Annotated in this window: 39 protein-coding genes; 27 read left to right on the top strand and 12 right to left on the bottom strand. The window is 59.3% G+C overall.

Translation table 11 applies throughout. From position 1 onward, the window contains the following. Positions 1 to 39: 39 nt before the first annotated feature. A complete protein-coding gene (locus tag IG168_RS04380) occupies positions 40 to 1,551 on the bottom strand; it encodes a TolC family outer membrane protein (RefSeq protein ID WP_193162124.1) in 1,512 nt (503 codons plus the stop codon). A gap of 325 nt (positions 1,552 to 1,876) precedes the next feature. Here IG168_RS04380 and IG168_RS04375 point away from each other — a divergent pair, with 325 nt between their 5' ends. From IG168_RS04375 to parE, 11 genes are all read left to right on the top strand, one after another. Further along, positions 1,877 to 2,521 (top strand): paraquat-inducible protein A, encoded by a 645-nt coding sequence (locus IG168_RS04375; RefSeq protein WP_193162122.1) that lies wholly within the window; start codon positions 1,877 to 1,879, stop codon positions 2,519 to 2,521. Beyond that, on the top strand, positions 2,479 to 3,210 hold the full coding sequence (locus IG168_RS04370) for a paraquat-inducible protein A (RefSeq protein ID WP_226876524.1): 732 nt from the start codon (positions 2,479 to 2,481) through the stop codon (positions 3,208 to 3,210). The genes IG168_RS04375 and IG168_RS04370 overlap by 43 nt, the downstream gene beginning before the upstream one ends. Beyond that, a complete protein-coding gene (locus IG168_RS04365; protein WP_193162120.1) occupies positions 3,203 to 5,554 on the top strand; it encodes a PqiB family protein in 2,352 nt (783 codons plus the stop codon). Before IG168_RS04370 ends, IG168_RS04365 begins: the two co-directional genes overlap by 8 nt. A 32-nt stretch (positions 5,555 to 5,586) precedes the next feature. After that, positions 5,587 to 6,135 carry a DUF4136 domain-containing protein gene (locus IG168_RS04360; protein WP_193162117.1) on the top strand — a complete coding sequence of 183 codons (549 nt, stop codon included), beginning with the start codon at positions 5,587 to 5,589 and terminating at the stop codon, positions 6,133 to 6,135. A 90-nt stretch (positions 6,136 to 6,225) separates the two neighbouring features. After that, positions 6,226 to 6,762: a DUF4136 domain-containing protein gene (locus IG168_RS04355; RefSeq protein ID WP_193162115.1), complete on the top strand. Its 537-nt coding sequence runs from the start codon at positions 6,226 to 6,228 to the stop codon at positions 6,760 to 6,762. Positions 6,763 to 6,880: 118 nt separating this feature from the next. Beyond that, a complete protein-coding gene (locus IG168_RS04350) occupies positions 6,881 to 7,555 on the top strand; it encodes an NUDIX domain-containing protein (protein WP_193162113.1) in 675 nt (224 codons plus the stop codon). An 87-nt stretch (positions 7,556 to 7,642) separates the two neighbouring features. Then, the gene (locus IG168_RS04345) at positions 7,643 to 8,152 is read left to right on the top strand and encodes a DUF1249 domain-containing protein (RefSeq protein ID WP_193162111.1); all 510 of its coding nucleotides are present in this window, start codon (positions 7,643 to 7,645) and stop codon (positions 8,150 to 8,152) included. A gap of 53 nt (positions 8,153 to 8,205) precedes the next feature. After that, positions 8,206 to 9,009: a metallophosphoesterase gene (locus tag IG168_RS04340; RefSeq protein ID WP_319024659.1), complete on the top strand. Its 804-nt coding sequence runs from the start codon at positions 8,206 to 8,208 to the stop codon at positions 9,007 to 9,009. Positions 9,010 to 9,199: 190 nt separating this feature from the next. Further along, positions 9,200 to 9,781, top strand: a complete 582-nt coding sequence (locus IG168_RS04335; protein WP_193162109.1) for a hypothetical protein — start codon at positions 9,200 to 9,202, stop codon at positions 9,779 to 9,781. Positions 9,782 to 9,813: 32 nt separating this feature from the next. Beyond that, a complete protein-coding gene (locus tag IG168_RS04330; RefSeq protein ID WP_193162107.1) occupies positions 9,814 to 10,437 on the top strand; it encodes a YqiA/YcfP family alpha/beta fold hydrolase in 624 nt (207 codons plus the stop codon). A gap of 11 nt (positions 10,438 to 10,448) precedes the next feature. After that, positions 10,449 to 12,335 (top strand): DNA topoisomerase IV subunit B, encoded by a 1,887-nt coding sequence (gene parE / locus IG168_RS04325; protein WP_193162105.1) that lies wholly within the window; start codon positions 10,449 to 10,451, stop codon positions 12,333 to 12,335. A 237-nt stretch (positions 12,336 to 12,572) separates the two neighbouring features. Here parE and IG168_RS04320 read toward each other — a convergent pair whose 3' ends face one another. Then, positions 12,573 to 14,006: an aldehyde dehydrogenase family protein gene (locus IG168_RS04320; protein ID WP_193162103.1), complete on the bottom strand. Its 1,434-nt coding sequence runs from the start codon at positions 14,004 to 14,006 to the stop codon at positions 12,573 to 12,575. A 742-nt stretch (positions 14,007 to 14,748) separates the two neighbouring features. Here IG168_RS04320 and IG168_RS04315 point away from each other — a divergent pair. Further along, positions 14,749 to 15,699 (top strand): AraC family transcriptional regulator, encoded by a 951-nt coding sequence (locus IG168_RS04315; RefSeq protein WP_226876523.1) that lies wholly within the window; start codon positions 14,749 to 14,751, stop codon positions 15,697 to 15,699. A gap of 298 nt (positions 15,700 to 15,997) precedes the next feature. Here IG168_RS04315 and IG168_RS20815 read toward each other — a convergent pair whose 3' ends face one another. The 3 genes from IG168_RS20815 to IG168_RS04300 all read right to left on the bottom strand — a co-directional run bounded on the left by IG168_RS20815 (position 15,998) and on the right by IG168_RS04300 (position 17,335). Continuing rightward, positions 15,998 to 16,222 carry an aldehyde dehydrogenase family protein gene (locus IG168_RS20815; RefSeq protein ID WP_193162099.1) on the bottom strand — a complete coding sequence of 75 codons (225 nt, stop codon included), beginning with the start codon at positions 16,220 to 16,222 and terminating at the stop codon, positions 15,998 to 16,000. Continuing rightward, positions 16,152 to 16,391: a hypothetical protein gene (locus tag IG168_RS20965; RefSeq protein ID WP_404931988.1), complete on the bottom strand. Its 240-nt coding sequence runs from the start codon at positions 16,389 to 16,391 to the stop codon at positions 16,152 to 16,154. The genes IG168_RS20815 and IG168_RS20965 overlap by 71 nt, the downstream gene beginning before the upstream one ends. Before the next feature lie 341 nt (positions 16,392 to 16,732). Further along, on the bottom strand, positions 16,733 to 17,335 hold the full coding sequence (locus tag IG168_RS04300) for a GNAT family N-acetyltransferase (RefSeq protein ID WP_193162097.1): 603 nt from the start codon (positions 17,333 to 17,335) through the stop codon (positions 16,733 to 16,735). 429 nt (positions 17,336 to 17,764) lie between these two features. On the opposite strand from IG168_RS04300, the gene IG168_RS04295 reads away from it, so the two are divergent. Further along, on the top strand, positions 17,765 to 19,105 hold the full coding sequence (locus IG168_RS04295; RefSeq protein WP_193162095.1) for a DEAD/DEAH box helicase: 1,341 nt from the start codon (positions 17,765 to 17,767) through the stop codon (positions 19,103 to 19,105). Positions 19,106 to 19,305: 200 nt separating this feature from the next. Here the strand turns inward: IG168_RS04295 and IG168_RS04290 are convergent, their stop codons facing one another. Next, complete coding sequence (locus IG168_RS04290; RefSeq protein WP_193162093.1) at positions 19,306 to 19,512, bottom strand: hypothetical protein; 207 nt, start codon at positions 19,510 to 19,512, stop codon at positions 19,306 to 19,308. A gap of 193 nt (positions 19,513 to 19,705) precedes the next feature. Between IG168_RS04290 and IG168_RS04285 the strand changes: the two genes are divergently transcribed. Further along, entirely contained in the window at positions 19,706 to 23,002 is a 3,297-nt protein-coding gene (locus IG168_RS04285; RefSeq protein ID WP_226876522.1) for a TIM-barrel domain-containing protein, read from the top strand. A gap of 65 nt (positions 23,003 to 23,067) precedes the next feature. Here IG168_RS04285 and IG168_RS04280 read toward each other — a convergent pair whose 3' ends face one another. The 4 genes from IG168_RS04280 to IG168_RS04265 form a co-directional block, all read right to left on the bottom strand. Further along, positions 23,068 to 23,745 carry a type 1 glutamine amidotransferase domain-containing protein gene (locus tag IG168_RS04280; protein ID WP_193162091.1) on the bottom strand — a complete coding sequence of 226 codons (678 nt, stop codon included), beginning with the start codon at positions 23,743 to 23,745 and terminating at the stop codon, positions 23,068 to 23,070. Between the two features lie 43 nt (positions 23,746 to 23,788). Further along, the gene (locus IG168_RS04275; protein WP_193162089.1) at positions 23,789 to 24,823 is read right to left on the bottom strand and encodes an NADP-dependent oxidoreductase; all 1,035 of its coding nucleotides are present in this window, start codon (positions 24,821 to 24,823) and stop codon (positions 23,789 to 23,791) included. 158 nt (positions 24,824 to 24,981) lie between these two features. Beyond that, positions 24,982 to 25,575, bottom strand: coding sequence for a TetR/AcrR family transcriptional regulator (locus tag IG168_RS04270; RefSeq protein ID WP_193162087.1), 594 nt, complete (start codon positions 25,573 to 25,575; stop codon positions 24,982 to 24,984). Between the two features lie 123 nt (positions 25,576 to 25,698). Next, the gene (locus IG168_RS04265; RefSeq protein ID WP_319024658.1) at positions 25,699 to 26,997 is read right to left on the bottom strand and encodes a M20 family metallopeptidase; all 1,299 of its coding nucleotides are present in this window, start codon (positions 26,995 to 26,997) and stop codon (positions 25,699 to 25,701) included. Positions 26,998 to 27,062: 65 nt separating this feature from the next. Here IG168_RS04265 and IG168_RS04260 point away from each other — a divergent pair, with 65 nt between their 5' ends. The 6 genes from IG168_RS04260 to IG168_RS04235 all read left to right on the top strand — a co-directional run bounded on the left by IG168_RS04260 (position 27,063) and on the right by IG168_RS04235 (position 38,117). Continuing rightward, positions 27,063 to 27,398: a tetratricopeptide repeat protein gene (locus tag IG168_RS04260; RefSeq protein WP_193162082.1), complete on the top strand. Its 336-nt coding sequence runs from the start codon at positions 27,063 to 27,065 to the stop codon at positions 27,396 to 27,398. A 464-nt stretch (positions 27,399 to 27,862) separates the two neighbouring features. Then, positions 27,863 to 30,796, top strand: a complete 2,934-nt coding sequence (locus IG168_RS04255) for a TonB-dependent receptor (RefSeq protein WP_193162080.1) — start codon at positions 27,863 to 27,865, stop codon at positions 30,794 to 30,796. A 125-nt stretch (positions 30,797 to 30,921) separates the two neighbouring features. Next, positions 30,922 to 32,478: a tryptophan halogenase family protein gene (locus IG168_RS04250; protein ID WP_193162078.1), complete on the top strand. Its 1,557-nt coding sequence runs from the start codon at positions 30,922 to 30,924 to the stop codon at positions 32,476 to 32,478. Beyond that, entirely contained in the window at positions 32,475 to 33,485 is a 1,011-nt protein-coding gene (locus IG168_RS04245) for a cupin-like domain-containing protein (RefSeq protein WP_193162076.1), read from the top strand. Before IG168_RS04250 ends, IG168_RS04245 begins: the two co-directional genes overlap by 4 nt. A gap of 38 nt (positions 33,486 to 33,523) precedes the next feature. Then, the gene (locus IG168_RS04240; RefSeq protein ID WP_193162074.1) at positions 33,524 to 35,017 is read left to right on the top strand and encodes a tryptophan halogenase family protein; all 1,494 of its coding nucleotides are present in this window, start codon (positions 33,524 to 33,526) and stop codon (positions 35,015 to 35,017) included. A gap of 535 nt (positions 35,018 to 35,552) precedes the next feature. Further along, a complete protein-coding gene (locus IG168_RS04235) occupies positions 35,553 to 38,117 on the top strand; it encodes a glycoside hydrolase family 3 protein (protein WP_193162072.1) in 2,565 nt (854 codons plus the stop codon). A 127-nt stretch (positions 38,118 to 38,244) separates the two neighbouring features. Here the strand turns inward: IG168_RS04235 and IG168_RS04230 are convergent, their stop codons facing one another. Further along, positions 38,245 to 39,405 (bottom strand): helix-turn-helix domain-containing protein, encoded by a 1,161-nt coding sequence (locus IG168_RS04230; RefSeq protein ID WP_193162070.1) that lies wholly within the window; start codon positions 39,403 to 39,405, stop codon positions 38,245 to 38,247. 464 nt (positions 39,406 to 39,869) lie between these two features. Between IG168_RS04230 and glk the strand changes: the two genes are divergently transcribed. The 4 genes from glk to IG168_RS04210 all read left to right on the top strand — a co-directional run bounded on the left by glk (position 39,870) and on the right by IG168_RS04210 (position 46,842). Then, positions 39,870 to 40,832 (top strand): glucokinase, encoded by a 963-nt coding sequence (gene glk / locus IG168_RS04225; RefSeq protein ID WP_193162068.1) that lies wholly within the window; start codon positions 39,870 to 39,872, stop codon positions 40,830 to 40,832. A gap of 174 nt (positions 40,833 to 41,006) precedes the next feature. Further along, on the top strand, positions 41,007 to 43,835 hold the full coding sequence (locus IG168_RS04220) for a TonB-dependent receptor (RefSeq protein WP_193162065.1): 2,829 nt from the start codon (positions 41,007 to 41,009) through the stop codon (positions 43,833 to 43,835). A gap of 116 nt (positions 43,836 to 43,951) precedes the next feature. Next, complete coding sequence (locus IG168_RS04215; RefSeq protein WP_193162063.1) at positions 43,952 to 45,445, top strand: tryptophan halogenase family protein; 1,494 nt, start codon at positions 43,952 to 43,954, stop codon at positions 45,443 to 45,445. A 29-nt stretch (positions 45,446 to 45,474) separates the two neighbouring features. Further along, complete coding sequence (locus tag IG168_RS04210) at positions 45,475 to 46,842, top strand: alpha-amylase family glycosyl hydrolase (protein WP_193162061.1); 1,368 nt, start codon at positions 45,475 to 45,477, stop codon at positions 46,840 to 46,842. Positions 46,843 to 47,040: 198 nt separating this feature from the next. On the opposite strand, the gene IG168_RS04205 is transcribed toward IG168_RS04210, so the two are convergent. Further along, positions 47,041 to 47,874: a DUF3014 domain-containing protein gene (locus IG168_RS04205; RefSeq protein WP_193162059.1), complete on the bottom strand. Its 834-nt coding sequence runs from the start codon at positions 47,872 to 47,874 to the stop codon at positions 47,041 to 47,043. A gap of 270 nt (positions 47,875 to 48,144) precedes the next feature. On the opposite strand from IG168_RS04205, the gene IG168_RS04200 reads away from it, so the two are divergent. From IG168_RS04200 to pulA, 3 genes are all read left to right on the top strand, one after another. Continuing rightward, positions 48,145 to 49,803: an alpha-amylase family glycosyl hydrolase gene (locus tag IG168_RS04200; RefSeq protein ID WP_193162057.1), complete on the top strand. Its 1,659-nt coding sequence runs from the start codon at positions 48,145 to 48,147 to the stop codon at positions 49,801 to 49,803. A 189-nt stretch (positions 49,804 to 49,992) separates the two neighbouring features. After that, positions 49,993 to 52,977, top strand: a complete 2,985-nt coding sequence (locus tag IG168_RS04195; protein WP_193162055.1) for an alpha-amylase family glycosyl hydrolase — start codon at positions 49,993 to 49,995, stop codon at positions 52,975 to 52,977. A gap of 71 nt (positions 52,978 to 53,048) precedes the next feature. Beyond that, the gene (pulA, locus tag IG168_RS04190) at positions 53,049 to 55,565 is read left to right on the top strand and encodes a type I pullulanase (protein WP_193162053.1); all 2,517 of its coding nucleotides are present in this window, start codon (positions 53,049 to 53,051) and stop codon (positions 55,563 to 55,565) included. Positions 55,566 to 55,607: the final 42 nt, after the last annotated feature.

The following is a 55,607-nucleotide window of genomic DNA, read 5'->3' as shown; positions in this document are numbered from 1 at the left end:
TTCCTCCCTTTTTTGTTTTCGCTCGTTGCCTCTGTGGCCTTACTTGATAGGCGAGGCTTTGACGCTGGTTTCAGCCACTCGGGCAACCGGCCGGGCCGGGTTGAGGTCCGCCTCCAGCTGCTGTAGGTCGTCGGGCGCCAGCAGGCCGGCGACGCGCTTCAGATTGAGGGTATTGAGGATGTAATCGTAAAGGGCGTTGGCGTAGTCGGTTCTGTTGGCGGCCAGGGTGCGCTCCGCCAGCAGCACGTCGACGATATTGCGCGTGCCCACCTCGTAGCCCGCCTGCGTGGCTTTCAGGGCGCTCTCTGCAGATACCACCGCCTGTTCGCGGGCCGCCACCCTCGATACATCGGTCACCACCGCGCGGTGCAGGGTGCGGGTGTCCTGGATGGTATTGCGTTCAGTCAGGTTGCGCAGGTCTTCGGCCTGAAATGACTGGTTGCGGGCCTGGCGGCGGCTGGCGCTGATGCCGCCACCGGAGTAGATCGGCACGTTCAGGGTGATGGCCGCCACTTTGGTTTCGATTTGGTCATCGATGGGAAAACGGTTGACGTCGCCCAGCGCGGTGACATCCTGGTCGCCATCGCTGTAGTCCTTGCGGTAAGTGAGCGACCCGGTCAGCGTCGGCAGGTGGTCGGAGGCGGCGGCGCGGGCATTGTAGCGCGCGGCGTCCGCGGCCAGGCGCGCGGCCTTGAGGTCGAAGTTATTGGCCAGGGCGAAATCTACCCAGGCGCTGCGATCCGCTGGCTCCGGCGCCGCCGCGGCAAAGTTTTCCATCAGCGGCGCGACTGTGTCGTGGGGCTGGCCGGTCAGTACAGTCAGGGCGTCGAAGTTGCTCAGCAGGTCATCCTGGGCGGTAAGGCGGCGGGCCACTGCACTGTCGTAGGCAGCGCGGGAGTCGTAGACGTCGGTGATCGCGGTCAGGCCCACCTGAAAACGCTGTTGGGTCTGTTCCAGCTGCTTGGCCAGGGCCTCCTCCTCGGCACGCTGGGCCTCCAGAACGTCGTAGGCGCGCAGCACGTTGAAATAGGCGGTGGCCACCCGGAGCATCATGCCCTGCTGGGCAGAGCTGAATTGAGCCGCGGCCTCTTCGCTGAGTTTTTTGCCCTGTTTGTAGTCAAACCAGGCTGAAGCGTCGAACAGCTTCTGAGTCAAGTTGGCAGAATAGACCCGGTCGTCGGTATCGGCACTTGAATCGATCGGATAGCTGACCAGTCCGGTTTGGCCGTTTACCTCGGTGCCCTGGGTCTGCACACGCGAGGCATCGACTTTGGATCTTGCCGCTTCCGCTGAAGCGTTAATCTGCGGCAGCAGTGCGGAGCGACCGAGGTTCTTGGCTTCCAGGCCGGCCTCGTAGGCGGCGTGGTCGGCGGCCAGCTGGGGATCGTTGTCCAGTGCCTGCAGGTAGATTTCCCATAGAGTATCGGCGTGGGCCTGCATCGCGCCAAAGCCGAGTACGGCAACGGCGAGCGGAGCCTTCAGTGCGGCGGCGATCTGAGTCTTCAGCGGGCGCGTGCGGCCGCGCTTTGTGTTCGAATTACTTCTATTCATCTGTTTCAACTTCCTGTGGCGGGTGCGGTCTCAAAGCTGCAAATGCGCTGCCAGTCTCCCCACTGGCGGGGTCCTGAAGGTCCCCGAATCTGAGCAGTGCGCCATTTTACCCGGGGGTAGCGGGGGCGTCGAGGCGACGGCTAGGGCATTTTGGTATATCTTCGTTAAACCGACGCGAATGTGCGGTTATTGGATCGCGAACTGCGGGTTTCGCGAATTTCACGGCTTCCACAGATCGGGTCGGCTTTCGATAATTCAATAGACGCAGCCGCAGCCGATTTGGATGCGGCAATGATTGTGCAGAATGAGGCAAGGACTCCCGGGGATGGATCAGGGACAACACCGACGGCGGAAAACCTGGCAGCGCGCCTGTCACGAGTGCGATCTGCTGCTGCTCGATGCGGTGGCGCCGCCAGGTCAGAAACTGGTCTGTCCGCGCTGCAATGCGACCCTGCACCGCAACCCAAAGAATAGCGTTCACTACACGGCGGCGCTGAGTCTCACCGGCCTGCTGCTGTTTGTTCCCGCGGCGACCCTGCCACTCCTGCATTTTTCCATCTTTGCCTTCGGCGGTGAGAACACCCTGTTTAATGGCGTGATGTCACTGTTTGATGCCGGCTATTACTGGCTGTCGAGCCTGGTGCTGTTCTGCAGTGTGATTGCGCCGCTGGCAAAATTCCTGTTGCTGACGTTTATCTGCTGGGGCAGTGCCTGGGCCCTGCTGGATCGGCCAGTGGGGTTGGCGGTGCGATGGTACCAACACCTCAAAGAGTGGGGCATGCTGGATGTTTACATGCTGGGAGTGCTGGTGGCGCTGGTCAAAATGAGCGACCTGGGCAAGATGGAGGTGGGGCCGGGCCTCTATTGTTTTGCCGCGATGATGCTGGTGGCCAATCTGACGACCCTGAGTTTCGATCAGGAATCGATATGGTCGCGGATGGCGCGCCGGGCCAGCGGGAAGGTGGCATGAAACTTCCGCTGAAAGCGCGAGCGCGCGGGATGAGCTGTTGCCTGGTTTGTCACCAGCTGGTGACGATGCCAGCCGGCGGTGACCCGCGCCACTGCCCCCGCTGCGGCGCCAGGGTACACACCCGTATCGACGGTAGCCTGATGGTGACCTGGGCACTGGTCATCACCGGGACGCTACTGCTGCTGCCGGCAAACATATTACCGGTGATGACGGTCATCTATCTGGGTTCCGGAGAGCCCAGCACCATTATCAGCGGCGTAATGCAGCTATACCACGCCGGGCTCTGGGGCATTGCGCTGATTGTATTCGTCGCCAGTATTGCGGTGCCGGTGATGAAACTGTTGGGCCTGATAATTCTCCTGATTCAGATACAGCTGCGGGTGCCACTGATTCCTCTGCAGGCGATGAAGCTGTACCGTGTGGTGTCCGGCATCGGCCGCTGGTCACTGCTGGACCTGTTTATGATTTCCATTCTGGTTGCGCTGGTGGACATGGGGGCGATCGCCCAGGTGACAGCCGGTCCCGGCAGTACGGCATTTGCCACGGTGGTGGTCGTGACGATGACAGCGGCGCGCAGTTTTGATCCCAGGCTGATTTGGGATGCGTACGACGAGCGCAGGGCTGCGGTACACGAAGAGCGCGATACCCGCGCGCAGGAACAACAACGAGGAGCCCCGGGGAATGCCTGAAGAGTTTCCCGAGCAAGTAGAACAGGAAGCCGTGGTAAAGCGTAGTCGCGGCCTGCCGCTGGTATGGCTGTTGCCACTGATCGCCGCTTTGATTGCGGTCTGGCTGCTGTACCGGGATTTCACCCAGGGGGACATCCGGGCCACCATTCTGTTTCATTCTGGCGACGGCCTGGTGAAGGGCAAGACCGTCGTGAAATATTCCGGTGTGGATATCGGGGTTGTGCAGGATTTCCGCCTGGTGCCGAACGCTCCCGAGCTGGACGGCGCCGACGGTGTGATGGCAGAGGTGGCATTCAATCGCAGTGCGGAATTTCTGCTGGTGGAGGGAACGGAGTTCTGGGTTGTAAAACCGGAGCTGTCGATCACCGGTGTCCGCGGGCTGGAGACGCTGGTGTCCGGTAACTACATCGCCGTGGAGCCCGGTAGTGGCGCGCGCAAGCGCCAGTTCATTGCCCTGGAAGACCCGCCCGCCCATGTGCGCGGTGAAGGCTTGCGGGTAGTGGTGAAGTCGCCGCGGCTGGGCTCCCTGAATCGCGGCTCGCCGGTTTACTACCGGCAGCTGCGGATTGGGCAGGTGGAAAATTACCGGCTCGGCAAAGACGACAACCAGGTAGAGATCGACCTGTTTATCCGCAGCGAATACGCGCATCTGGTGCACCGCGGCAGTCGCTTCTGGAACGCCTCAGGGCTGTCGGTGGAGGGCGGCATCAGCGGTGTTACCGTCAACCTGGAATCCATTGCCGCACTGGTTGCCGGCGGCATCAGTTTCTACACGCCGGAAACCCAACGCCAGTCGCCGCTGGCGGTCAACGGCAGTGAGTTCAAACTTTATAAAAGTTTTTCCGCCGCAGATGCCGGCATTCCGATCACGCTCAATTTTGATCGCGGTGTCACTGTCACTGCCGGCAGTACGCAGGTGTATTACCAGGGCGTGCAGGTCGGCGAGGTCAGTACGGTCAAGGCCAACCGCCGCATCGACGGTATGGAAGTCAAGGTGTTGATGGATCCGATTACCGACGACCTCTTGAGTGAAAACACCCGCTTCTGGATTGCCCCACCGACCCTGGATATTTCCAGCGGGCTCAACGATCTGCTCAAGGGCGGGCGCATTGAAGTGGACCTGCGCCGCGGCAAGCGCTCCAAGCGCACATTCGATGCCCTGGCAACGGCACCGCCGATGGATCCGCGGGTACCGGGGCTGCACCTGCGCCTGACCGCGCGCAATCCCGGTTCGCTGCAGCGCGGCGCCCCGGTGTATTACCGACGTATCGAAGTGGGCAAAGTGCAGGGCATGGAGCTGAACGACGACGGTGACGGCGTGGAGGTGTATGTGGTGATCGAGCCGCGCTACGCCTATCTCGCGAACAAGGAATCGCGTTTCTGGAATGTCAGCGGCCTGCGCGCCAGTGCCGGACTCTCGGGTATTGATGTCGAAGCCGATTCGCTGCTGTCGCTGGTGCGCGGTGGTATCGCCTTCGGCAGCCCGCCGCGTGCGCGGGAGCGCGCCGGAAAAGCCCGCAATGGCGACTCTTTCCGGCTGTACAACAGTCGCGAAGCAGCGCTGGAAGAGGGGCTCGATATCAATATCACGCTGTCGGATGCCGAGGGCCTTCGTGAGGGCGCCACCCTGCGCTACCGCGGTATTGCGGTAGGAGAGATTACCCGCCTGCGACTTGCACCGGACAACAGCACCGTGCGTGCGCGCGCAAAGCTGTATCAGCGCTATCAGGATTTCGCCCGGGGCGGCACGCGCATGTGGGTGGTATCACCGCAGATCGGCCTCAGTAAAGTCGCCAACCTCGGCACCATCATCACCGGCCGCTACCTGGCCCTGGAGCCGGGCGAGGGGCCGCTGCAGACCGAATTTACCGCACTGCCGGAAGCGCCGAAGCCGGATCTGGCCGATACCATGAATCGCCCGGGTCTCACCGTTATTCTCGATGCGCCGCGCCGCGGCTCGCTGGTGCCCGGCAGCCCGGTGTACTACCGCCAGGTACAGGTCGGAGAGGTGACCGGGTTCGCGCTAGGGGAACTGGCGGACCGGGTTTATATCTATGTACATATAGCGCCGCGCTATCGCACACTGGTGCGGGAGCACACGGTGTTCTGGAATGCGAGTGGTGTGGAAGTCAATTTTGGCCTGAAAACGGGCCTGACTGTGAACACCGAGTCGACCCAGGCACTGCTCGCTGGCGGTCTTGCATTTGCAACGCCAGAGGCGCCGGATATGGGGCTCGAAGTGGAGTCCGGTAGCCATTTTCCGCTCTACCCGGAGGCAAAGCCGGAGTGGTTGGGCTGGAGTCCTAAAATAGAATTGTATCCGGCAGCTGAGCCGGTCAAGTGAGCGGCGTTTTAAACAGGGAACAGGGATTAGCTATGCGTTTGATTTTCTTGGTATTTCTGGGACTGCTCATGACCGCGTGTCAGGATGTGCAGGTGCAGCGGGTAGAGACTGGTCCCCCGCCGGTAGTCTTTTCCACCTATGCCTGGGGCCAGGCGGCGCTCAGTGACGTGCCTGATGCATCGGCGCAGCTGGTGGAGCTGGATGAAGAGTTGCGCGCAATTGTCGTTGCGGCGATGCGTGGCCGCGGCTACCGCCTGGTGGACGATACGGCACAAGCCGACATGGTGATCGATTATCAGGTTGCCGTCGTCAACGAGGAGTTTGTCAACGACGATACCAATCCCAGCTGGAATGCCCAGTTCGATTCCAACGCCCAGTCCGGGGTGGTGGAGTTGCCCCAGCGCAGTGGCGCCCCGCGCGTGACCCTGACGCTGGGCATTGGCCGCGAAGGCGAGCCCGCCATCTGGGGCGGCAGCGCCGAGAAATTGATTGCGCGTCCGGAGAACGCGGAGGAGCGCCAGCGCATTCTCGGTGTTGCGGTACAGGAACTGCTGCGCAATCTGCCTGCGGCGGTTTACTAGTCATTCGATTTATCCGGGGCGGCCGCAGCGCCCCACTCGCAATTGGTGGCATGGAAGCCTGATCTTCATCCTCTGCTGTAGGAGATTGGCATGAGTGCCGTATTCCGGGCCGCGCTGGCGGTTCTGATAGTCCTGTCCCTGGCGAGCTGCGCCGTTGCGCCGCCCGTCGCCATCGATTACGACTCCCAGGCGGATTTCAGCCGCCTGCATACCTATTACCTGCTCGATCCTCTCGCGAGCGGCCGTGTTTCGCCCCTGGAAATCAAGCGCGCCCGCGAGGCCGCGGACGGTGTATTGCGACAGCGGTTCCAGCCGGCGAAGAGCGCGGAAGGTGCGGACTTTCTCGTGCGCCTGCAGCTGGTAGCGGTCGACAAAGTGGCCGTTTACGACGACAGCCTGTCCCTCTATGGCGGTTACCGCGCCTGGGGATTCGGTTGGCGCGCACCGCTGGAGGTACGGCAGTATCGCCAGGATACGCTAGTGCTGGACGTGCTGTCTCCGGACAGTGAGCCCCTGTGGCGGGGCAGTACGCCCTCGACTGCAACGCGCTTCGCGGATCCCGCCCAGCGTCTGCAGCGCATGCGCGAGGAGCTGGCCCTGTTGCTGAATCGTTTTCCGCCCCGCTGACACTGTAGTTGGTGCAAATGTGCTAATTGCGTCGTCAGGTGGCAAGCGCGTGTCTGGAATTGGTCGAGTGTGCATCGCATACTGCGCCAATCGACAACCGCCGATGAAAGGCTGAATCATGAGCGAACAACGAGAGCCACCCGGCGCTGGACTGGCATCGCAATTTACCCGTAGCGCCGTGGATGTGATCGAGCGCACGCCGGTATTTGAAGGGTTCTTCACCATGGTGCGCCTGCGGTTGCGTCACCGTCTGTATCGCGGTGGCTGGAGTGCCGAATTTGAGCGGGAGCTGTTCGTGCGCGGCGCCGCCGTAGGGGTGCTCCTATACGATCCGCTCAATGAACTGGTGGCGCTTACCGAGCAGTTCCGCGTCGGTGCCCTTGAGCGCCCGGGTGGCCCCTGGTGCCTCGAGGTGGTCGCCGGCATGGTTGAACCAGAGGAATCGCTGCAGGAGGTGGCGCGTCGCGAGGTGCTCGAGGAGGCGGGCATGGCAGTGGACGAGTTCCACTACATTCGCACCTATATGCCGAGCCCCGGGGGCAGCTCCGAGAGAATGCACCTGTTCTGCGCGCTCGCGAATCTCCGCGACGCCGAGGGCCATTTCGGGCTGTCTCACGAACATGAGGATATCCGTCTGCGGGTATTCCCGCTGCAGGAAGTGCTGGAGGCCATGGAGAGCGGAGAGCCCGGCGCCTGCCCGATCGACAATGCCGCTACGGTGATCAGTTTGCAGTGGTTGCAATTGAACCGCGCGCGGCTGGATGAGCTGGCGCGATCGGCGTCTGTGGGCTAGGCGGTTACAGAGAAATCAATACATTTGCACGCCGTGGGTAGAAATTGAGATCTGAATCACGGCGGCAGGGGAATTGGAGTGTCGATAATGGCAGTACAGTCAAAAGTGGACATGCGCTTGCGCCCGTTGGACAGGCGGGTGGGCAAAACGGCCTATCGGGTCGACCTGCCCTCCTACCACGCCGACTGCGACGCAAACTACCTGCGCCTGTGCAAACTGCTGCCGGAGCTGGCGAGCCGTGAGCACTGGCGCTACCGGATGCCCCACGGAGCGATGGAGCTTTCCGTACTGGAGCGCTCGCGCTACACCACCGAGGTGAGCCTGAGCGCGCGTGCCGATGCGGGTGAGCGCCGCTGGATGGCGCCGCCACAGATTACCGTGCGCCTTTACCACGATGCGCGGATGGCGGAAGTGGTGGCAATCGATGGCCGCGGGCCGGTGGGCGACAATGGAGTGAATTGCGCCTACCCCAACCCGCGGATGGAGCGTGCCGACGAGCGGCAGCAGGCCAATCGCTTTCTCGGAGAGTGGCTGGGCCACTGTCTGGAGAACGGCCGCACAGAATTTGAATTAGTGCTGGATGGCCGGCGAATTTAAGGTGCAATGGCACCGGGCCGGCTGTCACATGGATGTGAGTGGAAGGTGAGAACGTGAGCGAAGATCCAAACAGTTCCGTGCAACGTCTGGTGCAGTTTACCGATCCCCATATTGGTGGGCGGCCGGACTATCAGCTGTTGGGGCTGGATACCGGGCACACCCTGGACGAAGTCCTGCGGGTCATCGCGAGCGAGCAGGGCAGTGCCGAAATGCTGGTGGTCACCGGCGATGTCAGCGCCAATGGTTCTGAAGCCGCCTACCGCCGTTTCCTGCACAAGATGCGGGGTGTGGGTACGCCCTGGTACTGGCTGCCCGGCAATCACGACAACGCCGCGCGCATGCGCCAGATGGCGCCCAGTCGCAATGCGGAAGTGGTTTCGCTCGGCAACTGGCGCCTGCTGTTGCTGGATACCAGTGTCGAGAATCAAATTTGCGGTGGTCTCAGCGAAGGTCAGTTGCAGCGCCTGGAGCAGTTGCTGCAGGAATGCCGTGAATACCCGGTGATGGTGATGATGCATCACCAGCCGGTACCGGTGGGCAGTGACTGGATCGACGGGCATATGCTGCGCGAAGGTCGCGAGCGCCTGATGCAACTGGTGGGTGCCGCACCCAACGTCAAGGCAATGGTATGGGGCCATGTGCACCAGCAGTTCGACAGCCATTACCGGCACATCGGGCTGCACGCGACTCCTTCCACCTCGGTACAGTTTACGCCCGGCAGTGGTCCCTTTGCCGTCGACGAGCAGATGCCCGGCTATCGCTGGTTCGAACTGCGAGATGACGGCAGCTACAGCACCGGGGTGGAGCGCGTCGTCGTGTCCGAATACAGAGTTGACCTGGCCTCCGGCGGCTACTGAGCGTTCGCCCTCCGCACTCTCCGCAGTTTTTGACCTGCTATCCGCCATCTCCCGCCTTACACTTTCCAGGTAATTACGCGATGTCGTGAGGCCGGTGATGTTCCGAGTCCGTCTTCTGTTGTGTTGCGTCTCAATCCTGGTGTCGTTGGGCGGCTGCAGCAGCCAGCGCAGCGGTGGGCCCGCGGCCGCAGTGCCAGCTGATAGCGGGCGCGCAGCGGCGCTGCAACCCCGTGCCGGCGGCCTGGACCAGGTGAACGCTGTGAGTCCGCTCGACCTGAGTGGTGCCACTGTCTATGTGGCGCCCCTGGAAATCGACTATCGCAGCTCCGCTTCCCAGGGCAAGCAGCCGCTGGGCTTTAGCAACCGCACGCTGGATGCCGATGCCCGCGCGCGACTGCAGGAGACGATGGCACAGGCCTTTGCAGAGCGTTTCCTGTCTGCGCGGGGCGGCCGGTTGGTCTCTGACGCCCGCGCCGCGGACTACACCCTGCACCTGCGGCTGGAAAAATTTTACCTGCCCGCGCCCCTGGAACAGACGACCCACCTGCGCGAGGTGTTCTCGGAGAGCAGTGCCTATGGCACGCTGTCGGGCACCCTGAGCGATGCTAGGGGTAGTGTCGTGCTGCAGTTTCGCGATCGCCGCGAGTTTGGCGAGGACTTCCCCAGCCTCGGGCCCGGCCGCCTGCAGCGCTTTTCACCGCCGTCTTTCTGGGCAGACATGCGCATGGACCTGCGCCGCGCCTTCGGCAGCCTGCATAAGAGTGTGCATTGAGCGCCGGGCCGCAGGGGCTATAATCCCCCGCCATGTCCCTATCACAATCCTATACGCGGCCGCTATTGATCTATCTGCACGGCTTTCTGTCCTCCCCGCAGTCCCACAAGTGCCAGTTGATGCGCGAGCGGCTCGCCGCTGAGCACCCGCACATTGTCTTCTGTGCGCCGCAGGTATCGCCCTACCCGGAAATTGCCAGGCAGTCCCTGCTCAGCCTGGTGGAAGGCTTTATTGCCGCTGGCGACTGCGGCCCCATCGGTCTGGTCGGCAGCTCCATGGGCGGCTTCTGGTCCAGCTACCTGGCAGAGCGCTATGAACTGCCCGCGGTGCTGGTCAATCCCGCAGTGCATCCAGCGCGCTTTATGCCGGCCTACCTGGGGCAGGTCCTCAAGCCATACAGTGGTGAGGCACAGGAGTATCGCCTTACCCGGGCAGACGTTGATACCATGCGCCAGTTGGAGACCGAATTGGCGCGGCCGCTGCGCGGCCGCTACTGGCTGCTCGCCCAGCGCGGCGATGAGACTCTCGACTTCCGCGACGCGGAAGAGTTTTACCGGGGGCAGCGGCAGACCGTCGAAGACGACGGTGATCACAGCTTTCAGGGGTTTGCGCGCTACTGTGAACCCATTGTCGAATTTCTTTTCAACGAGCAGTAATACATAAGAATATGGCCAACTATTCCGCCGAAGATATCGAGGTACTCACGGGGCTGGATCCGGTGCGCAAGCGCCCCGGCATGTACACAGACACCACCCGCCCCAACCACCTGGCCCAGGAAGTCATCGACAACAGTGTCGACGAGGCGCTGGCCGGGCACGCGAAAAAAATCGAAGTGGTACTGCACAAGGATCACTCCCTGTCGGTCAGTGACGACGGCCGCGGTATGCCGGTGGATATCCATCCGGAACAGGGGCGCCCGGGCGTCGAGGTGATTCTTTCCACCCTGCACGCCGGCGGTAAGTTCTCCAACAAGAACTACCAGTTCTCCGGCGGCCTGCACGGTGTCGGCGTATCGGTGGTCAATGCATTGTCCAAGGTGCTGGAAGTCACCATCCAGCGCGATGGCCACGTGCATCGCATCGGTTTCCAGAACGGCGACAAGGCCTCTGACCTGGAAGTGATCGGCGACTGCGCCAAGCGCACCACCGGCACCAGCTTACGCTTTATGCCGGATCCGCAGTATTTCGATTCGCCCAAGTTTTCCGTGCCGCGCCTGCGCCACCTGCTGCGCGCCAAGGCGGTGCTGTGCCCCGGTCTTACCGTGGTATTTATCAATGAGCAGGACGGTGAGTCGGATCAGTGGTTCTACGAGGACGGCCTCAAGGACTATCTCGCCGCCGCCAACCAGGGTTGGGAAGTGCTACCGGCAGAGCCCTTTGTCGGTAACTTCAGCGCGACTACCGAAGCGGCGGACTGGGCCGTGCAATGGCTGCCGGAGGGTGGTGAAGTCACCGCCGAATCCTACGTCAACCTGATTCCCACCGCCCAGGGCGGTACCCACGTCAACGGATTGCGCGCTGGCCTGCTGGAGGCGATGCGCGAGTACTGTGAAATCCGCAACCTGTTGCCGCGCGGTATCAAGCTGGGGCCGGAGGATATCTGGAACCAGTGCTCCTACGTACTCTCGGCGAAACTCGCCGACCCGCAGTTCTCCGGCCAGACCAAGGAGCGCCTGTCTTCCCGCGAGGCCACGGCATTTGTCTCCGGTGTTGCCAAGGACGCGTTCAGCCTGTGGTTGAACCAGCACACCGAAGAGGGCGACAAACTCGCCGAACTCTGTATCGGCAATGCGCAGAAACGCATGCGCTCGGCGAAAAAAGTCGCACGCAAAAAAGTGACCCAGGGACCGGCGCTGCCGGGCAAGCTCGCCGACTGCTCCAGCGGCGACACCAGCCGTTCGGAACTTTTCCTGGTGGAGGGGGATTCCGCCGGCGGCTCCGCCAAGCAAGCCCGCGACCGGGAATTCCAGGCCATCATGCCGCTGCGCGGCAAGATCCTGAATACCTGGGAAGTGGACTCGGCGGAAATCCTTGCTAGCCAGGAAGTACACGATATCGCCGTGGCACTGGGGGTGGATCCGGGCAGCGACAATCTCGAGGGGCTGCGTTACAACAAAATCTGTATTCTCGCCGACGCCGACTCCGATGGCCTGCACATCGCCACACTGCTGTGCGCGCTGTTCCTGCGCCACTTCCGCCCGCTGGTGACCAACGGACACGTGTACGTGGCCATGCCGCCGCTGTTCCGTATCGATATCGGCAAGGACGTTTATTACGCGCTGGATGAGGCGGAGAAGCAGGGCATTCTCGATCGCATCAATGCGGAAAAGAAAAAGGGCAAAATCCAGGTGACCCGCTTCAAGGGCCTCGGTGAAATGAATCCGCTACAGCTGCGCGAGACCACCATGGATCCGGATACCCGCCGCCTGGTGCAGCTCTACATCGACGCCGGCGACGACAGCAATCAGCTGCTGGATATGCTGCTGGCGAAGAAGCGCGCCGGGGACCGCAAGCAGTGGCTGGAAAGTAAGGGAAATCTCGCGGAAGTCGGTTGATATAGGTTTTACCAAAACTGTATAAGCTTTTATGGTGACTCTATAAAATTCAGGGGTTCATTTATAAAAATCATATACTTCGGGAATGGAAGCTCGAGGTATGCCCTGAATATCCAGCCTCACGCTCACCCACAGACTCAGCGGTACGTAAATGCTCGACTTGGCGTGGAGGGTTTGCGGACCTGTGCCGAAAACCCGGGTTGAAAAAGGCCGGGCAAGGCCTTTTTCAAAAGCCTGTTAGGCCCGCTTGGGAAAAATTGCCTGCGGTTCAAGATAGGAGGAAAGGCCATAGGTCCCGAACTCGCGACCTATGCCTGACTGCTTGAAACCACCCGCTGGCGCTCCGGCTTCGTCGAACATGTCGAAAACTTGATTGACCATAACTACGCCAGCCTCAATGCGATCGGCTATCTTGCGACCGCGTTCTGGATCGCCACAGCTAATCCATGCCTGTAGTCCGTAGATGGAATCATTTGCGATCCTTATCGCATCTTCCTCGGTCTTGTAGGTTATGACGGATAGGACTGGCCCAAATATCTCTTCCCGTGCGATCGTCATGTCGTTGCGGACATTAACGAAAATCGTTGGCTGAACGAAGTTGCCCGCTTCGAGTCCCTTGGGCTGCCCTTTGCCGCCTATAAGGATTTCTGCCCCTTCTTCAATCCCCTTGTGGATATAGGCTTGCACTCGGTTGTATTGTTTCTCGGTGACGAGCGGGCCGAGTAGGGTATCGTCTTTAGTTGGATCGCCGACCTTCCAAGTGGGTACGGCCTTCAGCAATGCATCCTTCACAGCCTCCAGTTTGTGTTCTGGTACCAGAATACGCGAGCCGGCAATACAGGCTTGTCCGTTATTCATGAAACCCGTTGTGAGGGTAAACGCAACCGCCTTGTCGATGTCCGCATCGTCAAGAATGATGTGTGCCGATTTTCCTCCAAGTTCGAGTGTGACGCGCTTTATGGTCTCGGCGGCGTTGCGCATGATGGATTTGCCCACGGTAGTCGACCCAGTAAAGGAAATCTTGTCTATGTCAGGATTTAGCGTAAGTTCGTTGCCGACAACTTCGCCACGACCATGAACGAGATTGATAACGCCGGGTGGCAATCCCGCAGCATCAAAACATTCCACGAGAAGTTGAATCTGCAGTGCGCTCAGTTCGCTGGGCTTGATGACAACGGTGCATCCCGCGGCAAGGGCTGGTGCAACCTTGTTGCAAACCATAAAAATGGCTGAGTTCCACGGAGTGATAAGCCCCGCAACTCCTACGGGTTTTAATGTAACGTCCGCCTGGCCAACAGCTTTATGGAATGCGATTTCGTCCAGAGTTTTCTTCATATTGAGGAAGACTTTTGCGGCTCCACTGATGGAAAATTTGGAGTGCCGCGATACACCACCGTATTCTTCAGTCCTGATTTCAATATGCTTGGCTTCGCGGGATTGGATCGCATCGTGCAATTTCTGCAGATAGCGCTTGCGTTCATCCAGCGATGTTTTAGACCAGGTTTTCAGGGCCTTTTTTGCGGCGTCGATAGCGTCACGTGCATCTCGCTCATCGCCGAGCGTAACGCGGCCGATAGTGGTGCGATTCGTCGGGTTCACTATGTCGAGTATTTCGGTTCCGCAGGAGTCCACGAAGCGCCCATTGATATAATGCTGGTTGATGACTCTCATGACGATTCCCTTATTTAATTGTGTTAGCAGATTGTTGGTCCGGCCATCGGAGGCGCGGAGCGCAAATCGAGCACATAAGTGGTGATTTGTCGTGGGGGGATGCGGAGCTGTGCCGCAAAGCCGGGTTGAAAAAAGCCAAGGAAAACTTTTTTCAATAACTTGTCAGACCTCAAGGCACTTTTCGCCAAGCGTCCACAGGTGCTTGGCTGGAAACCGAACCAGAGGCATCAGACATGACCCCCGATGAGCCGGTTGAATCGCCGATCGTCGTGGCTTGTACTGGGGATGCCGCTCGGATGTAGTGGAAACGCACGCATGCCATTGTTCTCAGCACGCGAATCACAGGTCGGTTCCGGTGGCGCCGTGATGCTAGCGTTGCTGATCCGGGCCGGGGCAGTCGCCAGTGACTTCTCCCGATAGATCGATCGTCCTGAATGACATCAGTAGCCATCGATACGGCACTAAAGTTGGACCCTAGGGGAGCTTGTAGAGTGGACATCGCAAATTCTAGTCAGCGGGAAATTCTTCCTACACTGTATCCGCGCCGATCTGGACTGAGAATAATCAAAAGTCCGATTTACTTGCGCGTGAGTGCGAACTTCCCGAATGTCTCGGCGACGGCCTCGCCGTGGCCGGTTGTCAGTGCATCGCAGCTTGACGGTACGACGTACTGTGGATGAAAAATTAGTCTTTCGTACTATTGATGGTTAAAGTTACTATTTTCTTGCGCCATATTGCAGTTATGAATAGCGATCCTTTCTCTGATGTCCTCAAATACACAGATGCCACGCCTGTTGTAACGGGCGGTTTCAGCGCCGGCGGGACGTGGGGGATCCGCTTTCCTCAACCGGACAAGATCAAGTTTTTTGCACTGCTGAAGGGTGATTGTTGGCTCGCCATAGACGGAGAGGACCGGGCTGTACGAGTGGAAGCCGGCGACGTTTTGCTCCTATCGACGCCACGCACTTTTGTTCTTGCCAGTGATCTGTCTGCTGTACCGATCGACGCAGCGGCCCTGTTCGCGGGTAATATCACCAAGACTGCAACTCTGGGAGATGGAGCTGATTGCATTCAGATCGGCGGGCACGTTCGGCTAGACCCCGTTAGCGGCTCGCTGCTCTCGGACATGCTTCCCCCCCTGATCCATGTGCGCGCAGCGTCACCACAAGCGACGGTCTTGCATTGGCTGATTGACCAACTCGTGCGTGAGCGCGAGGCCGAACTGCCCGGTGCCAATCTTTCATCAACGAATCTAGCTCAGCTTATATTTGTCCAGATCCTGCGGACGCATCTGGAGACCTCCGATACCCTGGCAGCGGGATGGCTCCGCGCGGTGGGTGACAAGCGTCTTGCGCCTGCACTCCGGTTGATGCATGGCGAGCCCCATCGTCATTGGCACCTCGAAGAACTGGCTAAGGCCTGTGCCATGTCGAGGACGACCTTCGCTCACTACTTCAAGAGTGTCGCTGGCGATGCGCCCCTGACCTACCTGACCAATTGGCGGATGTGCTTGGCCGAACGGGCACTGCGCGACGACAACGTACCAATCTCCACCCTTGCCCAATCACTCGGTTACACATCCGAAAGCGCGTTTAGCAACGCCTTCAAACGGATCGTTGGTAACTCACCAAAACGTTACCAAACTCTGGTGAAAGCCAGCGAAAAAACATCGCGCGATTTTACTCACGATTAACACTCGGACATCAGTGCTAGGTCAAGTTCAGGATAGCGACGCGGCTATCTGGTTTGGCGCCGACCGACGAGCCGATGATATTGTTGATTGCCGCCCGTTTGTTGGCGTCGGATATGACCATTACCACTATATGGTTCTTGGCACTCGCGAAGGTCTGTACTCGTTTCAGGTGTTCGGGGCCGGTGCGCTAAATATGGCAACCCACCGGTACTGAGTCGACGAAGGACACCACCTTGATATCCGAATTTTCGAGCAGAAATTCCACCTGTTCGCGGCCGCCGTGTCCCATCTGCAGTAATCACTTGGGCGCGCCGGCCTCGGCGAACAGCTCTGTCCGATTGCATGATGTGACCGGATCATGCTCAGAGAGTTTAAGTACGAAAGTGTTGCCACGGGCGATGGCCATCAGGAACGTCCACAGCGGAATCATCGCCGGGAAATGGAACGGCGTATTACCGGTGCCGACACCCAGCGGCTGCAGGTAGGAGTAACATTCGATGGCCGAGGCTAAATTTTCTATCATTTTCCATCATCAGCGCGGTGACACTGGCCGCCTGCCCGCTGCGCCGCACATCATCCTTGGCGTCTTCGAAAGTCGTGCCGGATTCTTCACTGAAGATTTTTGCCAGGTCTTCGTAGTGGTCTTTGAGCTGTTGCTGACAGCGCAACGTCAGGCGCGCTCGCTCGGGCACTGGGTTGTCTTTCCAGCTCTGGAACGCCTCTGCGGTGCTCGCTACCGCCAGCTGCTTCTCGTCGTCGGCGGTTTAAGGGGCACGGGTCGATAACGCGCCGATGGCGGGGTTGGTAACGTCAAGCCAGTCTTTACTTTGGGATTGAATCCAGTTGCCAAGCAGGTTCAGCGGTAGTTTGGCGCGTAAAACCTCTTATGCCGCGGTGGCTTTTGCCGCTGGGGAGTTTGGGGAAGTGGCGCTACCGCGCCGCTGTTAATTTGTTGGCTCGTTATTAACCCGGCAACCTGCCCGGTTGCCGGGTTAATAACCTCGTCGTTTTACTGTGCGTCGCGATGCAGCTGTTACTGCGACTGCATCGCCGGACGCTGATGTTGTTGTATGAGCCCGATTGGGGCCTCTTCCGGCTGCAAATCCAGTGTGTAAGTCAGCAACGTGTAGTCGCGCGGATCTGCCTTGCAGACAAAACCCATCGCATGGGCGAATTTTTTCACCTTGATGTTGTCCGCGGATTCGATTGAGTACATGATCTCGATACCGCGGGCACGCGCCACGTCGATCAGTTGCTGCAGCATAATCCTGCCGAGTCCTTCGTGCTGCCAGTCATCACTAACCACCACCGCGCATTCACAGGCACGGCCGTCGTCGTCCAGAGCATAGTTTGCTACCGCCACCGCACGCGGTTTATCACCGGACTCGTCCACGGCGATAAAAGCCTCGTGTTGTTCGTGATCGTTATCGGTAAGCAGTTCGATCAGTTTTTCGCTGGCCTTGCAGCTGCCGCCGATAAAGCGGTCGCGACGCGATTCCGGTGACAGCCCCTCAATCAGGCTTTTCTCCAGTTCGCCGTCTTTCCTGCATACCGGACGAATGGTCACCGAGCGTCCATCCTTCAGGGTGACTCTTTCCAAGTCCAGATGCATGCCGCATTTATCTTGGGTAGACATAGCATCTACCTCCCCACTGCCAGCGCAGTTCAAGTATTTGAATGTGTCTCAACAGAGTGTGTCCGCAGAGTCCCGACCTGTTAACAGGTCATAAATAAAGGCTATGGTGATGATTGGAGGAATCCAATGGGACGGGCGTCGGGGCGCATAAATAAAACTAGGCAGTCGGGATTGCTGTGGTATAGTGCGCTCGCTGGCCGTTTGCCAGCTGCGTCATCCGTAGGCCGCTAGCCGGCACCCTCCTGAAATTCTTTCCCTAAAGTCTCTTCGGAATCCTCTACTGAATGCCGCACCCGACCGCGTACAAGATTGCGGTCACTCGACGGCGTGGCGATTCCCTGTATTTCGCCTCTACCGATTTTTTTCGCGGGCCCGAAAGGCACGCGTTTACAGACTGATTGCGCCTCCGGTGCAATTCGAGGTTTAACTATGTTGTTTGAAGATCTGGGCCTGGCCCAGGAACTGGCCCGCGCTGTGGCTGACCAGGGCTACAGCCAGCCCACGCCGATTCAGGCCCAGGCGATTCCCGCGGTCATGAAGGGCGGCGATATCATGGCTGCCGCGCAGACCGGCACCGGCAAGACCGCCGGTTTTACCCTGCCGCTGCTGCACCGCCTCACCAATGGCACTCCCGCGCGCAACAACCAGGTGCGCGCCCTGGTACTGACCCCCACCCGCGAACTGGCGGCCCAGGTATTTGACAATGTACAGAGCTACAGCAAATACCTGCCGCTGCGCCACTCGGTGGTGTTCGGCGGAGTAAAAATCAATCCGCAGATGATGCGCCTGCGCGGTGGTGCCGATATCCTCGTCGCCACGCCCGGCCGCCTGCTCGACCTGTACAACCAGCGCGCCATCCGTTTTGACAACCTGGAAGTACTGGTGCTGGATGAAGCCGACCGCATGCTGGATATGGGTTTTATCCACGACATCAAGCGCATCCTCAAGGTGCTCCCGGCCAAGCGCCAGAACCTGCTGTTCTCGGCAACTTTCTCCGGTGAGATCCGCAACCTGGCCAAGGGCCTGCTGAATGACCCCACCGAGATCGATGTGAGCCCGCGCAACACCACCACCGAATCCGTGCGGCAGAAACTGCACCCGGTCGACAAGGCGCGCAAGCAGAAACTGCTGAGCCACCTGATCCTGGAAAACAACTGGCATCAGGCACTGGTGTTCAGCCGCACCAAGCACGGCGCCAACCGCCTGGTCAAACAGCTGGAAGCGGACAATATCCGCGCGGCGGCAATTCACGGTAACAAGAGCCAGAATGCGCGCACCAAGGCGCTGGCGGATTTCAAGGCCGGCAAGGTACAGATCCTGGTGGCCACTGATATCGCCGCGCGTGGTATCGACATCGACCAGCTGCCGCAGGTCGTGAACTTCGATCTGCCCAATGTGCCGGAAGATTACGTGCACCGTATCGGCCGCACCGGCCGGGCTGGCGCGCGGGGACAGGCGGTATCGCTGGTCAGTGCGGATGAAATCAAGCAGCTGCAGGATATCGAGCGGCTGATCAAGAAGCCGATTCCGCGTGAAGAAGTGGAAGGTTTCGAACCCAATCACGTTGTGCCGGAATCCGGGCGCAATATCGGCAAGCCTCGCAACGGCGGCGGTGCGCCGAAGCGCGGCAACGGCGGTGGGCAGGGGCGCGATGGCGCGCGCAGCGGCGGTAACCGCCGTGGCAATGGCAACGGCAATGGCGCGCCGCGGGATGACAGTCAGCGCCCGCGTCGCCGCCGGCGTCCGGCGCGCAGTACCGAAACCGCGTGAAAGTAGTGCACTGAAAGCGGTTTCTGATCACTCCGGAGCCAGCAGCACTCACCATAAAGCGAGCCTCATCTGAGGCTCGCTTTTTTTATGGGCTGTCTCCTTCCGCCTCGACGGGTGTCGGCCTGTGAGGTCGCCGGCACTACTGGGGCGGATCTGCGATGAGTGCTGCAGCATGGATGTGGACGCGAGCTCTTATCTGGTCACCCTACAATATTTTCATTTCTTTCGTTTGGTTTCAAAAGTGCAGTTTTTGGGTGGTTTTGCGGATTTTTTTGTTTTATATTGGAAATCTGCTGTTTCATTTGCTTTTGAAGTTTTCGCCGTTGCTCCCCAACTGGTGATTCCCCTGCCTCTGACTTGCCGGACTTTGGCGGTCCGCCCTCCAGAGGTAACACGTTAGCTGGCATGCAATCCTTCCTGGCGAGGGTTAGATAGGCGAACCGACTATTTGGGAGCTACCCGGTGTCCCCGCTCGTGAAAGCGAGGGGCGGCCTCACCCCGGAATTGAGTGCCAGCTGGCGCATTGTTTGAGATGGCGGATGTACAAGCCGTGATGGCGCAATAACTACCGATAAACAATCCATCCAACTGGAAAAAATAATGCGAAATTCTGTAATCGCTGGTCTGGTCACACTGCTGCTGGGGCTAAGCTCCGGTGCCTGGGCTGAAGCGCTGGGCAACGTGAAGTTCATCGAGCATGGCAAGCAGGGCGTAGAAATAAGTACCGACGACAAGGCGCAGGTCAAAGTTGTCGTCGTCAAGGATGACGTTATCCGCATCCTCGCTGCCCGCGACAAGACGCTGTTTGATGACAGCGACAAGAAGACCAGCATCGCGCTCGACCAGAAGCGCGCGGCTGCCCCGTTCAGCCTGCAGGACGAGGGGGATTACCGGCTGCTGCAGACTGATGCGCTGGCCCTGCGGATCTATTCCAACCCGCTGAAATTTGCCGCCTACAAACCGGATAACAAGACACTGATCTGGCAGGAGCTCAAGCCGATCGACTTGGCTACCGAGGGCAGCTACCAGACGTTGAGCAGCGGTAAAGACGAGCAATTTTTTGGCGGGGGAATGCAAAACGGCCAGTACGCTTTTAAAGATAAGATGCTGGAAATTTCCTATTCCGGTGGCTGGGAAGAGGGCGACCGTCCAAACCCCGCGCCCTTCTATATGAGCACTGCCGGCTACGGCGTACTGCGCAATACCTGGAGCAACGGCAGTTACGATTTCCGCTCCGAGGGCTATATCACCACCCGCCACGCGGAAAACCGATTCGATGGTTACTTCTTCTTTGGCGATACGATCAAGAACATCCTGGCCGAATACACCGCACTGACGGGCAGGGCACCACTGCTGCCGCGCTGGGCGTTCGAATACGGTGATGCCGATTGCTACAACGATGGTGACAATATCAAAAAGCCCGGCACCGTCCCTGAGGGCTGGACGGATGGCCCCACCGGAAAGACCCCGGATGTGATTGAATCCGTCGCCGCAAAGTATCGCGAATACGATATGCCCGGCGGCTGGATCCTGCCCAATGACGGTTACGGCTGTGGTTACAGTGATCTGCCCAAAGTCGTAAAAGGGCTTGAGAAATACGGCTTTAAAACCGGCCTGTGGACCGAAAACGGCGTGAAGAAAATCGCCTGGGAAGTGGGCACTGCCGGCACCCGCGCGCAGAAGCTGGACGTCGCCTGGACCGGCAAAGGCTATCAGTTCGCCATGGATGCCAATGCACAGGCCGCCTCAGGCATCCTCGACAATTCCGACAGCCGTCCCTTTATCTGGACCGTGATGGGATGGGCCGGCATTCAGCGCTATGCCGTGGCCTGGACTGGCGACCAGTCCGGCAGTTGGGACTATATCCGCTGGCATGTGCCGACCCTGATCGGCGCCGGCCTGTCCGGGATGAATTACGCCACCGGTGATGTGGATGGTATCTTCGGCGGCAGCCCCGAAACCTTCACCCGGGATTTGCAGTGGAAATCCTTCACCCCGGTTTTAATGGGCATGTCGGGCTGGTCGAAGAAGGAAAGAAAGCACCCCTGGTGGTTCGAAGAACCCTACCGCAGCATCAACCGCGACTACCTGAAGCTGAAGATGCGCCTGATGCCCTACATGTATACCTATGCGTGGCAGGCCGAACAGACCGGTGCGCCGATCATCCGCGGCCTGATGTGGGATCACCCCGAAGACCCCAATGCCTATACCGAGAAATACAAGTACCAGTTCTTCCTGGGCAAGGATTTCCTCGTGGCGCCGGTCTACCGCAGCCAGGTTGCCTCCAAGGGCTGGCGCGAGGGTATCCACCTGCCGCAGGGAACCTGGGTCGACTACTGGGACGGTCGCGTCAGCGAAGTAAATTCAAAGACGGGCACGGAACTGAATTATCCCGTTACCCTGGAAACAACTCCGGTGTTGGTGCGCGGCGGGGCCATTATCCCGATGTACCCGGCAGCCCTGTATGACGGCCAGGTACCCAAGGACGAATTGACCCTGGACCTTTATCCGTTGGGCGAATCGCACTTCACCCTGTACGAAGACGACGGCAACACCCGGGCCTATAAAAAAGGCAGTTACAGCCTGCAGGACTTCACCATGTCGGCGCCGGAGAAAGGCACGGGCGATGTGCGCGTACAAATTGCGCCGGTCAAGGGCGACTACAAAGGTCGCGAGAAGGCCAGGGTTTACCGCCTGCAAGTACACACCCGCGCCAAGCCGAAAGGCGTGACCCTGAACAACCAAGCGCTGCAGCAGTGGTCAGACAAGTCCAAGTTTGACGCCGCAGCGGAGGGTTGGTGGTTCGATCCGAAGACCCAGTACGGGGTGGTCTACGTCAAAACCAAAAAAGTGCCGGTGGACCAGGGGTACGCATTTGCGCTGCAGATCAATCCGAAAACTGCAATGGCTGCGACCAAGCCCTATCCGGAAATGCCGGCCAGGGGCAACGATATCTCCAGCGACAGCTTTATCGTGCTGAACCGCCCTGCGGAAGAAAAAGGTTTCCCGCTTGAAAATGCCTTCGATGGAAAGCCGGGTACCTGGTTCAGAACGGTCAGGGATCAATCCGTCAAGACCGGGGCCATCGAGTTCAGCCTGGCATTCAACGACCGACGCCTGATTACCGGTTTTGAAATCCAGCCACGCAATGACAAATACTGGCGTTACGGCCAGGTTCGGGATTACGAAATCTATATGGCGGACAGCAACGGCAACTGGGGAAAAGCCCTGCGTACCGGCACACTGGATGCGAAAGAAGGACTGCAGAAAGTGACGTTTGCGCCCATCGTCGGCCGCATGCTGCGCTTCCGGATCACATCGACGCAGGATCAGAACGACGCGGCCGGCAATGATCCAATGGTTCTGGCCAGCCAGAACAACAAGGATTTTGCACCGCCTTACAACGCCATGGAGCCGGTGGCGGTTAACCCGGTCACCATCGCCGAGTTCAAGCTGCTGGGCGCGAGCGAAGGGGAGAGCAAGCGGAATGTCTATCTTGCCGATCTGCCCACAGCCAAAAAGTCTGCGAATGTCGCAATGCTGACGGCAGGTAACAAGAACCAGGTGGATATGCGCGTGAATGGCCTGCAGTTCCATTCCGGTTTACAGGTGAAGGGTGACAGCCGTGTTGACTTCAATCTGCCGGAGGACGCTTCACTGTTTCGTGCTGATATCGGTATCGACGATCGGTGTCGGGACATGGCGACCATGGGCTTCCAGATATATGGCGATGGTCGGCTGCTGTATAGCAGTGGCATGGTCAAGGCACCGGCTTTCCAGAAACCTGAAATCGATGTCCGTACCCTGAAGACTTTGAGCCTGCGTACCAGAGGCGACAGCAACAGCTGTGGCAACTGGGCGAATGCGCTGATCGTCACCACGGGCACGGGGAAATAAAAACAGGGCGAACAAAAAAGGGGGAGCCTTAGCTCCCCCTTTTTTTGTTTAGCGCGCGTTCGTGTTTACTTGAGCTTCGCCATTAACGCGCTGGCAGTGGCTTCGGACGAGGCCGGATTCTGTCCGGTAATCAGCAGCCCGTCGGTCTGTACATAACTTTGCCAGTCGTCCGCTTTGGAATAATTGCCGCCATTCTGCTGCAGCATATCCTCGACCAGGAAGGGCACCACGTCGGTGAGCCCGACGGCGGCTTCTTCGGAATTGGTGAAGCCGGTGACTTTCTTGCCCTCCACCAATGGTTTGCCATCTTCACCCTTGGTGTGACGGAAGATGCCCGGTGCGTGGCACACGGCGGCGACCGGTTTTTGCGCGGCGATAAAGGCTTCGATCAAGGCGATGGAGTCGCTGTCTTCGGCCAGGTCCCACAGGGGGCCGTGGCCGCCGGGATAGAAGACCGCATCGAAATCTCCGGCTTTGATATCGGCCAGGCGCTTGGTGTGCGCCAGCACCTGCTGCGCGTCGGTGTCCTTGTGAAAGCGATCGGTCGCTTCTGTCTGTGCGTCCGGGTCGTCACTCTTCGGATCCAGCGGCGGCTGTCCGCCTTTGGGGGATGCAAGAGTCAACTCGGCGCCCGCGTCTTTGAAGGTATAGTAGGGTGCGGCGAATTCCTCGAGCCAGAAACCGGTTTTCTTGCCGGTATTTCCCAGTTGGTCGTGGGAGGTGAGTACCATCAGTATTTTCATTGCGTATACCTCGTTTGGTTAAGAATTGTTTGGGGGTAAGTGATCAGTTGTCAGCACCGACCCGAATCACGAGCTTGCCGAAGTTCTTGCCCTGCAGCAGGCCCATAAAGGCCTCCGGAGCCTGTTCCAGTCCGTCGACAATTTCCTCGCGGTACTTGATCTTGCCGCTGGCGACCCATTCGGACATCTGCGGGAAGAACTCGCCGAAGCGGTCCTGGTAATCGAAAATTATGAAGCCCTGGATTTTCAGGCGCTTGACCAGCGACATACCCATAAGTTGGCCGAGACGGTCCGGGCCTTCCGGCAGGGATGTCGCGTTGTACTGGGATACCAGTCCGCACAGCGGAATGCGCGCGAAGGTGTTGAGCAGCGGCATGACCGCATCGAAGACCTTGCCGCCGACATTTTCAAAGTAGACGTCGATACCCTTCGGGCAGGCAGCGGCCAGCTGGTCGGCGAAGTCATCGGCGTAGTGGTCGATACAGGCGTCGAAACCCAGCTCTTCCACCGCGTAGCGGCATTTCTCCGCCCCGCCGGCCACACCGACGACGCGGCAGCCCTTGATCTTGCCGATCTGGCCGACGGTAGCGCCCACCGGACCGGTCGCGGCGGCGACCACCAGCGTTTCCCCCTCCTTTGGCTCGCCGATATCCAGCAGACCCATATAGGCGGTGAAGCCCGGCATGCCGAGTACGCCCAGAGTGTAGGACGGGTGCTGCGGGGAGGCGCCCAGATTCATCAGGCCGCTGCCGTCGGACACTTCGTAATCCTGCCAGCCGCTATACGCGAGAACCCAATCGCCCTGGTTGAATTTCGGGTGGCGGGATTCCACCACGCGGCTGACGGTGGCACCGCACATGGGGTCATCCACCTGCACCGGCTCCGCGTAGGAGGGGGCATCGCTCATGCGTCCACGCATATATGGATCGAGGGACAGGTAGACGCTGCGCAGCAGCACCTCGCCGTCGGCGGGTTGCGGGATATCCACCTGCTCCAGGCGGAAATTGTCCGCTTGCGGCGCGCCCTCGGGGCGGGAGGCCAGCACGATGCGGCGGTTACTTTCGGTAGTCTGGGGCATGGTTGCTCTCCTTGGTTTGGTGTCAGTTTTAGTACAGTTATCGGCGCTTTGGCCGAGTAATTACCGCTGGCCTGCCCGCGCCGGTCCAACTCAAATTAGACCGGTCGTCTAGTGCGGCCGCCAAAAAATACCCGCACGGGGCGGGCAGTGTTTCGCGGTCAGTGTTCCCCGGCCAGGGTGGCCCGGGTGATCGCCATGGCCTGCTCCAGCGGCGCACCGGTGCGGTGCAGCTTGGTCAGCAGGCTGGCGCCGAGCCACAGCTGGTATAGCATGTTGGCGGTCTGCTCGGGATCCAGCTGCGGCGGCAGGGAACCGTCCGCGCGGCCGTTTTCGATGCAGCGGGCGACTCGCGCAATGATGCGGTCGGTGCCGTCGCGCAGGGTGATGCGCATGGGTTCCGACAGGTCCGCCACCTCGGCACTGAGTTTCACCACCAGGCACTTCTGTTCATTGCAGCCGGCGCTGTAGGTGCGCAGCCACTCCTTCCAGTAAGTCATCAGCTGCTCGGCGGCCGGTTTGTCGCCGGGCGTGAACAGGCGGTCCATATCGGCCAGGTATTTGCGAAAGTAGTCCTCCAGCAGGGCCTGGCCAAACTGTTCCTTGGATTTGAAGTAGTGATAGAAAGAGCCTTTCGGCACCCCGGCGGTGGTGAGGATCTCACTCAGGCCCACGCCGCAGAAGCCCTTGCCGGAAATAACCCGGTGGCCGGTGTCCAGCAGGTGCTGGCGGGTGTTGTCGTACTGACTGCTCATGGGCGCAAGTCTAATACTCGACTAGACCGATCGTCTAGAGCGTTTTGTTATAGCTCCCGGTTGTCAGGATATAGGGGGCTGTAGGGGTGCCATGCGACAGCCCCTGCAAACTTACAGCGCCGGTTAGCGGGCTTTGTGGTCGGCCATATAGTTCAGTGTGAGGCGGGTGAGGGCCTCGGTGCCCACCTTCAATGCACTCTCGTCGACATAGAAGCGCGGGGAGTGATTGCTGGCGGCGGTGGCGGGATCTTTGCCGGCCGGAGTCACGCCGACAAAATAGTAAAAGCCGGGCACGGCTTCGGCGAAGTAAGAGAAGTCCTCGGCGCCGGTGACCTTGGGGACTTCCATCACGCGCTTGGCGCCGGCGGCGGCGCGCAGGGCCGGCAGGGCCTCTTTGGTGAGTTCCGGGTTGTTGACGGTGACCGGATAGCCCTCGAGGATCTGCACCTTGGCCGTGGCGCCGGCGCTGGCGGCAATGTTCTCCGCGGTGATCTTGAGCTTCTCGAAGATCTGCTTGCGGTTGTCCATGTCGAAATTGCGGATGGTGCCGTTCATGAACACGCTGTCCGGAATGATGTTGTTGCGCACCCCGCCGTCGATCTTGCCGAAGGACACCACCGCCGGTTCCTTGGTGATATCGATCTGGCGGCTGACGATGGTCTGGGTGCCCATGATGATCTGCGCCGCGGTGGTAATCGGATCCACGCCGCCCCAGGGGCGCGAGCCGTGGGTCTGGCGTCCATTCACGGTGATGCGGAACTCGTCGGCGCTGGCCATCAGCGGGCCGGAGCGATAACCGATGACGCCGGTGGGCAGGCTGGAGGTGACGTGCTGGCCAAAAGCCACGTCCGGCTTGTATTTCTTGAACAGCCCTTCTTTCAGCATCAGCTTGGCGCCGCCCTCCTCGCCGTCCGGCGCCCCCTCTTCGGCGGGCTGGAAAATGAACAGCACATTGCCGGCCAGCTCGTCGCGCATGCCGGCGAGCACTTCGGCGGTACCCATCAGCATTGCCACGTGGGTATCGTGGCCGCAGGCGTGCATCACACCCACTTCCTCGCCGTTGTATTCCGTTTTGGCTTTGGAGGCGAAGGGGACATCCACCTGCTCGGTGACCGGCAGGGCATCCATATCCGCGCGCAGCGCCACCGTGGGGCCGGGTTTGCCACCCTGCAGAAAGCCGATGACTCCGGTATGGGCGACGCCGGTTTCCACCTTGATGCCGAGTTCTTTCAGGTGGCTGGCGATGTATTTGGCGGTTTCAAATTCGCGATTGCCCAGTTCGGGGTGCTGGTGCAGGTGGTGGCGCCACTCGATGACCTTGTCTTCGGTCTTTTTCAGCAGTTGGCTCGGGTCGGCCGCGTTAGCCGCGCCGGACCCCAGTAGCAATGCGCCGATGGCGGCAGACAGGAATGCGGGTTTCACTTTTTTTATCCCCTGTTTATACATTATCGTGACAGGATTCTATCTCTACCTGGCCGGAGAGCCCCATGACCAATCCGATCATTCAGCGCCTGCAGACGCAGTTGCAACAGGGCAAGGACTCACCGCTGTTGCGCTTCGGTCTCGGCAGTGCGCTGTTCAATGAGAAGGATTTTGGTGCCGCAGAGGCTCACCTGGCGGTCTGCGTGCAGCAGATGCCAGAGCACTCCGCCGCCTGGAAACTGCTCGGTCGCAGCCGGCTGGCGCTGGACGACCGCGAGGGCGCGCAGTTCGCCTTCACCCGTGGCCTCGAGGTGGCGCGGGCCAAGGGCGACAAGCAGGTGGAGCGGGAAATAGAGGTATTCATGAAGAAGCTGGAGAAAAGCCGGTCGGCCGGTGGTTGATGGGCTGGATATGGCCGCAGTAACTCCAGGTTCTGTCATTCATGTCGCCGATGACCGGCCAGTGCAGCAAGCGGGTGTCCGTTTTGTGCGCTGCTTCTCGGGCTGAGGTCACGGCCCTTCATATTTATGCTGCTTAATTTTTGATCAGCTGGGCTCGGTGGGAGTTCGACCTGCCGCCGTCCGCGACACCGCTCCACGTAGATAAATTGGCCCGTTCTTCTTCGCTACTTCTATTGTATTACTATATATAACTTATTGATTTTTAAGGTTTTTTTGGTTTCCCGCTTTGGCGGGAACAAGGTGGGATAGTTCATCTTTCGTCCCCGGGTAAAACTGGGACGACACTTGTCAGTCGCACAGCGGAGTATAGCCTGCCGCCAGATAGCGCTATCCTGCGCGTCCCATTGGGTGCTGATCATCTGGCGGAAATAAAGAATAACGACTTGACGATGGGAGAGAACTCGATGAGCAATCAATTTGGATTTAGGAAGAAATCCATCGCCGCAGCAATTGCCTGCGCGCTGACCGGTACTGCCATGGCGCAGAGCCAAGATGGGGGTGCACTGGAAGAAGTGACTGTTGTGGGTATTCGCGGCAGTTTGACCAAGTCGATGGACGTCAAGCGCGATGCTCAGGGGGTGGTGGACGCCATTTCCTCCGAGGACATCGGCAAGATGCCGGATACCAACCTGGCTGAATCACTGCAGCGTGTCACCGGTGTTTCCATTGACCGCCAGAATGGCGAAGGCAGCCGTGTGACCGTTCGCGGTTTCGGTCCCGACTACAACGTAGTAACCCTGAACGGCCGGGTGATGCCGGCCGCCAACATTGAGGCGACTGGTGCGTCAGCGTCTCGTTCTTTCGATTTTGCCAATCTGGCCGCCGAGAGCGTCAGCGCGGTGGAAGTCTACAAGACCGGCAAAGCCTCCCTGGCGACTGGCGGCATCGGCTCTGTGATCAATATTCGTACCGCTCGCCCGCTGGAACAGGACGATATGGTTCTGAATCTCAGCGCCAAAACGACCCACGATACTTCCACCAAAGAGGGTGACGACTTCACTCCGGAGCTGTCAGGCATCTTCAGCACCAAATTTGCCGACGATACCATCGGTGTCGCGCTGACCGGCTCTTATTCCAAGCGCGACAGCGGCTATGCCAAGTCGGAAACGCCTTCCGGCTGGTACACCATTCCGGGTGGTCAGGGTGACTGGGGCTCCATTGCGCCTGACAACACCAACTTCGAAAATGCACCGCAGGAAGGTGATGTCTATTCCGTGCCGCGCGGGATCGGCTATGCCTTCGGCGAGGTGCAGCGCGAGCGTACCAACGCCCAGCTAACCATGCAGTGGGCTCCCCGTGACGACTTCGAGGCGACTCTGGACTACACCTACGCCGAGCAGGACGTAGAGCAGCAGTACAATGCCATGGGCGCCTGGTTTAACGGCGTGCCCGTCTCTGGCTCCTTCACCAAAGGTTCTGGAAATGGCAGCGTAGTTGCACCGATTGTCTACACCGATGGCACGGGTTCTGACGTGACCTTTAACGCCGGCGAATGGGGCTCCGTCAACGAGAACAATTCCGTGGGCCTGAATCTGGCCTGGGACCCGACCGACCACCTGAGCCTGGCGTTTGACTACCACAACTCTACGGCGGAGAACGGGGCGAAGGACGGCCGCGGCACCAACAACAATATCGCTGGTGTCCAGTTCAACCGTGCCGCCACTACCGTGAACTACAGTGGCGACCTGCCCGCCACCAGCTTTGGGTTCATTGACGGTCAGGGCTTCGATCCCGCGCAGATGCTGACTTCCGGCAGCAGCTTCCGCAACAGCTACATGAAGCACGACATCGAGCAGGCGAAGTTCGACGGTACCTTCAAGGTCGACGACAGCGCGGTCAAGACCATTGACTTCGGTGTGTCTTACATGGAATCGACTAACCGCTCCGCCTTCGCCAACGCCCAGCGCGACACTTGGGGAGGGTACGGTTCTCCGGCCGATTATCCGGATGACATCTTCGTGCAGAAGAGCATGGCCGATGCGCTGGATCAGTTCAGCAGCGCCGACAGTGCCGGTATGACCCCCTACTACTATGCGGCCGACTTCCAGGGCATGATCAATGCCATCTCGGCTATCGCGGCGGCTAATGGCGAGACCATCAGCCCCTGTGGCACCGTACTGTGCGCCAGCGATGACTTCACCACCGACCGCACCGCGGTGGAGACGCAGCAGGCCGCTTACGCCCAAGTCAACCTGGCATGGGAAGAGGCTGCGATGCCGATGCATCTCGCCGTCGGCCTGCGCTTCGAAGACACCCAGGTGGATGCCAAGGCGAAAGTGCCGGTCTACGATTCGATCGTCTGGGCTGCCGATAATGAGTTCGTGGCGCAGAGCAGCGGGCTGGGCTTCAGCCGGCAGGAAGGTGGCTACAGCAACTGGCTGCCGAACATCGACTTTGATATCTCGCTGAGAGACGACGTCGTTGCCCGGGCTTCCGTCAGCAAGACCATCACGCGTCCTGGCTACGCTGATATTCAGGGCGGCCAGACCATCGACCCGCTACTGCGCTTCAACGGCGGCACGGCCTCTCGCGGCAACCCGGATCTGGATCCGTTCGAATCCACCAACTTCGATATTTCCGCCGAGTGGTATTACGGCGAGAGCAGCTATGTTTCCGCTGGTTACTACCGCAAGAATGTGAAGAACTTTATCGGCCAGAGCTCCTTCACGGAAAATACCTTCAATCTGGCGCACCCGGCGCAGGGGCCGCGTTATGAGCAGGCGGTTGCCGATTTGGGTACCGATGATCCCGCACAAGTGCGCGCCTATATGGAATCTCTGTACGGTGCACCGGTCGTGGGTTCTGCGGCGGAAGGCGATGCGGCGGCAGAGTTTACCGTGATAGCGCCAGTCAACGCCGAGAGTGCAATGATCGATGGCTTTGAGGTTGCCGTGCAGCATATGTTTGGCGATTCCGGCTTCGGCGGTATCGTCAACTTGACTACTGTCGATGGCGATATCTCTTACGACAACTTCAACACCAACAAGTGTGATGGCTGCGAAAACCAGTTTGCACTGCTTGGCCTGAGTGACTCGTTCAACGTCATCGGTTTCTACGACAAGGACGGCATCCAGGCACGTATTGCCTATAACTGGCGCGATGATTTCCTGACCAATACCTTCGACGGTAACGGGGAGCGAAATCCGGTGTACACCGAGGCCTACGGGCAGTGGGACGCCAATGCCAGCTACGACATTCAGGACAACCTGACCGTGTTTGTAGAGGGTATCAACCTCACCAACGAGACCCAGCGTTTGTACGGCCGCCATAAGAATATGATGATTGGCGCTATTCAAACCGGAGCCCGTTACAACCTGGGCGTGCGCTACAACTTCTGAGGCATCGGCCGATGAGGTTGCGCCAACAGGGGGTGGCTGGCCGCCCCCTGTTGGCGCGTTTACATTGGCGTGAAGATTTACGCTAATGTATTTTTTAGCTTTCTTTAAGCGGTAAAGGCTCTGCAATGCAACAGGCTCCATTATCCATACTGGTGTTGGGCGGTGGCGCTGCCGGCTGGCTGACAGCCGCCCTGTTGGCGGCGGAACACGGCCGCAATCGTGGCGGTCACTGTGATATTGCAGTGGTAGAGTCGCCCAACGTTCCCACCATCGGGGTCGGTGAGGGCACTTGGCCCTCCATGCGAGAGACCCTGCGGCGCATCGGCCTGTCCGAGCGGCGCCTGTTTACCGAATGTGACGCATCTTTCAAACAGGGCTCCCTGTTTACTTCCTGGCGCTCAGAGAGTGAGCGCGATCGCTACTACCACCCGTTTTCGCTGCCGCACGGCTACTTCGAACTGGATCTGGCGCGACAGCAGGGAGCTGATGATTACGCCTATGCGGTGACGCCGCAGGCGGCCATCTGCGATGCCGGTCTGGCACCCAAGCAATTGGCCACTCCCGAGTATGCCGGTGTGCTCAACTACGGCTATCACTTCGATGCCGGCAAGTTCGGCCGGTGTCTACGCGACCACTGCGTCTCGCAATTGGGTGTGCGGCACCTGTCGGCTGAGATCGAGCGGGTGGAAGGCGGCGCTGACGGCTCGGTTGCGGCATTGCACACCCGCGAAGGGCAGCGCCTGGCCGCCGATCTATTCGTGGATTGCTCCGGCAGCACTGGGCTGATTATCGGCGACCATCTCGGTATTCCCTGGGAAAGTAAGGCTTCGGTTCTGTTCAATGACCGGGCCCTGGCGGTGCAGGTGCCACATGAGTCTGCGGAGGCTCCTATTGCCTCGGTCACCCGCTCGACCGCACTGGCCAATGGCTGGGTATGGGACATCGGCCTGCCCACACGCCGCGGTATGGGCTACGTCTATGCCAGTGACTTTACCGACGACCAAACTGCAGAAGCGGATTTCCGCAATTTTCTCGAGCGGGAGAGCGCCATTACGAATGCGGCGGACCTGTCCGTCCGCCAGCTGCGTTTTGCACCGGGACACCGCTCGGTGTTTTGGCAGGGCAACTGCGTTGCCGTGGGGATGGCCGCCGGATTTATAGAGCCGCTGGAGGCCTCGGCACTGGCCCTGATTGAGCAGTCAGCCGGGTTGATACGTGACTTCCTGCCAGCACAGGTCGATCAGATGGAGATAGCGGCGAAGCGCTTTAACCGCCAGATGCTGGCGCACTGGGACCATATCATTGAGTTCCTGAAACTCCACTATGCCCTGTCGACGCGCTCGGACTCCGAATATTGGCGCGCCCACCGGGCACCGGAAACCTGGCCCGAATCTCTGCGTGAAAACCTGACCCTGTGGCGGCACCGTGCGCCGGCGCGCCAGGACTTTCCAATGGCGCAGCCCCTGTTTCCCCCCGCCAGTTATCGCTATGTGCTGCACGGTATGGGGTATCCGTGTGATTTCGTCCGCGCGCCGCGCGCGGACAACAACCCTGAGCAGGCGCGCGCGAAGCTCGCCGAAGTACAGCGGCAATTGGCCAGCTTCCGCAATGGGCTGCCCGGCAACCGGCAGCTGATCGAGCAGTTGATCAGCGGCGCCCAGCCACGGGTGCGAGCCGGATGAGTTATCCCGAATTTATCCCGTCGGTTGAGACGCGAGAGGATGTTTCGCCTCAGGAGCTGGCGGGGATTGTCGCTGGTCGCACCGCTCCCCTGCTTATGAAGGGCGCCCTCGCGCACTGGCCAATGGTGCAGGCGGCCCGGGCGGGGGAGCTGGCCGACTACCTGGTGCCTTTTGACCAGGAGAGGCCCTTGGTGGTGTTTCACGCGGACGCGGAAACTGGCGGGCGAATTTTTTACAACGAGAAGTTGGACGGTTTCAATTTCGAGCGGGCCACCGGCCAGCTGCTTCCGACGCTGCGGCAACTTGAAAGCGGAGCCTTTGGCGATGACTGCTGTTATGTGGGTTCGACGCCGGTTGATCACCATCTGCCGGGCTTACGGGCGCACAACGACCTGGAACTGCCCGGCTGCGAGCCGCTGGTGTCCCTGTGGTTTGGCAATCGCACGCGTATCGCTGCGCACTTTGATCTGCCGGACAATTTGGCCTGCGTGGTAGCGGGGCGCCGCCGTTTCACGATATTCCCGCCGGATCAGGTGGCCAATCTCTACCCGGGACCACTGGACTTTACCCCGGCGGGGCAGGCGATCAGTATGGTGGATTTTTACACGCCGGATTTTGAGCACTTTCCGCGTTACCGCGCTGCGCTCGAAGCTGCAGTGGTGGCTGAGATGGAGCCGGGCGACCTGCTCTATCTGCCCAGCATGTGGTGGCACCAGGTTGAGGGGCTCGACGACCTCAACGTGCTGGTGAACTACTGGTGGCGCGCGACTCCCGCCTGGACGGGACTGCCATTCGACGCACTGATGCACGCCCTGTTTACGATTGGCGGGCTTCCGGAGGCGCAGCGGCAGGCGTGGGGCCACTTATTTGACCACTTCGTGGTAAACCGCGCAGATTCGGCCGGACATATCCCCGAATCCAGACGCGGGGTGTTGGGAGAGCTCGACCGGGAAGCGGTTGGGCGTTTGCGTAAACAGCTAATTGACAGACTGCAGCGGATGCCTTGAGTCGAGAAAAGGCGAGACAATAACAAGGTGAGGTAATAATGAGTCAAGCCATCAAGAAAATCGTGATTGCCGGTGGTGGTACCGCCGGGTGGATGACCGCCGCCGCCCTGTCAAAATTGATGGGCGGTAAACTGGATATCACGCTGGTGGAGTCCGAGGCGATCGGCACCGTCGGCGTGGGCGAAGCCACCATCCCTACGCTGGTATTTTTTCACCGCCTGCTGGGTATTGATGAGGCGGAGTTCCTCGCCGCCACCCAGGGCACCTACAAGCTGGGCATCCGTTTCGAAAACTGGCGCGACCAGGGCAAAGACTACTTGCACGCTTTCGGCGTCACCGGCCAGGATTGCTGGGCCTGCGGTTTCCAGCACTTCTGGATGCGGGGCCGGCAGCTGGGGTTGGCCGGGGATTTTGGAGAGTACTGCCTGGAGCGGCGCGCAGCGGAGGCGCACAGATTTTCCCACTTGCCGAATAACGGCCTCAACTACGCTTTCCACTTTGATGCGAGCCTCTACGCGGCCTACCTGCGCCAATTCAGCGAAAGCAATGGCGTCAAGCGGGTAGAGGGCAAGATAGATCAGGTACTGCTGCGGCCCGACAACGGGCATATCCGCGCCCTCAAGCTGGATTCGGAACGTGAGCTGGACGGTGATTTCTTTATCGACTGTACCGGTATGCGCGCCCTGTTGATTGAAAAAGCCCTGCACACCGGTTTCGAGTCCTGGTCACACTGGCTGCCGTGCGACAGCGCGGTGGCAGTGCAGACCGAGGCGGTGGCACCGCCAGTGCCCTTTACCCGCTCCATCGCCCGTGAGAGTGCGTGGCAGTGGCGAATCCCGTTGCGACATCGCGTGGGCAATGGCCTCGTTTATGCCAGTAACTATCAATCCGACGAGTCGGCACGTGAGCAGTTACTGGATAATATCGACGGCAAGCCGCTGACCGATCCCCGGGTAATCAAGTTCCAAACCGGGCGCCGCCGCAAACAGTGGAATAAAAACTGCCTGGCCGTGGGCTTGTCGAGCGGTTTCCTGGAGCCGCTGGAGTCCACCAGTATCCATCTGATCCAGCAGAATATTGTGCGCTTCCTGCGCTTTTTCCCGCAGACGGAAATTCGCCAGGCGGAAGTGGATGAATTCAACCGCCAGTCAGATTTCGATGTGGAGCGCATCCGCGACTTCATCATCCTCCACTACAAGGTGACCGAGCGCCAGGATACGGAGTTCTGGCGTTACTGTCGGCAGATGGACATACCCGACAGCTTGGCCAACAAAATCGACATCTTCCGCGAAACCGGTCACGTGTTCCGGGAAGGCAGTGAATTGTTCGTGGACTCCTGGCAGCAGGTCATGCTGGGGCAGGGGTTGATGCCGGAGCGTTACCACCCGCTGGTCGATACCATGCCCGAGAGTGAGCTCGCGGAGTTCCTTGCGCAGATCAAGGGCAATGTCGATAAAAACCTCGCCAAACTGAAAGAACACAACGAGTATCTGGACAAATTTTTATCCGGTACCACGCGGCGCGCCGGATAAATGGCTGTAGGTGACAGAAAATCGAAATGGAGGTTTCGAGGTAGGGATGCCTCCGCAATTTCCCTCGCGTACGCCTGGCGGCTGGGCCTGTCTCGAGTTTGACCTGCGGATCCCGGAAGAATCCGGGGTCCGGGAAATGCCTTCCTGCTCCCCGCCGCCACCATGTCTTGCTCTGTTTCACCGGTGAATCAGGCGCCGGTTGTGATGCAGTAACAGTCGGCCAACAGGCTTTACAAGTTCCTGTGCAGCATCCCGCCAATAATCCTTCGCCCGGTGGAGCGACTCTCTTTACCCCTGCGACCTCACCCCTGTGGAGCGGGGCGCGGCAGCTCGGAAATTTTAGCGGATCCCGGGTAACCCCCCGTCCCATTTTGGCTTTTTGCCCAGTGGGCAAGGTGGAGCGCACCATTTTGGTGGTGAAATTCAAAGTGGGACGACCCATTTGCGGGCGGCGAGTATAAATACGCAGAATCAAAGCCGCCATTTGAACGGCCGGCCAAAAAATGGGCACGACAATAATAGGAGTTCTGTGGTGATGAAAAAGCGAATTTTGCTGGGGGTGATCTCCAGCCTGATAGCGAGTGGAGGGCTGGTCGGTTGTGGGGAACAGAAGTCCGGAAATAGTGCTCAGCAGAAAGCCGCGAATATCGACAGTGACCAGCATCACGCGGCTTGGCCACAATTGACCAGCCGGGTGCAAAAGGATCCGGCGCTCGAGGCTCGTGTCGATGCCTTGCTCGAGCGTATGACCACGGAAGAGAAGGTCGGTCAGCTGATTCAGGTGGAAGTGCGCACCGCGACTCCGGAAGATGTCCGCGAGTACCATGTCGGTTCCATCCTCAACGGCGGCGGCGCTTTCCCGAACAACGACAAACACGCGAGCGTTGACGACTGGGTCGCGCTTGCCGACAGCTTCTACAAGGCCTCCACTGATACCAGTGACGGCGGTGTCGGTATACCGGTCATCTGGGGTACCGACGCGGTGCACGGTCACAACAATGTGCTGGGCGCGACCCTGTTTCCGCACAATATTGCCCTCGGTGCCACCCGCGATCCGGAGCTGATCCGCGAAATCGGCGCGGCTACCGCCGCGGAAGTCGCGGCTACCGGGATCGATTGGAGTTTCGCTCCGACGCTGGCGGTAACGCAGGATGACCGCTGGGGACGCACCTATGAATCCTATTCCGAGGACCCGGCGGTAGTGCAGAGCTACGGCGGCCCGATGGTGGAGGGACTGCAGGGTGCCCCGCAGACGGATGACTTCTTTGCCGGTGGGCGCGTAATTGCCACCGCCAAGCACTTTATCGCCGACGGTGGCACTCTCGACGGTGTCGACCGCGGCGATGCCGAAGTCAGCGAGGAGACTCTGCTGAAGATCCATGCCCCGGGTTACTTCTCTGCAATCGAAGCCGGTGTGCAGACGGTGATGGCCTCCTTCAGCAGTTGGCAGGGAGTCAAGATGCACGGCAATAAGTACCTGCTGACCGACGTACTGAAAGGTCGCATGGGATTCGACGGTTTTGTCGTCGGTGACTGGAACGGCCACGCGTTTGTTGATGGTTGCAGCCAGACCAGCTGCCCGCAGGCGATCAATGCCGGTATCGACATGTTCATGGCGCCGGATGCCGGCTGGAAAGCGCTCTACACCAACACCCTGGCCCAGGCCAAAGCCGGTACCATCCCGGCCCAGCGCCTGGACGATGCGGTGCGTCGTATCCTGCGAGTCAAAATGCGTGCAGGTCTGTTCGATGAGGGCGCGCCTTCCACCCGCGCGTTGGCAGGCAAGGCTGAGGTGATCGGTTCGCCGGAACATCGGGCCATCGCTCGTCGCGCAGTGCGTGAATCGCTGGTACTGCTGAAAAACCACAATGGCCTGCTACCGCTGGACGCCGACGCACATGTGCTGGTCGCCGGCGACGGTGCCGATAATATCGGCAAACAGGCCGGCGGCTGGAGCGTTACCTGGCAGGGCACCGGTAATGACAACAGCGACTTCCCCGGCGCGACGTCGATTTACGATGGCATTGCTGCGGCAGTGAAAAAGGCCGGCGGCAGCGCCGCGCTGAGTGAAGACGGCAGCTTCACCGACAAGCCCGATGTGGCCATTGTCGTGTTCGGCGAGGATCCCTACGCGGAAATGCAGGGCGATATCGCCAACCTGGATTACGCTGGCGACAGCGATTTGGCACTGCTGCAAAAGCTGCGCGGTGAGGGTATTCCGGTGGTCTCCCTGTTTATCACCGGCCGCCCGCTGTGGGTCAATCCGGAGATTAACGCTTCGGATGCCTTTGTGGTCGTTTGGCAGCCGGGCACTGAGGGCGAGGGTGTCGCCGACGTACTGTTCCGCAACGCCGACGGAGAAATCCAGCACGACTTTGCCGGCAAGCTGCCGTTCACCTGGCCGGAAACCGCCGTTCCGGCACCGCGCAATATTGCCAGCAAAACTGCGGATTCCGACAGCTATCACGCCCAGTACGCTTACAGTTTTGGGCTCAGCTACAACGATCAGGATTTGGCTACAGCCTTGCCCGAAGACAGCGGCCTGCATGGTGTTGCGGCGAACAGCGAATTGAAGGTCTTTGCCGGACGCGCACTGGATCCATGGACTCTGATGGTTATCGACAGCGGCAACCACCGTCGAGCCATCACCGGCAGTGTCACCGAACTGGACGGCATCCGGGTGCAAGCGGTAGACCGCAAGGTGCAGGAAGACAGCCGCCGCCTGCAGTGGAGTGGCGCCGGTGCTGCCAGCGTCGGTTTCTTTGCCAATCAGCGCACCGATCTCAGTAGTTATCTGCAGTCCAAGGGGGCGCTGGTGTTCGATGTGAAAGTCGATGAAGCGCCCAGCGGCGATGTCCGCATCGGCATGGGCTGCGGCACCGAATGTGTGGCGGAGCAGCCGATCACCGGTTTGCTGCGTCAGGCTGAGCCGGGCAAGTGGCGCACGGTCTCCGTTGCCCTGCAGTGCCTGGCAGACAAGGGGGCCAAAATGGATATGGTGCTGTCGCCGTTCTATATGGTTACCGAGGGCAAAATGGATGTGTCAGTAAACAGCGTGCGCGTGGCCAACGATGTTAAAGCGGATATCCAGTGCGGCTAAGCCAGGCGAAACCCTGATGGACTAATTCAGGTTCCTAGTAACAAGAAACCCCGCCTTGAGCGGGGTTTCTTGTTACTGGGAGCAGCGAAAAAGAGGGGGCGCCAGATCGGCTCCACTGGCGTGGGGATTACCGGGCAGCAGCGACCGCGCCGTCCTGCTGTTGGGCCCGCTTGCGGTATTCCGTCGGCGACATGCCGACGAGGCGGCTAAAGAAGCGATGGAATGCGGATTTACTGTTGAAGCCGGACTGCAACAGAATATCCAGGATCGTCATATCCGCGTTTTTCTCGTCGGCCAGCAGTGCCTTGGCCTCATCCACGCGATAGGAATTCACGAACTCGAAGAAGTTGGTGCCGAAGTGCTTGTTGATCACTGCGGAGACTTCTTTTGCCGGCAGTTCAATACGCGTGGAAAATTGTTCCAGGTTGAGATTTTTCTTCAGGTACAGCTTGTCTGTATCCATCGCCTGGCGCACCCGGTCGATGGCGCTCTCAGACGGCTCGTCTTCCGGAGCCTCGCGGTGGCGCTCCGGTTTGGTGATCAGCAACTGGTGGGCATAGGTCAGCGAGTAGGCGAAGAATGCGTTGATCAGAATGAAGGTAATGTAGTTGTCGGCGATTCCCAGATAGTCGGCGGTTTGACCGGAGGCGAATTTGGCGACTACATGCACCGCCATGGTCCAGCCCCAGCTGGCCAGTACACCCAGCGTCAGCGCATTGAGCCAGCTCAGCTCGGTAGTGGAGTAGTGGGAGTACTCGTCTTTCAGTTCGCCGCGATAGCGGCGGATCAACAACGCTGCCGCGGCAGCATAGAGGAGCGGAATCAGCGTGGACAGATCCCAGATCAGGTCCACCATTCTGGCGGAAAAGCCCTGGCCGGCGATGGCGATATGGCGCAGGTGGTCACTGCTCAGGTCAAAGATCGCGATGCACAGTAGCAGGGTCAGCGCCGGCAGCAGGTGCAGGGCATGGCGCCACTGTAGCCGCAGGTTTTGCTGGGTGAGTGCAGATACGTACAGGTAGATCGCCGGCCCCTTCAGCATCAGCGCTGCAAACAGGAAATAGGGCAGCAGTACCTGATCGATCAGGTGGGGCAGCTCGAACTGGTCATTCCACAGAATCAGGGTGCAGCCCGAAGCCACGGCAACAATCAGCAGGAAGGCGGTGAGCAGCAGGCCATAGGTGCGCTCGCGCAGCGGCAGCACCAGTTGGAAGATGGACAGCAGTAGACATTCCGCCGCGGTCATCAGCAGAACCACGTCGTGGATATTAAATATATAAGCTTTCATCAGCGCTCTGTGTCGGCGTCATTATAAGAGTTATGTGTCGTTCTTCTAATGCCGGATAGTATAGAGAATAACCAATGCCAAGCCTATCCCGGAACGGAATGCCGCGGCCTCTCCCGGCTGCGCAAGGGCAAAGTGGCAACGCCCAGTTTATCCTTTTGGGCAAAGTGGGCCGACAAGCCCTGCGGCGGCGGGGATGATGGCGACTCGGGCCTTGCCCGAGGGTAGAGGGCTGAATACCTGCCTCTCCTTTCTTCTTCTTCTACTTTTAGATTGGGCCGGCCTTGTGCCGGCCTTTTTTTACGTCAATGTGGGGCCCTGCACGAATTCAGCCGTTTTGTCTTCCCCCGGGCCAGCGCGCAGACACCGGAATTGATGGTAGCGGTCACATTCGGGGGTGGTTTTTTCACGAGTGAAACCGTAACTTATACCGCCGTTTTTCGGGGACTACTGAGTAAGGAAGAACAATGACGAGCATCGTAGCGGATATCGGCGGAACCAACGCCCGCTTTGCCATCGCCAGGTCGACGGCGGATGGCTACCAGCTGGAAGCGTTGAAGGTGGTCGATTGTCAGCGGTTTTCCGGATTCGATGCCGCCCTGCGCCACTGGCTGGACAGCCTGGATCAGCCGGTGCCGGAGCGCGCCTGTATCGCCGCGGCGGGCCCAGTGGAAAAGACCGCCGCCGGTGGGCGGGTATATATGACCAACCTCGGCTGGAGTATCTGCGCCGAAGCGCTGCGCAGCGAATTCGAGTTCGCCCACCTGGAACTGATCAACGATTTTGCCGCGCTGGCGCAGTCCCTGCCATTGCTGAGCGCGAATGACTACGACGTATTGCGCGATGTGCCGCGGGTGCCGGATTCGGCCATGGCGGTGCTCGGCCCGGGTACCGGACTGGGCGTTGCTGGACTGGCGGCGGAAAACGGACGCTGGCACGTGATGGCCGGCGAGGGTGGGCACGCCAATCTGGGCGTCGGCAGCGAGCGGGAACTGCAGCTGCTGCAGATCATGATGCGCGAGCGCTGCCCGGTATTCAATGAGTGGGTGCTGTCCGGCAATGGGTTGGTAAACCTGTATCGCGCGGTGTGTGAACTGCACGGTCGGGCGCCGGAGGACTATACGCCGCCGGATGTGGGCGGCTGCGGCCTGGACGGTTCCGATCCCCTGTGCCGCGAGACCCTGATCGATTTCCTGAACTTTCTTGGCAGCGCTGCCGGGGACACGGCGTTGTACCTCGGTGCACGTGGCGGCGTTTTCATCGGTGGTGGTATACTCCCGCGGATTGTCGAGCTGCTGCCCGAAAGCGAGTTCGAGCAACGCTTCCTGAGCAAGGGGCGAGTGGAGCCGTGGATGAAAACGGTCCCCCTCTACGCCCTCAAGGCGGGTTTCCAGGCGTTGCTCGGAGCGGCGGCACAGTTGGAAGACTGATCTCGACAGTATTAAAACTGATGTAAAAACAAAGAGTTAAGGTGTCTGCAAACGCTCCTTTGGTGAGCGCTTGCGATTCTCCCGCCTCCTCCCCCCATGGGGGAGGATGTTATGGATTTTGGGTAGACCTAGGATGCAAGGTCTCACCATAACGATAAGTCCAGGGAGAAGATGATGAGTCTATCCAAATATGGCAAAGCGGGTTTCCGCCCGACCTTGCTGTCAGTCGCCATTGCTGCCACTGCAAGCGTTTCGCTGCCGGCGTTTGCGGCTGACGAAGAAGCTGCTTCCAAGTCCCTCGAAGAGGTGACAGTTACCGGTTTCCGCAAGAGTGTGATGGACTCCATCGACACCAAGCGCGACGCCAAGGCCGTGGTTGAGGCCATTTCCGCAGAAGATATCGGCAAGCTGCCGGATTCCTCTATTGCCGAAGCTATTTCCCGCTTGCCGGGCCTGGCCTCGCAGCGACTGGATGGTCGCGCGAGCAAGGTGACCATTCGCGGTTTTGGTGAAAACGAGAGCGCCACTACCTTCAACGGTCGCGAACAGGTCTCCATCGGCGACAACCGCGGCGTGGAGTTCGACCTCTACCCGTCCGAGATCATGAGCGGTGTTACCGTCTACAAGACACCTCAGGCCAATATCGAAGCCGAGGGCATCGCCGGCGTTATCGACATGCAGACCGTCAAACCGCTCGATCGCAAAGAGCGCGTAATCAAGGTCAGCAGCCAGTACGAAATGACCAGCTTCGACAAGCTGAATCCCGATGGCGAAGACTCCGGTCAGCGCGCTACCGTCTCCTACATCGACCAGTTTGCCGACGACACCATCGGTGTGGCTTTCGCCTACAACACCATGAGTTCTCCGAACCAGGAGCAGCGGTGGAACGCCTGGGGCTACCCCGAATTCACTTACCAGGGTGATAACTACTCCATCCTCGGTGGTGCCAAGCCGTTCGTTCGCTCCTCCGTGCTGGACCGCGACAGCGCCATGCTGGTGGTGGAAGCCAAGCCGAACGACAAGCTGCACATGACGTTCGATAGCCTGTACGTGGATTTCTCCGATGAGAAACACCTGCGCGGCATCGAGATTCCGTTTGCCTGGGGTCAGGGTTCCATCAGCCCGGATACCGCCGTGGTTGATCCGGCCAGCGGCTTTATCACCAGTGCTACCACCGAAGGTCAGCGCGTCGTGGTGCGTAACGATTATGAAAATCGTGATGCCAAGCTGCAGTCTTTCGGCTTCAACACCAAGTATGACGTCACCGACGAACTGCAGCTGGAGTTCGACGCCAGCCACTCAAAGGTTGAACGCGATATCTGGAGCTTCGAGAGCTACTCCGGTACTGGTCGCGGCGACAGCCAGGGCGTGGCCGATGACCTGACTTACACCTTCGACGGCGGCAATACCGGCGCGCACTTCGATCACAACCTGGATTACAGCGACTGGAACCTGATCCAGATGGGCGGTCCGCTGAGCTGGGGCGCCAGTTCCGCACTGAACAACAAGTACGGCATGACCTGCGGTGTTGAAGGTGTTCCGGATTCCCAATACTGTAACTCCGCGCAGGACGGCTTCCTGAACGCACCGGAAATTGACGACGAGCTGAACTCGTTCAAACTGGCCGCCAAGCAGATGGTGGATATCGGTTTCGTCAACGAGATCAGCTACGGCGTGTCCTACCGCGAACGCGAGAAAACCAAGAAGTCCAAGGGTTACTACATGACCCTCAGTAACTTCGATGGCGAGTCCGAAGGCATGTTGACCGTGCCGGAGCAGTACCGCATGGGGAGTGTGTCTCTGGACTTCATCGGTATGGGCGACATGATTGCCTACGATTCAGCCGCAATGCTGAAAGACGGCTACTACAGCCTGACCGACGAAGCGCTGACCGGTATCCAGCACCTGACCAAGTCCTTCATAGTAAATGAGAAGGTGACTGCAGCATTTGCCCAGGCTGATTTCGAAACTCAAGTAGCGGGTCTCCCGCTGACCGGCAACGCCGGCCTGCGTTACGTCTATACAGAGCTGAACTCCCAGGGTTACCAGGGCAATACCAATGCCCAGGGCATTGTGGAGGCCAGTCCCACTAATGTGACTCACGACTACAGCCACTGGCTGCCGAGCGTGAACCTGTCTCTGGCGCTGGACGAGCAGCAAACCATCCGCTTCGGCGCGGCCAAGACCATCTCTCGTGCGCGCATGGACGAAATGAATGCGTCCACACGTCTGGAGTACACGCCGGGTTCTCCGGATGACAACGGTAATGTCTGGAAAATTAGCGGTGGCAACCCGTACTTGGAGCCGAAGGAAGCGGTAGGTGTAGATCTCTCCTACGAGAACTACTTCAGTGAAGAAGGCTACTTCTCTGTAGCCCTGTTCTGGAAAGACCTGAAGAGCTGGACTTTCGACGGCAGCTACGAAGAGACCCTGGTGGGTGTCGTCGACCCTGTCAGTGGCATGACTGCCGACGGTGCAACTGCGACTGTTTCTGTTAAGGAAAATGGCGGTGGCGGTACTCTTACCGGGTACGAGCTTTCCGCAGCGTTGCCGTTTAACATGTTCAGCGAAAGCCTGGATGGCTTCGGCCTGCTCGCCAGCCACACCGGCGTCAATTCCGATATCGAAGACCTGAACGGCAATCCTTACGAACTGCCCGGCCTGTCCGAGAAAATCGAGTCCCTGACGTTCTACTACGACAACCATGGCTTCTCCGCACGCACCAGCATGCGCAAGCGCTCTGACTTCAAGGGCGAGGTCTACGGCCTTGGCTTCAACACCGATCAGGTGGACGTGCTGGGTGAAACCATCGTCGACGCCCAGATCGGCTACGATTTCAGCGACGCTGGCATCAGCGGCCTGGAAGGCCTGTCCGTATACCTGCAGGGTCAGAACCTGACTGACGAGCCGTTCACTACCCTGAGTGGTGACAACTCGCTGCAGGTTCGCGACTACCAGAGCTACGGCAAGACCTACCTGCTGGGCTTCAGCTACGAGCTGTAATCCCCGCTGACAGGCAATAGCCGTAAAAAGCCCTTGCGATCCTGTATTGCAAGGGCTTTTTTATTTTCCGGATGCGAGTGCCGCAGAAATTCGGCACTCGGGGGTATTAGGGCGACATGAACGAGAACAAGATTAAGAAACTGGTAATCCTCGGTGGCGGCACCGCCGGCTGGATGACCGCATCCCTGATAGTCAAAACGCTCGGCAAAGCCATTGAGATTGTGCTGGTCGAGTCGGACAAGATCGGCACTGTTGGTGTCGGTGAAGCCACCATTCCGCCCATCGTTAACTTCAACCAGGCTTTGGGCCTGGATGAGCGCGAATTCCTGCGCGAGACCAAGGGCACCATCAAGCTGGGTATCCAGTTTGAAAACTGGTGGAAAAAAGGCGAAAGCTACATGCACGCCTTCGGCTCCGTCGGTAAAAATTTTCCCTTCTGTGATTTTCACCACTTTTGGCGCCGCAGCTGCCTGGAGGGTAACGAGACCAGCCTGTGGGACTACTCCCTCAACTATCAGGCTGCCATTCACGATAAGTTTGCGCACCTGGCGCGCATCCAGAACACCAGCCTGCCGGGGCTGACCTACGCCTACCATTTCGATGCCGGGCTCTATGCGCAGTTTTTACGTCGCTACAGTGAGAGTAAGGGCGTGCAGCGCGTCGAGGGTACGGTACAGGAAGTGCAGGTGCATCGCGACACCGGTTTTGTCGAAGGCCTGCTGCTTGAGGGCGGCGAACGGATCGCCGGCGACCTGTTTGTCGACTGTACCGGTATGGCTGCACTGCTGATTGAGAAAACCCTCGGTGTGGGCTTCCAGGAGTGGTCGCAGTGGCTGCCCTGCGACCGGGCCCAGGCAGTGCCCAGTGCGGCCACAGCCGCGCCGGTTCCCTATACCCGTTCCATCGCCCACGAGGCCGGCTGGCAATGGCAAATTCCGCTGCGACACCGCACCGGTAACGGCCTGGTGTATTCGAGCGCACACTGGAGTGATGAACAGGCGCGCGATGTATTGATGCGCAACCTTCCGGGCGAAGCACTGGCAGAGCCGAAAACCATTGCGTTCCGCACCGGCCGCCGCGAGGCGCCCTGGCATAAAAATGTCATCAGCATCGGTCTGTCCAGCGGCTTTCTGGAACCGCTGGAGTCAACCAGCATCCACCTGATCCAGACGGCTGCGACGCGTCTGGCAAAACTCTTTCCACACCGCGGAATCCGCCCCGAAGAGGTCGCCGAATTCAATCGACAGTCACAGGTGGAAATGGAGCGGATTAGGGATTTCATCATTCTGCACTACAAAGCGAACGAGCGTCGCGACAGCGATTTCTGGCGCACCTGCGAAACGATGGATATTCCGGATTCATTGCGTGAGAAAGTCGCGCTGTTTGCGAAGACCGGAAAGCTGTTCCGCGATTACGATGATCTATTTGCGGAGGCGGCCTGGCAACAGGTGCTGATCGGCCAGGGTATTGTCCCCGAGGATTACCACCCGCTGGCCGACGCGCTATCAAAGGAGCAGCTGGCAGATCTTTTGGAGAGCCTTAAGACACTGATTGATGGCACCGTAAAAGGTTTGCCGGATCACAAGCATTTCTTGTCTCTCATCGACTGATACAAAAAAGATAAAAAGGTGTGCCTTTTATGAGTGTTCGCAACGCCATTGCTGTAGCTGGGCTGATTTTATTGACCGCCTGCAGCCAGCCTGACAAAGACACCTACAGTCCCGAGCCTTACATCAAGATCGAGCACCCGGACTGGTCCCGCAATGCGTCTATTTACGAGCTGAATACACGCCAGTTTTCCGAGGAAGGCACTTTTAAAGCGGCGCAAAAGGAACTTCCGCGTTTGAAAAACCTGGGCGTCGATATTATTTGGCTGATGCCGGTTTTTCCTATCGGTGAGCAGAGCCGCAAAGGCAGTCTCGGCAGCCCCTATTCGGTCAAAGATTACTATGGCGTCAATCCCGAATTTGGTACGCTCGAGGACCTGAAGCAGTTTGTCGACGCCGCCCATGCTCTGGGTATGCACGTCATCCTGGACTGGGTTGCAAACCACACGGCCTGGGATAATGAGCTGCGCACGGAGCACCCGGACTGGTATGAGCGCGATCACAACGGGAATTTCCACCCCACTCCCTGGTGGGACTGGAGCGACATCATCGATCTCGACTACAGCAAGCCCGGTCTGCGCAAGTACATGACCGACGCGATGGCCTACTGGGTCGAGGAGGCCGGCGTGGATGGTTTCCGCTGCGATGTGGCTGGCTTCGTGCCGGTGGATTTCTGGAATACCGTGCGCCGCAGACTGAACGCCATCAAGCCAGTATTCATGCTGGCGGAATGGGAGTCTCGCGACCTGCACGCCAGTGCCTTTGACATGACCTACGCATGGAGCTGGTGGGATACCATGCATGCCATTACCCAGGGCAAGGCAGATCTCAATCGTTTGTTTGTCTACTATTCGTGGAACGAGAGCGCCTTTCCAAAGGACGCTTACCGTATGGTATTCGTCTCTAATCACGACAAGAATTCCTGGGAGGCTACCCAGTACGAGGCGTTCGGCGATGGCCTCGAGCCCACGATTGTACTCTCCGTGATCGGCGAGGGGATGCCACTCGTGTACAACGGTCAGGAGGCCGGCAACCGGAAGCGGTTGGCGTTCTTTGAAAAGGATCCAATCGAGTGGAAAGAAGACCCAATCGGGAACCTCTATCGCACACTACTGCACCTGAAGAAAGACAACACAGCACTGTGGAACGGGGCCGCGGGCGCGACGATGGTCAAGGTACCGAACACCCAGCCGCAAAAGGTGCTCAGTTTCGTGCGCCAGAATGAACAAGATAAAGTTTTTGCGGTGATGAACTTTAGCGACGAAGAAAAAACCGTTTCTTTCTCCGATACACTGTTTCCTGGTGAGTACACGGAACTGTTCAGCCGGAAAAGGGTGGTCATGGATTCTGACGCTAGTTTGACCCTGCCACCCTGGGGCTATCGCGTTTACGTCAACTAACTCTACGTGTAGGGGATGGCCCGATGAATTTTAAAGTTGGCTCTGGAAGCTGATGATAAAAACGCGGGTAAAATGACCGCAGAGGAAGGATGTCGTTAGGGAGCTTGGTGCCAGTTGCGATGGATGCAGTTTTTCTGCGATATGCTCGCCACTGCCTCTCGGTCGGCACCAGCCGAGAAGAGGCAGTGGCATCGTTGACTATTGGTTCTGCTGCAGCGGTATCTTTTCCAGCGCTGCTTTCAGTTCCTTAAGCTTTTCCTTAACACGGGCGGCGTTGTCCGGGCCCATACGAATCATCAGTTTGTGGATGCCGGGCAGTTTTTCCAGCTTGGGGTCGGCAAATTTGTAATAGACGGACGGACGCACCAGTTGGATCGGTTGTTCCGCCTCCGGTGCCGCCAGCACCTGGTCGATGGCTTTTAGCAACACCTGGTGGAAGGATTTACCCTTTACGCCCAATTCACCGTATGCCTCTGAGAGACGCGGATACCAGAAACGGTAGAGCTTCACGGCGGTATCAACATCCACTACTGCAAACAGTCGCACCGGGGTGTCGTAACGCTGGTAATTCTCCGGAGACAGTTCCATACCGGTCGCGCCGCTCTTGTCGACCACCGGCGCGCCGCGAAGATTCTTGAAAGGACGATTCTTGGTGACCAAGTCACCCGCGGCAGCGGAGTTGACGGCGGCCACCCACTTGCGAATGACTTCGTCGGGTACCAGCCAGCGGGACAGGGCGTCGTCGGGCGTGAGACTCAGCAGGTCGCCGTACGCGGCCTTGTCGCTGTCATTCAGGGCCGGTAACTTACGCTCGGGTTCCGGGGTAACCGGCTGGGGTTCCGCCGCAGGCTCCTCTTCCACCTGTGGTTCCAGATCCGGCGCCGGTTCCTGGACGGTCGGTTCCTCCACAGCCGGAGGGGCCTTGGGCTTGGGCATTTTGTCGGCGGAGAGGATGAAATACGCCACGACGGCGATGGTGGCAATGACCGCAAGTACGATGATCCAAGCGCGGCTCGATTGATCTTCAGACATGCGCTGAGCTCCTTGATCGGAAGGTCCACCAGACGGCGAACTGTGACGGGTTTATCATCTAGACAGCGATGTGGCCGGTTGGTTTCCATTTGGTCATCCACGGCCTAGTGCCCTTTTTAGAGTAGCTGCCGGGGTATTGCAATGAATCTGTCCGCCGGGTCATGGCTGCCGGCGGGTATACGCCCCCGCGCGGGAGGATGCCTAGCTCTCTGGTCGCGCTAGAGTCTCTGGCACAGAATTCGATGAATGTACGAGAAGAGCACCCATAAAATGAAACGCCTCATCAGTCTTATCGCACTGCTCTGCCTTAGCGGTTGTAGCAGTGCTGCCGATCCGGATCCGTTCTGGCGCAATGCCACCGTCTACTTCCTGCTGACTGACCGTTTTAACAACGGCGATCCGAATAATGACCTTTCCTATGGGCGCAAGAACGACGCGGCCAAGTTGCGCGGGTTTGCCGGTGGTGACCTGCAGGGCGTAATCGACAAGCTGGATGAGGGGTACTTCAACGAGCTGGGCGTGGACGCCATCTGGACCTCGCCGGTGTTTGAACAGATTCACGGCAGTACCGACGAGGGAACCGGGCGCACCTACGCTTATCATGGCTACTGGCCCTCTGACTGGACTGCGGTCGATGCCAACTTCGGCAGCGAAGCGGACCTGGCGCGAATGGTCGAGACTGCTCACCGCCACGGCATTCGCGTGCTGATGGATGTCATCGTCAACCACACTGGCCCGGTCACCGACGAGGACCCGCAGTGGCCTGACTCCTGGGTGCGCACCCAGCCGACCTGCGACTGGTCCGGTTACGCCGGCGCTGTGGATTGCACCCTGGTCGAGAACCTGCCGGATATCCGCACCGACAGCGACAAGCCCGTAGACCTGCCACCGCGGCTGGTGGCGAAGTGGCAGGCAGAAGGCCGCCTGGACCAGGAGCGCGCAGAGCTGGATGCTTTCTTCCAACGCACTGGTTATCCGCGTGCCCCCAAATACTACCTGATCAAATGGCTGACTGATCCGGTGCGCCAATACGGCGTGGACGGCTTCCGCGTGGACACCGCCAAGCACGTAGAGCCCGAAGTGTGGGCTGCGCTGAAAAAGGAATCCAGCATGGCGCTGGCGGACTGGAAGGCCCGCAACCCGGACAAGAAGCTCGACGACCGCGATTTCTTTATGGTCGGTGAGGTCTACGGCTTTGGCGCCAACGATTTCGGCGCGACCAAGGGGCGCAACTACGGCTACGGTGACCGCCAGGTGGATTTCTACAACTACGGTTTCGACAGCCTGATCAACTTCGCTTTCGCCCAGCGGGCGAAGGAAGAGATGGAGCCCCTGTTTGCCAGTTATTCGAACGATCTGCACGGCGGTGCGCTGGATGGTGTGGACGTGCTCAACTACCTGACGTCCCACGACGATGGCAGTTCCTACGACCGCGAGCGCAAATACGCCTATGATGCGGCCCTCAAACTGATGCTGGCGCCTGGTGCTGCGCAGATTTATTACGGTGACGAACTGGCGCGGCCACTGACCGCGGATGCCGAGGGCGATGCCCAGCTGCGCAGTTTCATGAACTGGGGCGATCTCAAAAACGAGAAAACCCGCGCGTTGCTGGCCCACTGGCAGAAGCTCGGTCAGTTCCGCCACGCCCATCCGGCGGTGGGTGCCGGCGTGCACAAGAAACTGGCCGACAAACCCTACACCTTCTCGCGCACGCTGAATGGGAACGACAGGGTGTTGGTTTCCACAGGTCTGCCTGCGGGCGAGAAGACCTTGTCGGTTTACGACCTGTTTGCCGATGGTACCCGCTTGAAGGATTACTATTCCAGGCGGGAAGTGGTGGTGAAAAACGGTGCCGTGTCGCTGGATACACCGTTTGAGCTGCTGCTGTTAGGGCAGCCCTCGCAGAAAAAGTCCAGCGACAAGACCTGAGTCCCTCTTCCGACGCATTGCCCCATCGTGGGCAATGCGCCTTCTGTCACGTTTTTCTGCTACGCCCCCATTTGGGGAGGATGCGCCCCAAACCGGGGCTTCTCTACTCTGCTAGTACTTACTCGCCGAATTCACAGCTGTTTCGTGCCGCTCGGTCATAAATCCAATAAATAATAACGGTATACAGCGATGAGAAACCCTTTAAACGGTAGCCGTTCCCGGCTGCTCGCCATCCCCTGCGTGTTTTTTGCTGGTTACTCTGCCACCGCCTCCGCGGACTGGTATTTCCGCGGAACTGCCAACGACTGGCAGGCCGCCGCACTGCAATCGATAACTGCCACCGAGTATCAAACCTGCCAGAGTTTTGCCAATGGTGATACCGGCGGCGGCCCGCGCTTCAAGATAGACCGCTACGCCGACTGGGCCGAGAGCTATCCCGCTGCCGATTACGGCGTAACCGGCAACAAGAGTTACGAAATTACTTTCTATAGCGACAGCCACAGTATTTCGGTGACGGAGGTGGCCAGCTGCGATGGCGGCGGCGGGGGAGGTGGCTATGCCAGCAATTTCTCCTCACTGTATTTTCGCGGCACGCCCAACAATTGGGCCAGCACACCCATGACGCTGGTAGCAGATAACACCTGGGAAGTGTCGGTCTTTTTTGACGGCCAGGCAGACCAGCGCTACAAGCTGGACCTGCTCGGAGACTGGAGCCAGAACTACGGTGACAACAACGGCGATGGCGTGCTGGATGCGAGCGGTTCGGATATCTATACGAGCATACAGGGCAACTATTTGCTGCAGGTTGATGACAGCACCCTCAGCTACCAACTCATTTCCCAAGGCGGCAACCAGAGTCCCACAGCGGCCATCTCTCCCGCAAGCCAGAGCGTGGAGCTGGGCAGCAGCCTGACTTTCTCCGCCAGCGGCTCCTCCGATGCGGATGGCAGTATCGCCTCCTACCTTTGGTCCACTGGTGAGACCACGCAGAGCATCGATGTCACTTTCGACACCCTGGGTACCACCACCATCGGCCTGACCGTGACCGATGACCAGGGCGCGAGCGACTCGACCTCGGTGGATATCACTGCGGTGGAGCCGGTGCAGGACAGCTGGTATTTCCGCGGCACCGCCAATGGCTGGGCAGCGACCGAAATGCAGTCCAGCGACGGTATTAATTTCTGCAGCGAGCAGAGTTTTGCGAGTGGTGATGCCGGCGGTGGCCCGCGCTTCAAGATCGACCATTTCGGCGACTGGACCGAGAGCTACCCGACCGCTGACTACACGGTAAATACCAATACTGACTATGAAATCTGTTTTGACTCCGGCAGCCACGCAATCACCGTTACCGAGCAGGGCACGACCACACCGCCACCTGTCAGTGAGGGTAACGACTTCCGCTCCGAAACCATTTACTTTGTGCTGACAGCGCGCTTCTACGACGGCGACCCGAGCAACAACTACTACAACCGCGACCGCATCATTCCCGGCGACCCCCAGTGGCGCGGCGACTTCAAGGGCCTGATCGAAAAGCTCGATTACATTGTGGATCTCGGCTTTACCGCTATCTGGGTAACCCCGCCTGTGGAAAACCGCAGCGGCCTCGACTACCACGGCTACCACGCCTATGACTGGACCAGAGTGGATCCACGCCTGGAATCCGCGGATGCGACCTACCAGGACTTTATCGATGCGGCGCACGCGAAAGGCCTCAAGGTCATCCAGGATGTGGTGATCAACCACTCCAGCCAGTACGGCATCCGCGGTCAGGTGTGGATCGACCACCTGCCGATCAAGTACTACGTACCCGACGGCAGCAGCCAGGGCATGGTCAGCAACGATCCCTACTTCGGCAACCTGGGCGATTACCAGAGCGCCTTCCGCGACGACAACGATAACCCGGTAGCGCCGCAGTGGTTCCGCGACCGCCACAGCTCCGATGCCGAAGGCGTATCTCCCCTTATCGATCCGAAAACCGGTGTGACCGTGCCGCTCGCCGGTTACGACCCGAATCGCTTTTTTGGCATCGATGCCAACAACCTGGATCCGGCCTGGTACCACCAGGATGGTTTTATGTCCGGCGGCGACTGGGAAAACCCCACGGCATTGCAGAACAAACATATGGCTGGCGATACCATCGACCTGGCCACTGGCAACCAGAACGTAAAGGACTACCTCAACAACGCGATTGAGCAGTACCTGGATATGGGGGTGGATGCGATTCGCGTGGACACGGTCAAGCATGTGGAGCGCGACGAGCTGCTGACCTATGTGCGCGAGTGGCAGGCGCACAAGCCGGGTCTGTTTGTGTTCGGCGAGGATCTGGTGAAAGGGCTCGGCTTCGGTTCTGAACTCGGCAACGACAACGCCTCTGCGGTGATCCGTCCATGGTGGTACACGCGCACTGGCAGCGACCCGAGTAACCCGCAGGGGGACTCGGATTTTGCCGTGCTGGACTTCCCGCTCTTTTCAACCTTCCGCGACAACGTCACCCGCGGCAGCTTCGGCGGTATCAAGGGGGCGCTGGATATGGACTGGACCTATGCTGATCCTACCGAGCTGGTGACCTTCTTCCAGAACCACGACGTGGGTCCGGATAACGATTTCAAATACCGCTTCGGCGGCGCCGAGAGCGATGCGGCGATGGTTTACAACCTGCTGTGGACCATCCGCGGTATTCCAGCGCTGTATTACGGCGAGGAAGTGATGTTCCAGGCCGGACTGCCACAGGATATCCAATCCTCCAACGACACCCTCGATCAGACAGGGCGCGCCTATTTCGGTCCCTATCTGGACGACCTGGCCACAACCCAGAATCACAATCTGTACAAGCACATCCAGCGCCTGAATCAGATTCGCCGCGCAATACCGGCACTGCAGAAAGGGCAGATGGAAAAGGTTAGCGAGTGGGGCGCGGGAATGAGTTTTGTGCGCAACTATTCCGGTACAGGAGGCACGGGCAATTCCTACGCAGTGGTGGGCCTTGCCGCGGGGTCTGATCAGGGCATTACGGTATCCGGAATTCCCGACGGGACCTATACCGACGCCGTTTCTGGTGCGCAGGTCCAGGTGGCGGGCGGCAGCATCAGCTTCACGGTGAAGGCCTTTTCCGCCGGTATCTATGTGCTGAACGGAGCGGGCAAGATCGGCAGCGACGGCGTCTATCTGCGCTAGCCCTGTTTTCTCGATGAGGAGCAGCCGAAGGCTGCTCCTGTGAAAAAGATAAAAACAAAGTGGAAAGAGCGATGAAGAGAACATTGATGATCGGCGTGCTGCTGCTCAGCGCCCACGCCAGCGCCGACTGGTATTTCCGCGGTACGTCCAACAGCTGGGGCACTACCGCGATGGATTATGTCGGCGGCACCGAGTACCAGACCTGCCAGAGTTTCGCTTCCGGCGACGCCAGCGGCGGGCCGCGCTTCAAGATCGACAGGAGCGGCGACTGGCAGGAGGCTTACCCCGTATCTGATTACGGCGTGGGTTCAGACAAGAGCTATCAGATCAGTTTTTTCAGTGACAGCCACAGCATCTTGGTAGCCGAAGTGGCCAGCTGCGGCGGTGCCGGCGGCTCGGCGACCAATTTTTCCAGTTTATATTTCCGCGGCACATCCAACGCCTGGGGTGCGAGCGCGATGCAGCTGGTAGCGGACAATACCTGGCAGTTGACGATCAATTTTGACGGTCAGGCGGACCAGCGTTTCAAGGTCGACGTGTACGGGGACTGGAGCCAGAACTACGGCGACAACAACAGTGACGGTGTGCTCGATCAGTTCGGCTCCGATATCTATACCGGCGTGACCGGCGACTACCTGCTCACCGTCGATGATGCCACGCTCGGCTATACGCTGGAGCCGGTTGGCGGATGCACGCAGAACTGCGGCAGCAGCGTGCAGACGCTGGGCGCGGTCTACTCACCGACGGAAACCACCTTCTCGCTCTGGTCGCCGGATCACAGCAGTGTGCAGCTGGTGCTGGACGGACAGAGCTATGCAATGAGCAAAATTCCGGACGCCTCTTTAGTGGGGACGGGCATGACCGATGTCTACTCGGTGACGGTCAGTGGCGACTGGAAGCTCAAGTCCTATTACTTCGTGGTCAACGGCATTGTGGTGCGCGATCCCTACGGAAAAATGGTGGAGCCGAACACCGACAACAATATCGTGATGGATCTCTCCACTACCGATCTGCCCGGCGGCTGGTCGCCGGTGCCGGCGCTGAACCAGCGCGAGGACGCGGTGATTTACGAGCTGCACGTGCGCGACTTCACCATCGCGTCCGAGTCCGGTGTGTCCGCGGCCAAGCGCGGCAAGTTTCTCGGTCTGGTGGAGGGCGGCACCAGCTACAACGGCGTGTCCACCGGTATCGATCACCTGAAAGAGCTGGGGGTTACCCATGTGCAGTTGATGCCGGTGTATGACTTCGCCTCCTGCGCCAACCTGGCCGATACCAGCTGTTACAACTGGGGCTACGATCCGCGCAATTACAATGTGCCGGAGGAGCGCTATTCGCTGACGCCGTACGACTACGAGAACCGCGTGCGCGAGTTCAAGCAGATGGTGGACGAGTTCCACAGGGCGGGCATCCGCGTGATCATGGATGTGGTCTATAACCACACCTATGCCAAGAGCACCTTCGAGCCCATCTCCGCCAGTTATTACACCGCGACCGACCTGTCCGGTACCGGCAACAGCATCGATGCCAATGTGCCGATGGTGAGCCGCATGATCCGCGATTCGCTGGAGTACTGGGTGGACGAGTACAACATCGACGGTTTCCGCTTCGACCTGATCGGCATATTCGATTACGACGAGGTGCAGGACTGGGCGGATAACCTGAACAGCAGGTTCCCCGACCGTAACCTGCTGATCTACGGCGAGCCGTGGAACGGCTACGCCGCCGACCCGCGCGAGCTCGAGCGGGTGCGCCTGGGCACCATCGGGCGCATTTACCAATCCCATGTGGGGGTGTTCAACCCGAAATTCCGCGAAGCGATCAAGGGGCAGAACGACAGTGGCGGCTGCAACAGTGGCGATTGCTTTGCGTTCAATGACAATCCGGATACCTGGCGTATCGAGGTGGGCAGCCGCGGTGGAATCCGCTATGCCAAGGATGCCAGTGGGGTCATCGATACCTGGGATCCGATGTTCGCGATGGACCCGGAGCAGAGCATCAACTACGTTTCTGCTCACGATAACCTGACCCTGCGTGACAAAATTCTGGAGTGGGCGGACCAGAACGGCATAAGCCACAGCGATCCCTACCTGCGTCGTATCCAAAAATTTGCCAATGGCATTGTGTTGACCAGTCAGGGGATTCCGTTTTTGCACGGCGGTGTGGAACTGATGCGAGACAAGCAGGGCGATCACAACAGCTACCAGTCGCCGGACGCGATCAACCAGTACAACTGGCAGTGGAAGGTCGACAACGCGGATGTACTCGCCTACTACGAGGATGTCATCGCCCTGCGCAAGGCGCACCCGGCCCTCCGGCTGACCAGCTGGGATGCGGTAGACCAGCACATGGCGGCAAGCCGTCCGCGCTATGGGGTGGTAATCCATCGCATCGACGGCGCCGCAGTGGGTGACAGCTGGAGCGATATCCTGGTGATCTACAATAGCGCCGACAACTACAGCTACAGCCTGCCCGCTGGTGACTGGAAGGTGGCGATGGAAAAGTCCGATCCAGCGGCGGGGAACGGACGGTCGGTCAATGGTTCGGTGGTCGCCGAGGGCACGGCGGTCACGGTGCTCTACCGGCAGTAACCAGCCTGATCAGCCTAGGGCCTGTTCACACTAAATTCGATG

This window comes from Microbulbifer hainanensis, from assembly GCF_014904735.1.
Classification (GTDB): Bacteria; Pseudomonadota; Gammaproteobacteria; order Pseudomonadales; family Cellvibrionaceae; genus Microbulbifer; species Microbulbifer hainanensis.
This window is presented reverse-complemented; position numbering and strand designations above follow the sequence as displayed.

What these genes read in the sequence shown, in the direction of transcription:
- IG168_RS04380 (WP_193162124.1), bottom strand. Translation starts at nt 1,551, where the DNA reads ATGAATAGAAGTAATTCGAACACAAAGCGCGGCCGCACGCGCCCGCTG.
- IG168_RS04375 (WP_193162122.1), top strand. Translation starts at nt 1,877, where the DNA reads ATGGATCAGGGACAACACCGACGGCGGAAAACCTGGCAGCGCGCCTGT.
- IG168_RS04370 (WP_226876524.1), top strand. Translation starts at nt 2,479, where the DNA reads ATGGTCGCGGATGGCGCGCCGGGCCAGCGGGAAGGTGGCATGAAACTT.
- IG168_RS04365 (WP_193162120.1), top strand. Translation starts at nt 3,203, where the DNA reads ATGCCTGAAGAGTTTCCCGAGCAAGTAGAACAGGAAGCCGTGGTAAAG.
- IG168_RS04360 (WP_193162117.1), top strand. Translation starts at nt 5,587, where the DNA reads ATGCGTTTGATTTTCTTGGTATTTCTGGGACTGCTCATGACCGCGTGT.
- IG168_RS04355 (WP_193162115.1), top strand. Translation starts at nt 6,226, where the DNA reads ATGAGTGCCGTATTCCGGGCCGCGCTGGCGGTTCTGATAGTCCTGTCC.
- IG168_RS04350 (WP_193162113.1), top strand. Translation starts at nt 6,881, where the DNA reads ATGAGCGAACAACGAGAGCCACCCGGCGCTGGACTGGCATCGCAATTT.
- IG168_RS04345 (WP_193162111.1), top strand. Translation starts at nt 7,643, where the DNA reads ATGGCAGTACAGTCAAAAGTGGACATGCGCTTGCGCCCGTTGGACAGG.
- IG168_RS04330 (WP_193162107.1), top strand. Translation starts at nt 9,814, where the DNA reads ATGTCCCTATCACAATCCTATACGCGGCCGCTATTGATCTATCTGCAC.
- parE (WP_193162105.1), top strand. Translation starts at nt 10,449, where the DNA reads ATGGCCAACTATTCCGCCGAAGATATCGAGGTACTCACGGGGCTGGAT.
- IG168_RS04320 (WP_193162103.1), bottom strand. Translation starts at nt 14,006, where the DNA reads ATGAGAGTCATCAACCAGCATTATATCAATGGGCGCTTCGTGGACTCC.
- IG168_RS04315 (WP_226876523.1), top strand. Translation starts at nt 14,749, where the DNA reads ATGAATAGCGATCCTTTCTCTGATGTCCTCAAATACACAGATGCCACG.
- IG168_RS20815 (WP_193162099.1), bottom strand. Translation starts at nt 16,222, where the DNA reads ATGATAGAAAATTTAGCCTCGGCCATCGAATGTTACTCCTACCTGCAG.
- IG168_RS04300 (WP_193162097.1), bottom strand. Translation starts at nt 17,335, where the DNA reads ATGTCTACCCAAGATAAATGCGGCATGCATCTGGACTTGGAAAGAGTC.
- IG168_RS04295 (WP_193162095.1), top strand. Translation starts at nt 17,765, where the DNA reads ATGTTGTTTGAAGATCTGGGCCTGGCCCAGGAACTGGCCCGCGCTGTG.
- IG168_RS04290 (WP_193162093.1), bottom strand. Translation starts at nt 19,512, where the DNA reads ATGCCAGCTAACGTGTTACCTCTGGAGGGCGGACCGCCAAAGTCCGGC.
- IG168_RS04285 (WP_226876522.1), top strand. Translation starts at nt 19,706, where the DNA reads ATGCGAAATTCTGTAATCGCTGGTCTGGTCACACTGCTGCTGGGGCTA.
- IG168_RS04280 (WP_193162091.1), bottom strand. Translation starts at nt 23,745, where the DNA reads ATGAAAATACTGATGGTACTCACCTCCCACGACCAACTGGGAAATACC.
- IG168_RS04275 (WP_193162089.1), bottom strand. Translation starts at nt 24,823, where the DNA reads ATGCCCCAGACTACCGAAAGTAACCGCCGCATCGTGCTGGCCTCCCGC.
- IG168_RS04270 (WP_193162087.1), bottom strand. Translation starts at nt 25,575, where the DNA reads ATGAGCAGTCAGTACGACAACACCCGCCAGCACCTGCTGGACACCGGC.
- IG168_RS04260 (WP_193162082.1), top strand. Translation starts at nt 27,063, where the DNA reads ATGACCAATCCGATCATTCAGCGCCTGCAGACGCAGTTGCAACAGGGC.
- IG168_RS04255 (WP_193162080.1), top strand. Translation starts at nt 27,863, where the DNA reads ATGAGCAATCAATTTGGATTTAGGAAGAAATCCATCGCCGCAGCAATT.
- IG168_RS04250 (WP_193162078.1), top strand. Translation starts at nt 30,922, where the DNA reads ATGCAACAGGCTCCATTATCCATACTGGTGTTGGGCGGTGGCGCTGCC.
- IG168_RS04245 (WP_193162076.1), top strand. Translation starts at nt 32,475, where the DNA reads ATGAGTTATCCCGAATTTATCCCGTCGGTTGAGACGCGAGAGGATGTT.
- IG168_RS04240 (WP_193162074.1), top strand. Translation starts at nt 33,524, where the DNA reads ATGAGTCAAGCCATCAAGAAAATCGTGATTGCCGGTGGTGGTACCGCC.
- IG168_RS04235 (WP_193162072.1), top strand. Translation starts at nt 35,553, where the DNA reads ATGAAAAAGCGAATTTTGCTGGGGGTGATCTCCAGCCTGATAGCGAGT.
- IG168_RS04230 (WP_193162070.1), bottom strand. Translation starts at nt 39,405, where the DNA reads ATGAAAGCTTATATATTTAATATCCACGACGTGGTTCTGCTGATGACC.
- glk (WP_193162068.1), top strand. Translation starts at nt 39,870, where the DNA reads ATGACGAGCATCGTAGCGGATATCGGCGGAACCAACGCCCGCTTTGCC.
- IG168_RS04220 (WP_193162065.1), top strand. Translation starts at nt 41,007, where the DNA reads ATGAGTCTATCCAAATATGGCAAAGCGGGTTTCCGCCCGACCTTGCTG.
- IG168_RS04215 (WP_193162063.1), top strand. Translation starts at nt 43,952, where the DNA reads ATGAACGAGAACAAGATTAAGAAACTGGTAATCCTCGGTGGCGGCACC.
- IG168_RS04210 (WP_193162061.1), top strand. Translation starts at nt 45,475, where the DNA reads ATGAGTGTTCGCAACGCCATTGCTGTAGCTGGGCTGATTTTATTGACC.
- IG168_RS04205 (WP_193162059.1), bottom strand. Translation starts at nt 47,874, where the DNA reads ATGTCTGAAGATCAATCGAGCCGCGCTTGGATCATCGTACTTGCGGTC.
- IG168_RS04200 (WP_193162057.1), top strand. Translation starts at nt 48,145, where the DNA reads ATGAAACGCCTCATCAGTCTTATCGCACTGCTCTGCCTTAGCGGTTGT.
- IG168_RS04195 (WP_193162055.1), top strand. Translation starts at nt 49,993, where the DNA reads ATGAGAAACCCTTTAAACGGTAGCCGTTCCCGGCTGCTCGCCATCCCC.
- pulA (WP_193162053.1), top strand. Translation starts at nt 53,049, where the DNA reads ATGAAGAGAACATTGATGATCGGCGTGCTGCTGCTCAGCGCCCACGCC.